Annotated in this window: 47 protein-coding genes and 1 pseudogene (1 of these 48 running past the window's edge); 37 read left to right on the top strand and 11 right to left on the bottom strand. The window is 32.5% G+C overall.

Going from position 1 to position 57,671, the window contains the following annotated elements; genetic code table 11:
- The 3 genes and pseudogenes from F1592_RS03770 to F1592_RS03760 all read left to right on the top strand — a co-directional run.
- Positions 1–972, top strand: partial view of an ornithine--oxo-acid transaminase gene (locus tag F1592_RS03770; protein ID WP_016931162.1) — the 3' portion only. The gene continues 219 nt to the left of window position 1, outside the view; only the last 972 of its 1,191 coding nucleotides appear in the window; its start codon lies off the left edge, out of view; the stop codon is at positions 970–972.
- 107 nt (positions 973–1,079) lie between these two features.
- Positions 1,080–2,324: a Glu/Leu/Phe/Val family dehydrogenase gene (locus tag F1592_RS03765; RefSeq protein WP_149809552.1), complete on the top strand. Its 1,245-nt coding sequence runs from the start codon at positions 1,080–1,082 to the stop codon at positions 2,322–2,324.
- A 151-nt stretch (positions 2,325–2,475) separates the two neighbouring features.
- Positions 2,476–2,607 (top strand): annotated as a pseudogene (locus F1592_RS03760) (ISL3 family transposase); the annotation flags it as partial.
- Between the two features lie 182 nt (positions 2,608–2,789).
- Here the strand turns inward: F1592_RS03760 and F1592_RS03755 are convergent.
- From F1592_RS03755 to F1592_RS03745, 3 genes are all read right to left on the bottom strand, one after another.
- Positions 2,790–3,752: a glycerophosphodiester phosphodiesterase gene (locus F1592_RS03755; protein ID WP_149809553.1), complete on the bottom strand. Its 963-nt coding sequence runs from the start codon at positions 3,750–3,752 to the stop codon at positions 2,790–2,792.
- A gap of 187 nt (positions 3,753–3,939) precedes the next feature.
- The gene (gene argH, locus F1592_RS03750; protein WP_011276257.1) at positions 3,940–5,322 is read right to left on the bottom strand and encodes an argininosuccinate lyase; all 1,383 of its coding nucleotides are present in this window, start codon (positions 5,320–5,322) and stop codon (positions 3,940–3,942) included.
- Positions 5,315–6,517, bottom strand: coding sequence for an argininosuccinate synthase (locus F1592_RS03745; protein ID WP_053018689.1), 1,203 nt, complete (start codon positions 6,515–6,517; stop codon positions 5,315–5,317). The genes argH and F1592_RS03745 overlap by 8 nt, the downstream gene beginning before the upstream one ends.
- 333 nt (positions 6,518–6,850) lie before the next feature.
- Between F1592_RS03745 and F1592_RS03740 the strand changes: the two genes are divergently transcribed.
- The 8 genes from F1592_RS03740 to F1592_RS03705 all read left to right on the top strand — a co-directional run bounded on the left by F1592_RS03740 (position 6,851) and on the right by F1592_RS03705 (position 19,277).
- Positions 6,851–8,182: a glucose-6-phosphate isomerase gene (locus tag F1592_RS03740; protein WP_011276255.1), complete on the top strand. Its 1,332-nt coding sequence runs from the start codon at positions 6,851–6,853 to the stop codon at positions 8,180–8,182.
- Positions 8,183–8,411: 229 nt separating this feature from the next.
- The gene (locus F1592_RS03735) at positions 8,412–8,984 is read left to right on the top strand and encodes a TVP38/TMEM64 family protein (protein WP_037557736.1); all 573 of its coding nucleotides are present in this window, start codon (positions 8,412–8,414) and stop codon (positions 8,982–8,984) included.
- 4 nt (positions 8,985–8,988) lie between these two features.
- The gene (lepB, locus tag F1592_RS03730) at positions 8,989–9,513 is read left to right on the top strand and encodes a signal peptidase I (protein WP_037538701.1); all 525 of its coding nucleotides are present in this window, start codon (positions 8,989–8,991) and stop codon (positions 9,511–9,513) included.
- A 14-nt stretch (positions 9,514–9,527) separates the two neighbouring features.
- Positions 9,528–10,100 carry a signal peptidase I gene (lepB, locus tag F1592_RS03725; RefSeq protein WP_011276252.1) on the top strand — a complete coding sequence of 191 codons (573 nt, stop codon included), beginning with the start codon at positions 9,528–9,530 and terminating at the stop codon, positions 10,098–10,100.
- A gap of 162 nt (positions 10,101–10,262) precedes the next feature.
- The gene (gene addB, locus F1592_RS03720) at positions 10,263–13,751 is read left to right on the top strand and encodes a helicase-exonuclease AddAB subunit AddB (protein WP_107610006.1); all 3,489 of its coding nucleotides are present in this window, start codon (positions 10,263–10,265) and stop codon (positions 13,749–13,751) included.
- Complete coding sequence (gene addA / locus F1592_RS03715) at positions 13,744–17,421, top strand: helicase-exonuclease AddAB subunit AddA (protein WP_107637319.1); 3,678 nt, start codon at positions 13,744–13,746, stop codon at positions 17,419–17,421. The genes addB and addA overlap by 8 nt, the downstream gene beginning before the upstream one ends.
- A 125-nt stretch (positions 17,422–17,546) precedes the next feature.
- Positions 17,547–18,452, top strand: a complete 906-nt coding sequence (locus tag F1592_RS03710; protein ID WP_149809554.1) for a fumarylacetoacetate hydrolase family protein — start codon at positions 17,547–17,549, stop codon at positions 18,450–18,452.
- Between the two features lie 423 nt (positions 18,453–18,875).
- Positions 18,876–19,277, top strand: a complete 402-nt coding sequence (locus tag F1592_RS03705; protein WP_053017540.1) for a YisL family protein — start codon at positions 18,876–18,878, stop codon at positions 19,275–19,277.
- Between the two features lie 74 nt (positions 19,278–19,351).
- On the opposite strand, the gene F1592_RS03700 is transcribed toward F1592_RS03705, so the two are convergent.
- Both F1592_RS03700 and F1592_RS03695 read right to left on the bottom strand, forming a co-directional pair.
- Complete coding sequence (locus tag F1592_RS03700) at positions 19,352–20,674, bottom strand: CoA-disulfide reductase (RefSeq protein WP_107609784.1); 1,323 nt, start codon at positions 20,672–20,674, stop codon at positions 19,352–19,354.
- Between the two features lie 80 nt (positions 20,675–20,754).
- The gene (locus F1592_RS03695; RefSeq protein ID WP_016931172.1) at positions 20,755–21,579 is read right to left on the bottom strand and encodes a Cof-type HAD-IIB family hydrolase; all 825 of its coding nucleotides are present in this window, start codon (positions 21,577–21,579) and stop codon (positions 20,755–20,757) included.
- Positions 21,580–21,779: 200 nt separating this feature from the next.
- Between F1592_RS03695 and F1592_RS03690 the strand changes: the two genes are divergently transcribed.
- The 3 genes from F1592_RS03690 to clpB all read left to right on the top strand — a co-directional run bounded on the left by F1592_RS03690 (position 21,780) and on the right by clpB (position 27,268).
- Complete coding sequence (locus F1592_RS03690; protein WP_011276244.1) at positions 21,780–22,088, top strand: metal-sulfur cluster assembly factor; 309 nt, start codon at positions 21,780–21,782, stop codon at positions 22,086–22,088.
- 446 nt (positions 22,089–22,534) lie between these two features.
- On the top strand, positions 22,535–24,361 hold the full coding sequence (locus F1592_RS03685) for an acyltransferase family protein (RefSeq protein ID WP_037538687.1): 1,827 nt from the start codon (positions 22,535–22,537) through the stop codon (positions 24,359–24,361).
- A gap of 297 nt (positions 24,362–24,658) precedes the next feature.
- Entirely contained in the window at positions 24,659–27,268 is a 2,610-nt protein-coding gene (clpB, locus tag F1592_RS03680; protein WP_149809555.1) for an ATP-dependent chaperone ClpB, read from the top strand.
- Between the two features lie 299 nt (positions 27,269–27,567).
- On the opposite strand, the gene F1592_RS03675 is transcribed toward clpB, so the two are convergent.
- Positions 27,568–27,762: a YjzD family protein gene (locus tag F1592_RS03675; protein ID WP_053017530.1), complete on the bottom strand. Its 195-nt coding sequence runs from the start codon at positions 27,760–27,762 to the stop codon at positions 27,568–27,570.
- A gap of 205 nt (positions 27,763–27,967) precedes the next feature.
- Between F1592_RS03675 and F1592_RS03670 the strand changes: the two genes are divergently transcribed.
- Complete coding sequence (locus F1592_RS03670) at positions 27,968–28,909, top strand: beta-ketoacyl-ACP synthase III (protein WP_037538680.1); 942 nt, start codon at positions 27,968–27,970, stop codon at positions 28,907–28,909.
- A 13-nt stretch (positions 28,910–28,922) separates the two neighbouring features.
- Positions 28,923–30,167, top strand: coding sequence for a beta-ketoacyl-ACP synthase II (fabF, locus tag F1592_RS03665; protein WP_107609787.1), 1,245 nt, complete (start codon positions 28,923–28,925; stop codon positions 30,165–30,167).
- Between the two features lie 72 nt (positions 30,168–30,239).
- Here the strand turns inward: fabF and F1592_RS03660 are convergent, their stop codons facing one another.
- Positions 30,240–30,617, bottom strand: a complete 378-nt coding sequence (locus F1592_RS03660) for a DUF3899 domain-containing protein (protein ID WP_053017526.1) — start codon at positions 30,615–30,617, stop codon at positions 30,240–30,242.
- A gap of 245 nt (positions 30,618–30,862) precedes the next feature.
- Between F1592_RS03660 and opp3b the strand changes: the two genes are divergently transcribed.
- From opp3b to opp4C, 10 genes are all read left to right on the top strand, one after another.
- Positions 30,863–31,789 (top strand): oligopeptide ABC transporter permease, encoded by a 927-nt coding sequence (gene opp3b / locus F1592_RS03655; protein WP_037538673.1) that lies wholly within the window; start codon positions 30,863–30,865, stop codon positions 31,787–31,789.
- Positions 31,789–32,856, top strand: a complete 1,068-nt coding sequence (opp3C, locus tag F1592_RS03650) for an oligopeptide ABC transporter permease (RefSeq protein WP_037538671.1) — start codon at positions 31,789–31,791, stop codon at positions 32,854–32,856. The genes opp3b and opp3C overlap by 1 nt, the downstream gene beginning before the upstream one ends.
- A 17-nt stretch (positions 32,857–32,873) precedes the next feature.
- Positions 32,874–33,953: an ABC transporter ATP-binding protein gene (locus F1592_RS03645; protein ID WP_053017524.1), complete on the top strand. Its 1,080-nt coding sequence runs from the start codon at positions 32,874–32,876 to the stop codon at positions 33,951–33,953.
- Positions 33,946–34,890, top strand: a complete 945-nt coding sequence (locus tag F1592_RS03640; protein WP_053017522.1) for an ABC transporter ATP-binding protein — start codon at positions 33,946–33,948, stop codon at positions 34,888–34,890. The genes F1592_RS03645 and F1592_RS03640 overlap by 8 nt, the downstream gene beginning before the upstream one ends.
- Positions 34,891–34,914: 24 nt before the next feature.
- Entirely contained in the window at positions 34,915–36,576 is a 1,662-nt protein-coding gene (locus F1592_RS03635) for a peptide ABC transporter substrate-binding protein (protein WP_149809556.1), read from the top strand.
- A gap of 184 nt (positions 36,577–36,760) precedes the next feature.
- Positions 36,761–38,473 carry an oligopeptide ABC transporter substrate-binding protein gene (gene opp4A, locus F1592_RS03630; RefSeq protein WP_149809557.1) on the top strand — a complete coding sequence of 571 codons (1,713 nt, stop codon included), beginning with the start codon at positions 36,761–36,763 and terminating at the stop codon, positions 38,471–38,473.
- Between the two features lie 46 nt (positions 38,474–38,519).
- The gene (locus tag F1592_RS03625) at positions 38,520–39,491 is read left to right on the top strand and encodes an ABC transporter ATP-binding protein (RefSeq protein ID WP_149809558.1); all 972 of its coding nucleotides are present in this window, start codon (positions 38,520–38,522) and stop codon (positions 39,489–39,491) included.
- Positions 39,492–39,503: 12 nt separating this feature from the next.
- Positions 39,504–40,478, top strand: coding sequence for an ABC transporter ATP-binding protein (locus F1592_RS03620; RefSeq protein ID WP_037535457.1), 975 nt, complete (start codon positions 39,504–39,506; stop codon positions 40,476–40,478).
- Positions 40,475–41,437 (top strand): oligopeptide ABC transporter permease, encoded by a 963-nt coding sequence (gene opp4B / locus F1592_RS03615; protein WP_037535459.1) that lies wholly within the window; start codon positions 40,475–40,477, stop codon positions 41,435–41,437. The genes F1592_RS03620 and opp4B overlap by 4 nt, the downstream gene beginning before the upstream one ends.
- Positions 41,438–41,482: 45 nt before the next feature.
- On the top strand, positions 41,483–42,364 hold the full coding sequence (opp4C, locus tag F1592_RS03610) for an oligopeptide ABC transporter permease (RefSeq protein WP_037535621.1): 882 nt from the start codon (positions 41,483–41,485) through the stop codon (positions 42,362–42,364).
- 56 nt (positions 42,365–42,420) lie between these two features.
- Here opp4C and trpS read toward each other — a convergent pair whose 3' ends face one another.
- Entirely contained in the window at positions 42,421–43,410 is a 990-nt protein-coding gene (gene trpS / locus F1592_RS03605; RefSeq protein ID WP_011276231.1) for a tryptophan--tRNA ligase, read from the bottom strand.
- Between the two features lie 288 nt (positions 43,411–43,698).
- On the opposite strand from trpS, the gene spxA reads away from it, so the two are divergent.
- From spxA to pepF, 4 genes are all read left to right on the top strand, one after another.
- Positions 43,699–44,094 carry a transcriptional regulator SpxA gene (gene spxA / locus F1592_RS03600; protein ID WP_011276230.1) on the top strand — a complete coding sequence of 132 codons (396 nt, stop codon included), beginning with the start codon at positions 43,699–43,701 and terminating at the stop codon, positions 44,092–44,094.
- A 198-nt stretch (positions 44,095–44,292) separates the two neighbouring features.
- Entirely contained in the window at positions 44,293–45,015 is a 723-nt protein-coding gene (mecA, locus tag F1592_RS03595) for an adaptor protein MecA (protein ID WP_037535464.1), read from the top strand.
- 101 nt (positions 45,016–45,116) lie between these two features.
- Positions 45,117–46,076, top strand: a complete 960-nt coding sequence (locus tag F1592_RS03590) for a competence protein CoiA (RefSeq protein ID WP_053017520.1) — start codon at positions 45,117–45,119, stop codon at positions 46,074–46,076.
- Positions 46,077–46,140: 64 nt separating this feature from the next.
- A complete protein-coding gene (gene pepF, locus F1592_RS03585; RefSeq protein WP_053017518.1) occupies positions 46,141–47,949 on the top strand; it encodes an oligoendopeptidase F in 1,809 nt (602 codons plus the stop codon).
- Positions 47,950–48,356: 407 nt separating this feature from the next.
- Here the strand turns inward: pepF and yjbH are convergent, their stop codons facing one another.
- The 3 genes from yjbH to F1592_RS03570 form a co-directional block, all read right to left on the bottom strand.
- Positions 48,357–49,154: a protease adaptor protein YjbH gene (gene yjbH, locus F1592_RS03580; RefSeq protein ID WP_037535471.1), complete on the bottom strand. Its 798-nt coding sequence runs from the start codon at positions 49,152–49,154 to the stop codon at positions 48,357–48,359.
- A 23-nt stretch (positions 49,155–49,177) separates the two neighbouring features.
- Entirely contained in the window at positions 49,178–49,543 is a 366-nt protein-coding gene (locus F1592_RS03575) for a truncated hemoglobin YjbI (RefSeq protein ID WP_053017516.1), read from the bottom strand.
- An 87-nt stretch (positions 49,544–49,630) separates the two neighbouring features.
- Positions 49,631–50,212 (bottom strand): CYTH domain-containing protein, encoded by a 582-nt coding sequence (locus F1592_RS03570; protein ID WP_053017513.1) that lies wholly within the window; start codon positions 50,210–50,212, stop codon positions 49,631–49,633.
- 245 nt (positions 50,213–50,457) lie between these two features.
- On the opposite strand from F1592_RS03570, the gene F1592_RS03565 reads away from it, so the two are divergent.
- The 7 genes from F1592_RS03565 (at position 50,458) to fabI (ending at position 57,533) form a co-directional block, all read left to right on the top strand.
- Positions 50,458–50,805 (top strand): UPF0738 family protein, encoded by a 348-nt coding sequence (locus F1592_RS03565; RefSeq protein WP_011276223.1) that lies wholly within the window; start codon positions 50,458–50,460, stop codon positions 50,803–50,805.
- 16 nt (positions 50,806–50,821) lie between these two features.
- On the top strand, positions 50,822–51,451 hold the full coding sequence (gene yjbM, locus F1592_RS03560) for a GTP diphosphokinase (RefSeq protein ID WP_011276222.1): 630 nt from the start codon (positions 50,822–50,824) through the stop codon (positions 51,449–51,451).
- Positions 51,452–51,463: 12 nt separating this feature from the next.
- Positions 51,464–52,273 (top strand): NAD kinase, encoded by an 810-nt coding sequence (locus tag F1592_RS03555; RefSeq protein ID WP_011276221.1) that lies wholly within the window; start codon positions 51,464–51,466, stop codon positions 52,271–52,273.
- Entirely contained in the window at positions 52,270–53,133 is an 864-nt protein-coding gene (locus tag F1592_RS03550; RefSeq protein ID WP_053017511.1) for an RluA family pseudouridine synthase, read from the top strand. Before F1592_RS03555 ends, F1592_RS03550 begins: the two co-directional genes overlap by 4 nt.
- A 21-nt stretch (positions 53,134–53,154) precedes the next feature.
- The gene (gene mgtE, locus F1592_RS03545; RefSeq protein WP_011276219.1) at positions 53,155–54,540 is read left to right on the top strand and encodes a magnesium transporter; all 1,386 of its coding nucleotides are present in this window, start codon (positions 53,155–53,157) and stop codon (positions 54,538–54,540) included.
- 9 nt (positions 54,541–54,549) lie between these two features.
- Entirely contained in the window at positions 54,550–56,394 is a 1,845-nt protein-coding gene (locus F1592_RS03540; protein WP_011276218.1) for a monovalent cation:proton antiporter family protein, read from the top strand.
- A gap of 368 nt (positions 56,395–56,762) precedes the next feature.
- Complete coding sequence (gene fabI / locus F1592_RS03535) at positions 56,763–57,533, top strand: enoyl-ACP reductase FabI (RefSeq protein WP_037535483.1); 771 nt, start codon at positions 56,763–56,765, stop codon at positions 57,531–57,533.
- Positions 57,534–57,671 lie beyond the last annotated feature (138 nt).

The raw sequence follows: 57,671 nt of genomic DNA, 5'->3' as shown, positions 1-57,671 counted from the left end.
TTGGTTTCTCGTGCTTTTCATAGTGATAATTTAGGTGAATGGTATGAAAAAGTTTGTAAATTATCAGGTAAAGATAAAGCATTACCAATGAATACTGGTGCGGAAGCAGTTGAAACTGCATTGAAAGCTGCACGTCGTTGGGCATATGATGTAAAAGGTCTTGAACCAGATAAAGCTGAAATTATCGCATTTAATGGTAACTTCCATGGTCGTACTATGGCGCCAGTATCTTTATCATCAGAAGCTGAGTACCAACGTGGTTATGGTCCGTTATTAGATGGTTTCCGCAAAGTAGATTTCGGCGATGTCGATAAATTAAAAGAAGCTATTAATGAGAATACAGCTGCTATTTTAGTTGAACCGATTCAAGGTGAAGCAGGTATTAATATCCCACCTGAAGGTTATCTAAAAGCTATCAGAGAATTATGTGATGAACATAATATTTTATTTATTGCCGATGAAATTCAAGCTGGTTTAGGACGTTCTGGTAAATTATTTGCGACTGATTGGGATAATGTTAAACCTGATGTTTATATTTTAGGAAAAGCGCTTGGTGGCGGCGTACTACCTATTTCCGTAGTCTTAGCTGACAACGAAGTACTGGATGTATTTACACCTGGTTCACACGGTTCTACGTTTGGTGGTAATCCATTAGCTTGTGCCGTTTCAATCGCTGCGTTAGATGTCATATTAGATGAAGATTTACCTGGCCGTTCACATGAATTAGGGGAATACTTTAAATCTGAATTACAAAAAATTAATCACCCAGCTATTAAAGAAGTACGTGGTCGTGGTCTCTTTATTGGTGTTGAATTACATGAAAGTGCTAGACCTTTCTGTGAGGCATTAAAAGAAAAAGGACTATTATGTAAAGAAACTCATGATACGGTGATTCGATTTGCTCCACCTTTAGTTATTTCTAAAGAAGAATTAGATGATGCATTAGATAGAATCAGAAGCGTATTTAATTAAGTTCAAAAAGTTGTAACATTCATTTTGAAAACCCTTTAAAAAGCAAAGACATGTGTTACAATATGTATGAAAGCGAAATCATTTGTTAAAAAGAGGCGAAAGTGATCATGACTGAGAATAATAATTTAGTGACTTCTACACAAAGTATCATTAAAGAAGCTTTACACAAATTGGGATTTGACGATGGTATGTATGATTTAATCAAAGAACCATTAAGATTTTTACAAGTTCGTATCCCAGTACGCATGGATGACGGTACTGTTAAAACATTTACAGGTTATCGTGCTCAACATAACGATGCTGTTGGTCCAACTAAAGGTGGGGTTCGTTTCCATCCTGAAGTAGATGAAGAAGAAGTTAAAGCATTATCTATGTGGATGACTTTAAAATGCGGTATTGTTAATTTACCATACGGTGGTGGTAAAGGTGGTATCGTATGTGACCCACGTCAAATGAGTATTCATGAAGTTGAACGTTTATCTCGTGGATATGTACGTGCAATTTCTCAATTCGTTGGTCCTACAAAAGATATTCCAGCACCAGACGTATTTACTAACTCTCAAATTATGGCTTGGATGATGGATGAATATAGTGCTTTAGATAAATTTAACTCACCTGGTTTTATTACAGGTAAACCTATCGTATTAGGTGGTTCACAAGGACGCGATCGTTCAACTGCATTGGGCGTAGTGATTGCTATTGAACAAGCAGCTAAACGTCGTGGTAAGGAAATCAAAGGTTCTCGCGTAGTTATCCAAGGATTTGGTAATGCAGGTAGTTTCTTAGCTAAATTCTTATATGACATGGGTGCAAAAGTCGTAGGAATTTCTGATGCTTATGGTGCATTACATGATCCAGAAGGTTTAGATATCGATTATTTATTAGATCGTCGTGATAGTTTCGGTACATTTACAAACTTATTCGATAACACAATTTCTAACAAAGAATTGTTCGAGTTAGATTGTGACATTCTAGTACCAGCTGCGATTTCTAACCAAATCACTGAAGATAATGCGAATGATATTAAAGCCGATATTGTTGTTGAAGCGGCTAACGGACCTACTACACCTGAAGCTACACGAATTTTAACTGAACGTGGTATCTTATTGGTACCAGACGTACTAGCAAGTGCTGGTGGTGTAACAGTTTCATACTTCGAATGGGTGCAAAATAACCAAGGTTATTATTGGTCTGAAGAGGAAGTTAACGATAAATTACGTGAAAAATTAGTAGATGCGTTTGATACAATCTACGAATTAGCACAAAATAGAAAAATTGACATGAGACTAGCAGCTTATATTGTAGGTATTAAACGTACTGCAGAAGCAGCTCGCTACCGTGGTTGGGCATAAGCCATAATATCAATATAATTAGGCTCTATAATAAATTGGACTGATGACTAAAAGTCATCAGCCCAATTTTTATATTTGAATACAAAAATGGCGCAATTACCTCTATAATTATTAGCTACCAAACAAAATAAAAAAGAAAGGTAATGCGCCTATGTGTAAGTCTATATTAAATACATTAAGAATTAAAGATAAAAATCTAAATTTTTCAGATGAAGTGACTGAGAAAAAACATAAAGGACGAATGAGCTTGTTTTACTATGCCGAGCTCACTTATCAACCTACGCTATTTATGCAAAAAGAGATTAAACAACTTAAGGTTGATTAATCTCAACATTAGGACTCATCAATCCGATTTGTCGAAGAGCTTATAATTAAAACGCTATCGTTTGTTTTGATATATAAACAAGCGATAGCGTTTATTTTGTTGTTCTCTAAATTATTAATTTATGAACCATAGTTATACTTTCATTTTTGAGCACTTATTGCTTTATATTGATCAGCATAATTTGTAAACACACCATCAACACCGTATTGGTTCAAGCGCTGCATATCGGCAGTTTCATTCACGGTAAATGGATGTACGAGGAAACCTAAATCTTTTAAATGAGCTGTATTTTGTGCATTTAAATCACTATATTCAGGACCGACGCCAGTTGCATAAGAACGAATACGTTGTAAATCTGCTTGACTTTGTTGAGCTAATTCACCTTTGTCCAATAGGCGTATTAATGGCACATTTGAATTTAATTGATGCATTTTTAATAAGCTAGCTTCTGAAAATGATTGTACCAGGACATGTCCATTTTCTAGAGAATTTGAAGTAAGCATGTTATGTCGGTTTAGTGTGTCTAGCAATTGCTGTTCCATGCCAGGATAAACATCAGGCTGCTTAGTTTCAATATAATAATTGGCATTTGTACCGTAACGTGACAATATTTCGTCTAACGTTGGCACTGTAGCACCTTTATAACTATCTTTGGCTAATTGAGGATTTTGTTCATTAAATGATGAATCTGCATCTAATTTCTTTAATTCAGCTAATGTATAATCCTCGACACGTCCTGAGCCGTTTGTTGTACGATCAACTGTTTCGTCATGCATTGCAACTAAATGACCATCTTTAGTGCGTTGTAAATCTATTTCAATATATGAGGCACCTAATTCATTATGACTTTTATCGTACGCTGCAAAAGTATGCTCTGGTGCATAACCACTAGCACCACGATGTGCAATAGTAGTATGGCGCTCTCCTGTTAAATTTCTTGACCAATTAGTATGATTGTTTTGAGTTTTAGATGCATTAGTTAGGTTCGTAGTTGTAGTGTTTGATGATTCACCACCACTTGCTTCAACGGGCGTATGTATAATCGCTAGACTCAAACTGGCTACTGTTAAACATGAAATGATACCTTTATTACTTGCTTTCAACAAACTCATCCTTTCATAGTTAAATGTATAATTAAAATCTATCAGTGATATTTTGTGTAAGAAAGTGAATTTGCAGAAGCTTTAAATAACTATTATATAATTAATGTTCACTCAATATATTTAACAAAAAGGTTGGGAATGGATAGAATTCATTCAGAATTCGTTGGCCCATACCCAACCTCTAAAATTAATCGTTATTTAATAATTTTTCAGCAACTTTAAGTTGATGACGTACTGCGTCTTGGCCTGTTGAACCATAACTTTTTCTTCGGCTAAGACAGTTTTCCGGTTTAAGATAGTCATAAACATCTTGATCAATATTTGAATTTAATTCTTTGTAACGTTCAAGAGGTACATCTAATAAATAGATACCTTGTTGAATGCACTCAAAGACAATTTTACCAACAATTTCGTGTGCCTTTCTAAATGGTACATCTTTAGCTACTAAATAATCAGCTAATTCCGTTGCATTTGAAAAGTCTTGATGCACAGTTTCGTTTAAACGGTCTGTATTAACGGTCATTGTATCTAACATACCTTCAAAAATTCGTAGTGAACCTTTTATAGTACGTACTGAATCAAATAAACCTTCTTTATCTTCTTGTAAGTCTTTATTATATGCAAGTGGTAACCCTTTTAATGTTACAAGCATGCTCATTAAATGTCCTGTAGCACGTCCTACTTTACCACGAATAAGTTCTGCCATATCTGGATTCTTCTTCTGAGGCATAATAGATGAACCTGTAGAGAAAGCATCAGATAGGGTAATGAATTTCGCTTCATCCGTAGACCAAAAGATAATTTCTTCAGCAAAACGTGATAAATGAATCATAGTTAATGAAATATTATGCAAAGTTTCAATAATGTAATCACGATCACTCACTGCATCTAAACTATTCTCATAAACTGAACTAAATTCTAATAATTGTTGCGTTTCGTGTCTATCGATAGGGTGTGTTGTACCGCTTAATGCAGCTGCACCCAATGGTGAAATATCAATACGTTTCATACTATCAACGAAACGTGAATAGTCTCTTTCTAGCATCCAGAAATATGTCATAACATGGTGTGCAAAAGAAATCGGTTGAGCACGTTGTAAGTGTGTATATCCTGGCATGATTGTATCCACATGTGATTGAGCTAGTTTAAGAATGGATGTTTGGAATGAACGAATAAGGTCTTGAATTTCAAGTACTTCTTTTTTTACGTATAAATGCAAGTCAGTAGCCACTTGGTCATTTCTACTACGACCTGTATGCAACTTACCTCCAGCGTCACCGACACGTTGAATGAGTTCATGTTCAATGTTTAAATGAATATCTTCAAGCGATTTTTTAAACGCAAGCTTCCCATTATGAAAGTCTTGTTGAATCTCTTTTAAGCCATTAATGATTGCGTCTTTATCATCTTGTGAAATGATATTTTGATTAGCTAACATGGTAGCATGTGCAATACTACCTTGGACATCTTCATCCAACAATGTTTGGTCGAAATCTATGGAAGCATTAAATTCATCTACCCAATCTTCCGGTTGTTGTTGAAAACGGCCACCCCATGCTTTACTACTCATTACTATAACCTCCATGAAGATATGCATTTACTTGAGTAGGTAAACCATAAATATCGATGAAACCTACGGCTGCTGATTGATTGAATGCATCTTCTTTAGTGTATGTTGCTAATTTTTCATCATATAGCGTGTATGGAGATTTTCTTCCATTAACAATGGCATTACCTTTAAATAATTTAATTCTAACATCACCTTCAACATATTGTTGCGTGCTATCAATGAATAATTTTAAGCTATCAGTTAATGGTGAGAACCATAAACCATTATAAGTTTGTTCAGCAAATTGTTTTTCAATCACCGGTTTAAAATGAGCTACATCTTTAGTTAACGTTAATGTTTCAAGTGCTTTATGTGCTTTTAATATTACTTCTGCACCTGGAGTTTCATATATTTCACGAGATTTAATACCAACTAGACGATTTTCTACATGGTCGATACGTCCAATTCCGTGTTTTCCAGCTAATTCATTCAATGTTAATATTAATTGATCTAAGTCATAATCTTTATGATTTAATTGAACTGGAACACCGTTTTTAAATGAAAGGATAATTTCATCAGGTGTATCTGGTGTATCTTCTAACTCTGCAGTCAAATCATAAGCGTCTTTTGGAGGAGCAGCATACGGATCTTCTAAAATACCACACTCATTTGCTCTACCCCATAGGTTTTGATCAATTGAATAAGGAGAATCGTGATTGATGCCAACGGGGATATTGTGTTTAATGGCATAATCAATCTCTTCTTCACGACTCCAACCCCATTCTCTTACTGGCGCAAATGCTTTTAGGTTAGGGTTTAATGCTTTAATAGCAACTTCGAAACGAACTTGGTCATTACCTTTACCAGTACAACCATGCGCGATACCGACAGAATTAGTTTGTTCAGCAATCTCAACTAATTTCTTAGCGATAAGTGGACGAGATAAAGCTGATACGAGTGGATAACTATTTTCATACATTAAGTTACCTTTGATTGCATAACTTACAAAGTCATCACTAAATTCTTTAGTAGCATCAATAATATGACACTCAACTGCACCCATATCTAGTGCTTTAGAATATACAACATCTAAATCTTTACCTTCACCAACATCTAAACATACAGCTACGACATCATAGCCTTTATCTATAAGCCATTTAACGGCTACACTTGTATCTAATCCACCTGAATATGCTAATACGATTTTCTCTTTCATTAAAATTCACCTCATAATTTTTCTGAAAATTGATATAAATTTATACTAACAGATATCAAATGAAAATAAAACCATTTTTTTACATAAATATACAAAAATTTGGAAATACTCTTATCATTAACATATCAATTGTATAAAAGGATATGTTACATATTGATATGGAAATATAAGTATTATTTTATTTAGAAATTATTCATTTTAAAATTATTAAAAAATGTCTTAAAATTGTTGAATTAATTTGAAAATATTCGAATAGTCAGTCATGTCAATTGAATAGAAGGCTTAAAGTTAGTAAAATTAAATCAACAAGGACATACAGGAGGCTTTTATAAAATGACTCATATTCAATTAGATTATGGAAAAGCATTAGAATTCTTTGGTCAACATGAAATTGATCAACAACAAGATATCGTTAAAACAATTCATAAAACGATTCACGAAGGTACTGGTGCAGGTAGTGATTTCTTAGGTTGGGTGAATCTTCCGGAAGACTATGATAAGAAAGAATTTTCAAGAATTGTGGAAGCATCAAAACGTATAAAATCTAATTCAGATGTATTAGTAGTAATTGGTATCGGAGGTTCATATTTAGGTGCACGTGCTGCTATTGAAATGTTAACTTCATCATTCCGCAATTCAAATGAATACCCTGAGATTGTATTCGTGGGTAATCATTTATCATCAACGTACACTAAAGAATTAGTAGACTACTTATCAGATAAAGATTTTTCAGTAAATGTTATTTCTAAATCTGGTACAACTACAGAACCAGCAGTAGCATTTAGATTATTTAAACAATTAGTTGAAGATAAGTATGGTAAAGCAGAAGCTAAAAAACGTATCTTTGCTACTACAGATAAAGCAAAAGGTGCATTAAAACAATTAGCAGATAATGAAGGTTATGAAACGTTTGTAGTACCAGATGATGTTGGTGGTCGTTATTCTGTATTAACTGCTGTGGGTCTATTACCGATTGCAACAGCTGGCATAAATATTGAATCAATTATGATTGGTGCAAACAAAGCGCGTAAAGAATTATCATCTGATAAATTAGATGAAAATATTGCTTATCAATATGCGACAATCCGTAATATTTTATATAGCAAAGGCTACACTACTGAAATGTTGATTAATTATGAACCGTCAATGCAATATTTCAATGAGTGGTGGAAACAATTATATGGTGAGTCTGAAGGTAAAGACTTTAAAGGTATATATCCATCTAGTGCAAACTATACAACTGACTTACATTCATTAGGTCAATATGTCCAAGAAGGGCGTCGTTTCTTATTTGAAACAGTTGTAAAAGTAAACAACCCTAAACACGATATTACAATTGAAGAAGATAGTGATGATTTAGATGGATTAAATTACTTAGCAGGTAAAACAATTGATGAAGTTAATACTAAAGCATTTGAAGGTACACTATTAGCTCACACTGATGGTGGCGTTCCTAATGTTGTTGTGAATATTCCACGCTTAGACGAAGAAACATTTGGTTATGTTGTATACTTCTTTGAATTAGCGTGTGCAATGAGTGGATATCAATTAGGTGTTAATCCATTTAACCAACCTGGAGTAGAAGCATACAAACAAAACATGTTTGCATTATTAGGTAAACCTGGATTTGAAGATAAGAAGAAAGAATTAGAAGAGCGTTTATAATTCTCTAGTCATTCAATAGCGTCAATTAAATATGTCTTACACAGTCGATATGGATTAAATTCCGTATCGACTTTTCTAATATATACCTTTATATTAAAGCTAAGGAATGAGTTCTAACTACTACCTGTGACTGATTTATTGATATATAGGTAGATTTATAAATGAAACAGTGTACAATATTTCTATGAAATAATAACTGTTAATCCAATAGGAAGGATTTGATGTAACTATGTTTCATCAAATTGAACAATGGTTTGATTTATTACAAGGTTTTGGTTATCTGGCTGGATTTATTATTTTATTTTTTAGAGCCATTGTGCCAGTACTTCCTTTAACATTGTATGTTATTTTATGTGTTCATGCGTATGGCTTTATAGCAGGTACGATTATTAGTTGGTTAGGTGTTGTAGCAGGTACTTATACAGTGTTCTTTTTCTGTAGAAAATTTGTTAATGCTAACTTTATGAAGCGGATTAAATCAAGACGATCAGTTGAACGCCTAATTCATTTTATTGATAGACAGGGCTTAGTACCAATATTTATATTAATGTGTTTTCCGTTTACACCTAATACACTAGTTAATTTTGTGGCAAGTTTCTCTCATATTAGAGGCAAATATTATTTTATAATTTTACTTATATCTAAGTTAATTTCTATTACATTTTTGGCGATTATGGGAAAAAGTGTAACCTCATTTTTCACACATCCTGTTAGAGCAATAATGGTATTAATAGTTACTATAGCGTTATGGTTTGTTGGTAAGAAAGTCGAGGGCTATTTCATGGGTTCAGACAAGGAGTGACAAAGTGCGTAGAGTGACAAGTTGGATTGTAGCATTCCTATTTGCTTGTCTGTTTGTCATGTTTATACAAATGTTCTTAGTTAAAAGTGCTGTAGTTCAAACTGATGATATGTCACCAACTTTGAATAAAGGTGACCGTGTCATTATTAATAAAATTAAAGTTACCTTTAACATGTTGAAAGATGGAGATATTATCATGTATCGACATAAAAATCAATTACACTTTGGTAGATTGGTCGGCAAGCCTGGTGAATCAATTGAAGTTAGAAACGGTAAATTGTATAGAGATGATAGACAAGTTAATAAATTTTATGCTAAAAATAGAGATATTAATAATTTTGCAATAAGAGATTTACATGATTCTGATGGTGATATTATTCCGCCAAATTCATATTTTATTTTAAATGATAATGGTGATAAACAAAGTGATTCAAGGACATATGGATTAATAGATAAGGACGATATTGTAGGAGATGTTAGTTTAAAGTATTATCCATTTAAAGAATTTACCTATCAGTTTAATAAGTAGATGAGGTGTTAAAATTGAAGAAAGAAATAGTTGAATGGATTGTTGCCATAGCGGTAGGTTTATTACTTGTATGGGTAATGGTCAACTTCGTAGCTAAATCATATACTATAAAAGGCGATTCAATGGATCCAACATTAAAAGATGGTGAACACGTCATGGTTAACATTCTAGGATATAAAGTTGGAGATATAAAAAAAGGTAATGTAATCGTATTTCATGCGAATCAACAAGACGATTATGTTAAACGTGTTATTGGTGTACCTGGCGATAACGTTATTTATAAAAATGATAAACTATATGTTAATGGTAAAAAGATAAATGAACCTTATCTTGATTACAATGAAAAACGTAAACAAGGTGAATATATTACGGGTTCATTTGAAACTAAAGATTTACTAAATGCAAATCCTAAATCAAATATCATACCAAAAGGTAAATACTTAGTTTTAGGTGATAACAGAGAAGTCAGTAAGGATAGTAGGGCGTTTGGTTTAATTGATAGAGATCAAATTGTTGGTAAAGTATCATTTAGATTTTGGCCGTTTAGTGAATTCAAGTTTAACTTTAATCCAGATAATGAAAAATAAGAAAAATTAGTATTAATGAATTAATTTTTAACTTAGCAAGACTGGTAATGGAATGTTCATAGAGGTTCCGCCAGTCTTTTTTTGTTCAATATTTCGACCTAACAAAACATTTTTAAGAACGTATGTTCTGTGTTAAAATAAGTTCAAAGGAGTGTGGGAATAATGGAGTTGAACGCATACATTGGCAGAGCAGGGACAGGCAAATCTCATCATATGATTGATAATATTAAGCAACAAATGAAAGAGGATCCTCTAGGTGATCCAATTGTTTTAATAGCACCAACACAGAGTACTTTTCAATTAGAACAAGCATTTGTTAATGATAAAGAATTGAATGGAAGTCTAAGAACTGAAGTGCTTCACTTTGAACGCTTAAGTTATAGAGTTTTTCAAGAGGTTGGGGGATTAACTGAAGAACGACTAACACAAGCGGCTACCGAGATGATGATTTATGATTTAGTTCAACAACATCAATCGGAATTAAAACTATATCAATCGCAAGTAAATTATTATGGTTTTAGTGAGAAGTTAAGTGAACAAATTCAAGATTTTAAAAAATATTCTGTTACGCCAGAACATTTACATACATTTTTGCAAGATAATGACTTGAAGACGAGAACTAGACATAAATTAGAAGATATATCGCTTATTTATCAGTATTTTGAGGAACGCATAAATGGCGAATTTATTACTTCAGAGGATAGTTTAAATCATTTTATTGATATTTTAAGTCAATCAGAATGGATTAAAAGAGCAGAGGTATACATAGATGGATTCCACAACTTCTCTACATTAGAGTATCAAATTATTAAAGCACTCGTTCAAAGCGCCAAAAAAGTTACTGTTCTTTTAACAACTGATGGTAATGAAGATCCATTTAGTTTATTCAGAAAGCCTTCAGAGGTATTAACACATTTAAAGGAAATTGCTAAAGATTTAAACATAGAATTACAACAACAATTCTTTAAACAACAATATCGTTTTAACAATAAAGATTTAATACAACTGGAACAACAATTTGACGCATTGCAAATTAATCCTATCGCTTACGATGGCAATATTAATATTTTAGAATCCTCAAGTATACGTGAAGAAGTTAATGAAGTAGCTCGCCAAATTATTAAAGATACACGTGATAAGCAATATAGATATCAAGACATTGCTATCTTGTATCGTGATGAATCTTATGCATATTTATTTGACTCTGTTCTTCCACAGTATGATATTCCATTTAATATCGACACTAAAAGATCAATGACACATCATCCGATCATGGAAATGGTACGCTCACTTTTGGAAGTTATTCAAACAAACTGGAATATTAGTCCTATGATGCGTTTAATTAAAACCAATATTCTATCTAATCACTTTAAAGATAGTGCATATTTAATTGATTTATTAGAGAACTTTGTCGTTGAACGTGGTGTTTATGGCAAACGTTGGCTTGATGATAAACTGTTTAGTATTGATAACTTTACGAAAATGGGACGTAAAGAACATAAATTAACTACTGAAGAGCGAGAAGATTTCGAGCAAGTAGTTCATTTAAAAAATGATATTATTGATAAAATATTAACTTTTGAAAAAGCAATGAACGAAGCAGAAAATGTGAGAGGTTTTGCGACAGCTTTCTATGAGACAATGGAGGCATTTGATTTACCTAAATATTTAATGACTCACCGTGACCAATTGGACGTCGATGGTCGTCATGAAGAAGCTGAAGAAATAGATCAAATTTGGAATGGACTTATTCAAATTTTAGATGATTTAGTCACTGTATTTGATAATGAAGAAATGACTCTAAAACGCTTTTTAGAGGTATTTGATATTGGTTTAGAACAATTAGAATTTGTAATGATTCCTCAAACCCTCGATCAAGTGAGTATAGGGACAATGGACTTAGCGAAAGTAGACAATAAAAAGCATATTTATATGGTTGGCATGAACGATGGTGCTATGCCGCAACCGGTTTCTTCTTCTAGTCTAATAACAGATGAAGAAAAGAAAGTGTTTGAACAACAAGCACAAGTTGAATTAAGTCCTACATCAGATATCTTACAAATGGATGAAGCGTTTGTTTGTTATATTGCAATGACACGAGGCAGTGAACAAGTTACATTTTCATATAGTTTAATGGGTGCACAAGGTGAGGATAAAGAAAAAAGTCCATTTATAGACCAAATACAAGGGTTGTTCAATGGGTTAGAAGTAACGAATATTCATTATCAACATAATGCACAACCTTTATCGTTAATGGAGCATCCACATCAAACTAAAGTCGTCTTATTCGAATCTTTAAAAGCTTGGCTAGAGGCAGAGATGGTCGCTGATGTATGGGTTGATGCTTATCAAGTCATGCGCGATAATGACAAATTGAATAACGGTTTAGAGTACCTATTAACTGCGTTGACATATGACAACGAAACAGTGAAATTAGATGAACCATTGGCTGCATCTTTATATGGTTCAACAATTAACGCAAGTGTATCTAGATTTGAAGGGTATAATGATTGTCCGTTTAAACATTATGCGAATCATGGTTTAAGGTTAAATGAGCGAACGAAATATAAGCTTGAAAATTTTGATTTAGGAAATATTTTCCATACAGCATTGAAGTATATTTCGGATAAGGTAGATGGAGACTTTAAAAATCTTGATAATAAGAAGATACATGCTTTAACTGTTGAAGCTTTAGAAAATGTTTTACCTCAAGTCCAATTTAATCTCATGGATTCAAATGCATACTATCGGTATGTGTCAAAACGAATTGGTGTCATTGTCGAAAGTACTTTGAAAGCATTACGCTATCAAAATAAAAATACAAAGTTCAAACCACAACGTTTCGAAGCAGGGTTTAGAAAGACACCGAACAACAGTGAAGAACTTATTGCACAACCATTAATTACAAAACAAGGCATTCCAGTTAATATACGAGGACAAATTGATCGTATAGATGCTTACACTAAAGATGATAAGAGCTACATTAATATTATTGATTATAAGTCATCTAATCCCAGTGCGAAATTAGATTTAAAAAAGGTTTATTATGGTAAACAAATGCAAATGATGACTTATATGGATATTGCTTTGCAAAATGCCCAACGTCTGGGATTATCTAATGAAATTAAACCAGGTGGCCTATTGTATTTCCATGTACATGATGAACGTCTCAGTTTTAAAGACTGGGGAGAATTGGAAGATGATGCTTTAACACAGGACAAACTTGAACAAGCATTTTTAAAAGAATATAAATTACGTGGCTTAGTTAATAGCGATATGGATGTAGTAGACGCATTGGATATTCGTTTAGAAGAAATTGGTAAATCCGACATTGTTCCAGTTAGCCTGAAGAAAGACGGAAGTATTGGAAGTAGGGGGAGCAGTGTTGCTGATGAAACAACAATTCATAAATTTATCAAACATAATAAAGACAACTTTATAAAGACTGCTACAAATATTATGGAAGGTCATACCGAAGTTGCACCACTTAAATTCGATGACCAATTACCATGCCAATTTTGTAATTTTCAATCAGTGTGCCATGTGGATACTATTATTGATAGTAAACATTATCGCCATGTAGATGAAACTATAGATCCTATCAAAGCAATACAAGATGTCGAGTTAGAAAGCGGTGATCATAATGAATAACATCCCCATCAAACCTAAAGATGCTCAATGGACAGATGCACAGTGGAAGAGTATATACGCTAATGGTCAAGATGTATTAGTAGCTGCAGCAGCAGGGTCTGGTAAAACTGCAGTATTAGTAGAAAGAATTATTCAAAAAATTATTAGAGATGAAATAGATGTTGATAAGTTACTCGTTGTTACTTTTACTAATTTAAGTGCGAGAGAAATGAAACATCGTGTTGATCAGCGCATTCAACAAGCGTCAATAGAAGATCCTAGAAATGAACATTTAAAGAATCAACGCATTAAAATTCACCAAGCACAAATTTCGACATTACATAGCTTCTGTTTAAAGATTATTCAACAGCATTATGATGTCATTGATTTGGATCCTAATTTCCGCACAATTAGTGATGTTGAGAACGTGCTGTTACTTGAACAGTCTATTGATGAAGTTTTAGAAAAACATTATGATACACCGGAAATTGAATTTCTTACTTTAGTAGAACAATTATCAAGTGATCGTAATGATGATAATTTTAGAGATTTGTTAAAACGTTTCTATAATTTCAGTATAGCCAATCCTTCACCGTTCCAGTGGTTGGATTCATTAGTTGAAATTTACACGGACGATAATAAACATAAATTATATCTAGACGAATTAGAAAGATTATCGAAAATTTATATCAAAGCTGCATATCATACTTTGTTAGAAGCGGAAAATAACTTTCTAAATTGTATAGAAGCGGAAAAGCATTTAGATGTTATCAAACTAGAAAAATATAAATGTGAAAAAATGATTGAGGGTAATGTAATAAATTTTGAAGAAATCATCAATTATACCTCTGAAAAATTGCCTACAATTACAAAAAAATTAAAAGATACGAATGAAGATGAAGGTATAAGTTCTCAGTTTTTAACAAACGCTAAAGATTTTTATGATGATTATAAAAAACTATTATCGGAAGTAAAAAATAAGTATCTAATGCGTTCTTATGAAGATTTAAAAGTAGATATGAAACGTTTGGCTCCTAGAATTCAATACCTTGTACAAATCGTTAAGGATATTATTAATGACTTTGCTGAAAAAAAACGTAGTCGCAATGTACTGGATTTTTCTGATTATGAACACTTCGCTTTACAAATATTAACTGACCAAGAGGGCAATGCTTCGCCTATCGCTAAAGAATATCGATCACAATTTGAAGAGATTTTAGTAGATGAATACCAAGATACGAACCAAGTACAAGAAGCAATCATATCTAAAATTAAACGTGGTGACGAATCTAATGGAAATTTATTCATGGTAGGTGACGTTAAACAATCTATCTATAAATTTAGACAGGCTGATCCAACGCTATTTATGGATAAATATCATCGTTTCACAAAAGATGGCGATCAATCAGGGTTACGTATCGATTTATCTAAGAATTTCCGTTCACGTAAAGAAGTACTCGCCACAACAAACTACTTATTTGACCATATGATGGATGAAGAAGTAGGTGAAATTGAGTACGATGCTGATGCGAGACTTTATTTTGGTGCTACTAAATATTCTGATAAATCTATGCCTCTTGAACTACATGCATTAATTCAGGATAAGAGTAGCGATAATGATTTAGAAAAGTCAGAACAAGAAGCTCGCTATATTGCTGAGCAAGTTAAATATATTATTGAGCATAAACAAGTTTATGATATGAAATCAGAATCTTATAGACAAGCTACTTTCAAAGATATCGTCATACTTGAAAGAGGGTTGAAAAATGCGCGCAATTTACAACAAGTATTTAAAGACTATAATATTCCGTTCCATGTAAATAGTAAGGAAGGGTACTTTGAACAAACTGAAGTACGTCTCGTCTTATCATTTTTAAGAACCGTTGATAATCCTTTACAAGATATATATTTAGTAGGATTGATGAGATCGGTTATATACCAATTTACGGAAGATGAATTAGCAAACATTCGAGTTCAAAGTATGAACGATGATTATTTCTATCAATCCATATTGCATTATATGAAAGATCAAGAATCGAACCCTACGTTAGTTGAGAAATTAGAACATTTTATGGATGATATAAACATGTATCAAGAATATAGTCAATCTCATCCTGTGTATCAATTAATTGATAAGTTCTATAATGATCATTACGTGATTCAATATTTTAGTGGTCTTATTGGTGGTAAAGGTAGACGCGCAAATCTATATGGATTGTTTAATAAAGCAGTAGAATTTGAAAATTCAAGTTTTAGAGGGCTGTATCAATTTATAAGATTTATTGACGAACTAATAGAACGCAACAAAGACTTTGGTGAAGAGAATGTTATAGGTCCTAATGATAATGTGGTACGTATGATGACGGTTCATAGTAGTAAAGGTCTAGAGTTCCCATATGTTATTTATTCGGGACTTTCAAAGAATTTTAATAAAGGCGACTTACGTAAACCACTCATCTTAAATCAAAAATATGGTCTAGGTATTGATTATTTTGATTTAGACCAAAATGTAACCTATCCGTCATTATCGTCAGTTGTCATTAAATCAATTACTGAAAAAGAACTTATTTCTGAAGAAATGCGATTGATGTATGTAGCTTTAACGCGAGCGAAAGAGCAACTCATTCTTATTGGTACTATTGATAAGGAAGAAACATTAGAAAAACTTGAGCGATTGCCAATTTCAGGTAATCAAATTGCATTGCATAAGCGGTTATCAGCAGATCGACCTTTTGATTTAATATATAGTATTTTGGCAAAATACCAATCTACATCTTTATTACCAGAGTATCAGTTTGAGAAATCTATTGATAATCTAGATGAGAGTCTGCGTCCTACTGTAGATATTAAAATTGCACAATTTGAAGAACTTTCGATTGAGGACAGTGAATCAGAACAAGAAAGTCGCGATGTTTCAGATCTAGAAGTAGAAGGCTCGCATGATGAGACATTAAAGCAACAAATTAATGATCAATTATCATTTAAATATCCTTTTTTAAAAGATACGGAGAAACCATCTAAACAGTCTGTTTCAGAATTAAAGCGTCAATTAGAAACAGAAGAAAGTGGTACAAGTTACGAAAGGGTAAGACAGTACCGTATAGGGGTATCAACTTATGAGAGACCTAAGTTTTTACGTGAAAATAAAAAACGTAAAGCAAATGAAATTGGTACTTTAATGCATACAGTTATGCAACATCTACCATTTAAAGAAACGCGTATGACTGAAACAGAATTGAATGACTATATTAATGAATTAATTGAAAAGCATATTATTGAAGAAGATGCAAAAAAAGATATTCAATTTGAAGCAGTTATGAATTTTATTAGAAGTGACTTGTATATGACTATTACACAAGCTGACAAAGTTTATAGAGAGTTACCATTTGTCGTAAATCAAGCGCGTGTAGACGAAATGCCTGAATTAGATGAAGATGTGTCAATAATTCAAGGTATGATTGATTTAATATTTTTAAAGGACGGTCAATATTACTTTGTAGATTATAAAACAGATGCATTTAATAAGCGTAGAGGTATGACAGATGAAGAGGTAGGTATACAACTTCGTGATAAGTACAAAATTCAAATGAAATATTATAAAAACACATTAGAAACAATTTTAAATTCTAAAATATACGGTTACCTTTATTTCTTCCAATTTGGTCAAATGAGTATTGAAGAAGATGTTTAACAGATTTTTAATCCAAGGAATGAAGTGTGTATTAAATATCTAAAATTTCAGACATATATATTTGTGGTTTAGCAAAGATTAAAGTTATAATATGTATTAAGATATAGATGAGGAGTTGATACTGAATGAAATTTCTATCATTCAATTATAAAGACGCTGAATCTTACGGCGTAAAAGTTAAGCGTGAAGACGCAGTTTGGGATCTTAAAAAGGTATTTGCGGAATTTGGAGAAGGTGACTTCCACCCTCAAACATTATTAGAGGGATTACAACAAAACCAAACATTAGATTTCCAAGAACAAGTACGTAAAGCAGTTGTAGCGGCTGAAGATAGTGGTAAAGCAGATGAATTCAAAATCGCCTTTAATGACATTGAATTCTTACCACCAGTTACACCACCAAATAATGTTATTGCATTCGGTCGTAATTACCAAGATCACGCAAGTGAATTAAATCATGAGGTACAACGATTATACGTATTTACCAAAGCAGCATCATCATTAACAGGTGATGAATCAACAATTCCAAATCATAAAGATATCACTGATCAATTAGATTACGAAGGTGAATTAGGTATCGTAATCGGTAAATCTGGAGAAAAAATTCCGAAAGCATTAGCACTAGACTACATCTACGGATATACAATTATTAATGATATTACTGATCGTAAGGCGCAAAATGAACAAGATCAGGCATTTCTATCTAAAAGTTTGACAGGTGGTTGCCCAATGGGACCTTATATTGTAACTAAGGATGAGTTACCAACACCTGAAAATGTTAATATCGTAACTAAAATTAATAATGATATTCGTCAAGATGGTAATACAAGTCAAATGATTAATAAAATTGATGATTTAATTGAAGAAATTTCTAAATATGTAGCATTACATCCAGGAGATATCATTGCTACTGGTACACCAGCTGGTGTAGGTGCAGGTTTACAACCACCTCAATTCTTACAACCTGGTGATGAAGTCAAAGTTACTATTGATAATATTGGTACATTAACTACTTATATTGCTAAAGATTAATTAATAGTTCAAAAACGCTATAAGGATTGTCTATCATAATTAGTTCATAATAAATGATTGAATTGAGACATTTTATATTATAAGTATTTCTTAATTCTAATCAGTAAATGCAGGTGAGCCTGGGACATAAATCAATGTCCCAGGCTCTAATTGTATATTGCCAATAGTTGTCAGAATTAAAAGCGCACTTGTTACAAGCGTTTTAATTCAGGGGCCCTAGCAAAGAGAATTTCACATGGAAATTCCACAAGCAAAGCAAGCTGGGGTTGGGGCTCCAGCAGAGAGAATTTCACATAGAAATTCTACAAAACCATTATTTTAGTTTCATATCCGTCTCTTATATCGTTTAACAATACGTTCAAGTGTTTATGTGATATGATAGGTAAGTAAAAAGGTAATAAATAGTATTGGGGGAATTCGGTCTTGTTACATATGCATATTGCAAGTTGGGTGTTGACAATTATTTTATATGTAATTGCATTTTTACATATTTCAAAATCACAAGGTCCTACACCTATGTTTAAACCTTTACAAATGGCATTAAGAGTCTTTATGTTACTCACTTTATTCTCAGGGTTCTGGTTGTTAATTCAAGAATTCATGGCTGCTAGCCATGGTGGTGGAGGCAACCATATGTTGTTAACATTGAAGATGCTTTGTGGTATAGCGGTAGTTGCACTAATGGAAGTATCTATTGCGAAACGCAAGAAACACGAAGCAAGTCATGGTTTATTCTGGGCAACAATTATTTTAATAATTATTACTATGGCGTTAGGTATTATCCTACCATGGGGTCCAATTAGTAGTCTTTTTGGAATTAGTTAAAAATTTAAATTATTGATGATATAGGGATAGCCCTTAAATGATTGAATTTGCAGTAATCATTTAAGGGCTATCTTTTATAAATCTCTAGCTTTGTAACCAATCATATTAACTAAATCTTTTGGATGACTATATGGTGGCGCGTATGCCACTTCGAATTCAGTTAATTCATCAATGGTTAATTCGCTCATCATTGCCATTGATAATACGTCAATACGCTTATCAACACCTGTTTTACCTACTGCGGCAGCACGTAAAAGATGACGATTATTTGTGTCAAAGTAAACGCGTAAGTGGACATTAGTATTTCCAGGGTAATAACCTGCATGAGTGCCAGAATTTAATTCAACCATTTGATAATCAAAATGCGTTAATTCTTCGACTTTGATGCCGACGCTTGCTAATGTATAGTCGAAAAATTTAACGATATTGGTACCTAAAAAACCTTTGAAAATGATATTTTTATTACCAGCTAGTTGTTCTGCAATGACGCTTGCGCCACGATGTGCTCCCCAAGCTAATGGAACTTGTGCGGCTAGATTTACATGACGGTACGAAGAGGTAATCACATCACCCAAAGCATAAATATTTGGGATGTTTGTTTCAAACTTATCGTTAACTTTAACGAAGCCCTTATCATCTAATTCTACGTTAGATGACTCGATAAATTTCGAGTTTGGATGTGTGCCAACGCCTTCAATAATAATATCGAAGTCTTCTTGAATGCCTGATTTAAAAGTAACTAAATGATCTTTAACACTTACAATTTCCTCATTTAATCGATAAGGTATGTGTCGCGAATCTAACTCGTCAAAGATAACTTGATTCATATCTTGGTCCATCAACTTGTTAATTTTATCAGAGCGGTGAATTAGAGTAACATCTAATCCTCTAGCATATAAATTCTCCAAGACTTCTAATGAAATATAACCTGCTCCTACTACTAATGCTTTCTTAGCCTGATGTTGATCTATAAATCGATCGATGGCATCAGTATCCTCCATATTGCGTAAAGTGAATATGTAATCACTATCAAATCCTAAAGAATTAGCACCTGCACCAGGACTTAATATTAATTCGTCATAACTCGCTTTAAATTTTTCATTCGTTTGACGATTTACTACCGTCACTGTTTGATCTTTGTCATTAATAGCAATTACTTCATGATACGTTTTAACTGTAATATTTTTCTTTTCTTTAAACACGTCTGGCGTAATTGGTAAAACATCTTTACGTTCATTAACAATGTTACCTATAAAGTAGGGTAGTCCACAATTTGCGAAACTCATGTCGCGGTCTTTTTCAAAAATAGTAATTTCACTGTCTTTATCTAAACGTCGTATTTGGCTAGCACAGGTCGCACCACCGGCGACAGCACCGACTACAATTATTTTACGCATCATACATTCCTCCAGAAAAAATATATTAAAAAAGTGAGACATTATAAAAGTATACATTTGTCTCACTTAAGAATTGTTGTTTAACCTTTATAAGGTATATTTAATTTAAAGAAATCATTTAAATAACGGCCGATACCATCATCATTATTTGAATAAGTAATATGGTTTGCAATATGTTTTAATTCATCTAGACCATTGTCCATTGCGATACCATATTTAGCATATTTAATCATTTCAATATCATTATCCTCGTCTCCGAAGGCTATAATATGTGAAGGTTCAATTCCTAAATAGTCTTTGACTTGATCAATCCCACGCGCTTTACTAATCCCGCGTTTAACGATTTCGATTACTGGGAATGGCGCGCCCCAACGTCTGTGCTCAATATTCTCTGCATAGAAACGCGTCAACATTTGCTTGATTCTAGGTATGTAAATCTCCTCTGCTTCTACTAATAACGACGTTGGTGCTTCATCTAATTCTTCTAATAAATTACCTGTTTCAATTTTAGGATTACCCATTGAAAAACCCTCAAATAATCTAGGGTCATGATTATTAATAAACACGTGATCGCGAACCTCAGCAATAATATTTGTAACTTTGGCTTTTTGAAGTGTTTCGATCATGTTTCTAGCGAGGTCCACATCTAGAACCTCGTGTGTCGTTTTAAAATCATCTGATTTAGGATGATGAACATAAGCCCCATTGAAGTTTACAATAGGTGTGTCCATGTTTAATTCATGATAATAAATTTGGCTTGCACGGTATGGTCTTCCAGTCGCAATCATAATGCGATGACCTTGCTTTTTTAATGTTGTAAGTACTTGCTTAGTATAGTCGCTAATTTCTTTATTATCATTTAATAATGTCCCATCTAAGTCTAAACAAATTAAATAAGGTTTCATATATTTCTCCTTAAGCTACATATCTATAGAATAAAATACATTAACATTTCATATTAAATGTTTTTAAAATTGATACATAAATCAACTTTATAATGTTATTATAACGTCTTTAATCGCTTAATTGTATCATAGCATTTTATTGGCGTTTTGTCGGATATTTGATATATTAGTGTAAAGATAAATAATGAGAGGTGATACTAATGGAAGAGGCATTAAAAGACAGTATCCTAGGTGCACTTGAAATGGTTATTGACCCTGAATTAGGTATTGATATCGTTAATTTAGGTTTAGTATATAAAGTGAATGTTGATGATGATGGTTTATGTACAGTTGAAATGACTTTAACATCAATGGGTTGCCCACTTGGGCCACAAATTATCGAACAAATTAAAACAGTATTAGCTGAGATTCCAGAAATACAAGACACAGAAGTTAATATTGTTTGGAATCCACCTTGGAACAAAGATATGATGTCAAGATACGCTAAAATTGCATTAGGCGTTGGCTAATTAATCGCTTTTAAACAATAGTACACGATTAGGATGTACTATTGTTTTTTTATTTGTAATAGAAACAATTTAAATGTTCATTTTCAATGCTTTTAGTGACAAAGTTAAGTTAATAAATGACATAATTGTAATATAAATTGAATTTGTTTAAGCGTTATACTACAATACATAAGAATTACAATATAAAATAATTTAAATTGTACTTGCATTTATGAAAAATAATAATAAATGCGTCAAATTTTATAAAATATTATTATAGTTCAAGCTCAGACATCTAAGTATAAAACTCGATTCAATCATATACATTAAAATATAAAAGAATATTAACTTAAATCGTATTTTTTCATGTTGTTGATCATCGGCTTTCGTTTTATCCTGATTTTCAGTGCTTTAGTAATTAATGAATTTATTAAAATTTATTATTTAATAGGGAAAGAATGTGAACAATGAAACAAGATTTTGAAAAAGGGAAACAACGTAAGACTAAAATGCGTTACATGCCTGGTTTAGATGGACTAAGAGCAATTGCTGTCTTAGGTATTATCATATACCATTTAAACAGGAAATGGCTTACAGGTGGTTTCATAGGTGTAGATACTTTCTTCGTTATTTCTGGATATTTAATCACAAGTTTACTTTTAAAGGAATACGAGGAACGAGGTATTATTAGCCTTAAACAATTCTGGATTCGACGAGTTAAAAGGTTGCTTCCAGCAGTTGTTGCGCTATTAATCGTCGTTGGAATTGCTACATTAATATTTGAACCACAACAAATCGTTCGAGTTAAACATGATATTATCGCTGCATTATTCTATGTGTCGAATTGGTGGTATATTGCCAAAGATGTTAACTACTTCGAACAATTTTCATTTATGCCATTAAAACACTTGTGGTCACTTGCAATAGAAGAACAGTTCTATTTGTTCTTCCCATTTGTGTTAGTCATTTTACTCTTAACGATTAAAAAATATCGCAATGTTACTTTGATATTATGGATTATTTCTCTAGTGTCTTTATTAGCGATGGTCATTATTTCACAACCCAATGTTGGGTATTCAAGAGTTTATTTTGGGACAGATACTCGCTTGCAAACGTTATTATTGGGTGTGATATTAGCATTTGTATGGCCACCGTTTAAATTAAAAGTCAATCCACCAAAAGTATTGCAACGTTCTATTGATGGTATAGGCATCTTAGGTCTAATAATACTTATCTTCTTATTCTTTACAGTGAAAGATACTAGTGCATGGATTTATAATGGTGGATTTTATCTTATCTCAGGTATGACATTATTTATTATTGCTAGTGTCGTACACCCTTCTAGTATCCTAGCAAAGGTCTTAGGTCATCGTATATTTGTTTATATAGGTAAACGCTCTTATAGTTTATATTTATGGCATTTTCCTGTCATAAGTTTTATACACATTCATTTTGTTGATGGGCAACTTCCTATTTATGTGTACTTTGTTGATATCATACTTACAGTTTTATTTGCTGAGTTATCATATCGTTATATTGAAACACCATTTAGACGAGAAGGTTTAAAGGCATTTTCATTCAATTATTTAAAACGACCTAAATTTATTAGAACAATAGTGTCAATTATTGCTATGATACCGATAGTATTGTTATTCTTAGGTGTCTTCGATCGTTTTGGAAAAGATGAAATTGAAAACAAAGCAAATTCATTCAACACGAGTGATCAAGATAAATATTTAGTAAGAATGATGCCTGGGGAAAATATAAAAATCGATGGCTCAAGTAGTAATAGTAAAAGTAAAAAACAAGTTTATACTAATATTAGTCCATTACTTATTGGAGACTCAGTGATGGTAGATATTGGAGAAGAATTTAAATCTCAAGTACCTAAAGCAACCATTGATGGTAAAGTTGGTCGTCACCTACAAGAAGCGTTGTCAATAGCAGGCAATTATTCAAATTATAATAAACCATCAGATAAAGTAGTTTTAGAACTAGGTACAAATGGTGATTTTACAGAGGAAGAATTAAATCAATTAATTAATAAGTTTGGTAAAGCACAAATTTACCTTGTTAATACACGAGTTCCTCGAGATTGGCAAGATAATGTTAATAAACAACTAGCTAATGCTGCTAAGAAGCATAAGAATGTAACTTTAGTGGATTGGTACCAACGTTCTGCAGGACATTCTGAATATTTTGCACCAGATGGTGTGCATCTTGAAAATAGTGGTGTAAAAGCTTTATCAGATGAAATAATCAAAGCTATAAAGAAAAATTCAAAAAACAAATAATTCATTCTAAACCAGTTTAGTGATTTTAAATCATTGAACTGGTTTATTTTATTTGATGTTTTAACGTATATTTGATGTTTATAACAGAAAAAAGTGTGATAAAACAAGTAATGAAAGAGACTTACTAATTGCGTCAAACTAGCTTGACCAGGCAGTCTGAGAAATTTGTAAAAGTTGAGTGTAAGTGTTGCGTAATCATGTAAGAGAGTCTATAATGTAATTAAGGTCAAAGAAAGTCAAAGTCAAAAAATGAGATAATTGACCTTGCTCTTATCAAATATATAGGGGTGAACAAATTTGGATATTAATCAAATGACATATGCAATTCAAGGTGCATTACAAAAAGCCGTTGAATTGAGTAAAGAAAACGAATTACAAAATATTGAAATTGAAGCTATATTAAAAGGAACTTTAGAAGAAACTGATAGTTTATTTAAAAGCATATTAGAACGAGCAAATATAGATACAGATGAATTAAATCAAGCGTATACAAATAAATTGAAAGATTATCCTTCTGTACAAGGAGATAATATTCAATATGGACAGTATATAGGATCTAAAGCAAATGATTTATTAAATAAAGCTGAATCATATATGAAAGAATATGAAGATGAATATATTTCAATGGAACACGTCCTTCGTGCTGCGATGGATATTGATGATACTACTAAACAATTTGTTGGAAATAAAGAAGAAGTTGTGAAAGAAATAATAACTAAAGTAAGAGGGGGAAATCATGTGACTTCACAAAATCCAGAAGTAAATTATGAAGCTTTAGAAAAATATGGTCGTGACTTAGTAGAAGAAGTACGTCAAGGTAAAATGGACCCTGTTATTGGCAGGGATGAAGAAATTCGTAACACAATTCGAATCTTAAGTCGTAAAACTAAAAACAATCCAGTATTAATCGGGGAACCTGGTGTAGGTAAAACTGCAATTGTTGAAGGTTTAGCGCAACGAATTGTACGAAAAGATGTGCCTGAATCATTACTCGATAAAACAATTTTTGAATTAGATTTAAGCGCATTGGTTGCTGGTGCAAAATTTAGAGGTGAATTTGAAGAGCGACTTAAAGCAGTACTTAAAGAAGTAAAAGAGTCAGATGGACGCATTATTTTATTCATTGATGAAATTCATATGCTAGTTGGTGCAGGTAAAACAGATGGTGCAATGGATGCTGGTAACATGTTGAAACCGATGTTAGCGCGTGGCGAATTGCATTGTATTGGTGCAACTACTTTAAATGAATATAGAGAATATATTGAGAAAGATTCTGCATTAGAACGTCGTTTCCAAAAAGTAGGCGTAAGTGAACCAGATGTAGAAGATACAATTTCAATTTTACGTGGATTAAAAGAACGCTATGAAGTTTATCATGGTGTACGTATTCAAGACCGTGCTTTAGTTGCAGCAGCTGAATTATCAGATCGATATATTACTGATAGATTTTTACCTGACAAAGCAATCGATTTAGTTGACCAAGCATGTGCAACAATTCGAACAGAAATGGGTTCAAATCCAACTGAATTAGATCAAGTTAATCGTCGTGTTATGCAATTAGAAATTGAAGAAAGTGCTTTGAAAAATGAATCTGACAACGCAAGTAAACATCGTTTAGAAGAATTACAAGAAGAACTTTCAAATGAAAAAGAAAAACAAGCTTCCTTACAATCTCGTGTTGAACAAGAGAAAGAAAAAATTGCGAAAGTACAAGAAAAACGTGCTGAATTAGATCGCAGTCGTCAAGCTCTAGAAGATGCACAAACTGAGGGGAATCTAGAAAAAGCAGCAGAATTACAGTATGGTACAATACCTCAATTAGAAAAAGAATTAAAAGAATTTGAAGAAGCTTATCAAGATGAACAAGGTGACAGCGAACGTATGATTCGTGAAGTTGTTTCTGATGAAGAAATTGGAGACATCGTAAGTCAATGGACTGGTATTCCAGTATCAAAATTAGTTGAAACTGAAAGAGAGAAATTATTGAACCTAAGTGATATCTTACACGAACGTGTTGTGGGTCAAGATAAAGCAGTAGACTTAGTATCTGATGCTGTTGTAAGAGCACGTGCAGGTATTAAAGATCCTAATAGACCGATTGGTAGTTTCTTATTCTTAGGACCAACTGGTGTAGGTAAAACTGAATTAGCAAAATCATTAGCTGCATCATTGTTTGATTCTGAGAAACACATGATTCGAATCGACATGAGTGAGTATATGGAGAAACATTCAGTTTCTAGATTGATTGGTGCTCCTCCAGGTTATGTAGGTCATGATGAAGGAGGACAATTAACAGAAGCGGTTAGACGTAATCCATATTCAGTCATTTTATTAGATGAAGTTGAAAAAGCACATAGTGATGTATTCAACGTTTTACTTCAAATATTAGATGAAGGTCGTTTAACTGATTCTAAAGGACGCAGTGTTGACTTTAAAAACACTATCATTATTATGACAAGTAACATCGGTTCACAAGTATTACTTGAGAATGTTAAAGATACTGGTGACATTACTGAAGACACTGAAAAAGCTGTAATGGATAGCTTACATGCATTCTTTAAACCAGAAATCTTAAACCGTATGGATGATATAGTATTATTTAAACCATTATCTATTAATGATATGAGTATGATTGTCGATAAAATCTTAACTCAATTAAATATACGTTTAATGGATCAACGTATTTCAATTGATGTGTCTGATGACGCGAAGAAATGGTTAGTAGAAGAAGCATACGAACCACAATTTGGTGCAAGACCATTGAAACGTTTTGTTCAACGTCAAATTGAAACACCATTAGCACGTATGATGATTAAAGAAAGCATGCCTGAAGGTACTGTGGTAAAAGTTGATATAAATGATGATCATGAATTAACATTTGATGTACAAAAGCCTGAAAATGAATAATGAATGTTTAGGTAAACCTAGGGAGTGTGATAAGCACTTTCTGGGTTTTTTTGTTTTTAAATGCAGTTCAGTGTATTGTTGCATTCACTTGCCCTAGTTATAACTTAAATTAAAGATTAGTAAGAATAAGTAATTCCTCCCTTCAAAGACTTTTTCAAAGAATTGAAGGTTGTAATGTATCACTATAATGTTAAGGGTTCATCTATATCTAGTTTAATATAGAAAAACACTTGAAATTTGAGTTTTAAATTCAAATTCCAAGCGTTTTTAACGTATTGTATTATTATATAGTAATAAGACTATCTGTTACCTGAACGGGTAAAATCATCTGGTTTAATCATGGCAGCTAGAATAGCAATTACAATTGTAAAGATAACTGCTAGAACTATTGGCGTGATAAAGTTTAATGTTCCACCGCCATTTAAACTATTTAATACAAAGTTAACCATTTGTAATAAGATGACTGCCCAAATTAAAGTTACGAGGTATTTCATACCGATGACCTCCATTATTTATATACTTTCATTCTAAAGTAAAGTAATCTATTTGTATAGAGATAGCAGTTAACTGATAAAAATTTGTAATCAAATTTATTTAATGAAATCTCTGTTTGTGAAAGGGTAACTACTTGAGTAGTGGTAAAAAAATGTGTTAAATTAATACCTGGTATTAAAAAATGAAGTAAGAAGGTGTACGTTCATGAACGTAGGTATAAAAGGATTTGGTGCATATGCGCCAGAGAAAGTCGTTGATAACGCTTATTTCGAAAGTTTTTTAGAAACTTCAGATGAATGGATTTCTAAAATGACTGGAATTAAAGAGAGACGCTGGGCTAGTGAAGATCAAGATACATCTGACTTAGCATTCGAAGCTAGTAAAAAAGCGATTGAAGATGCAGGAATCACACCTGCTGATATAGATATGATTATTGTTGCAACTGCTACTGGAGATATGCCATTCCCATCGGTTGCCAATATGTTGCAAGAAAAATTGGGAACACGTAAAGTACCAACAATGGATCAATTAGCTGCATGTTCTGGATTTATGTATTCTATGATTACAGCAAAACAATATGTTCAATCAGGTGATTATAAAAATATCCTAGTAGTTGGTGCAGACAAATTATCTAAGATTACTGATTTAACAGATCGTTCAACAGCAGTCCTTTTTGGTGATGGTGCTGGTGCAGTAGTTATTGGAGAAGTTTCAGAAGGACGAGGTATCATTAGTTATGAAATGGGATCTGATGGTAACGGTGGAAAATACTTATACTTAAACAAAGATACTGGTAAACTAGTAATGAACGGACGAGAAGTATTCAAGTTTGCGGTAAGAATTATGGGTGAAGCATCAACAAGAGTGGTTGATAAAGCTGGTCTACAATCAGACGATATTGATATGTTTATACCTCACCAAGCAAACATTAGAATTATGGAATCAGCTCGAGAAAGACTAGGTATAGAGAGAGAAAAGATGAGTGTATCTGTAAATCGCTTTGGTAACACATCTGCTGCCTCAATACCTTTAAGTATTTCACAAGAATTAGAAAATGGAAGAATTAAAGATGATGACACACTAGTATTAGTAGGTTTTGGTGGTGGCCTAACATGGGGCGCTATGGTTATCAAATGGGGTAAATAGGAGGATATAATGTATGACTGAGAATAAACGAGTTGTAATTACTGGTATGGGTGCATTATCACCTATTGGCAATGATGCCCAGACAAGTTGGGAAAATGCCTTGAAAGGTGTTAATGGAATCGATACTATTACTAGAATAGATACAGAAGATTATAATGTTCATTTAGCAGGTGAACTTAAAAATTTTAATATTGAAGACCATATTGAAAAGAAAGAAGCTCGACGTATGGATCGTTTTACACAATATGCGGTAGTTGCAGCACGTCAAGCAGTTGAAGATGCTAAATTGGAAATCAATGATGAAACTGCTAATCGCATAGGTGTATGGATTGGTTCAGGAATTGGTGGTATGGAAACGTTTGAAACAGCACATACTACACTTCAAAATAAGGGTCCAAGAAGAGTAAGTCCATTCTTCGTACCTATGTTAATTCCTGATATGGCAACTGGCCAAGTATCAATTGATTTAGGTGCAAAAGGGCCAAATGGTTCTACAGTTACAGCATGTGCAACTGGTACAAACTCAATTGGTGAAGCATTTAAAATTATACAACGCGGCGATGCAGATGCGATGATAACAGGTGGTACAGAAGCACCAATTACACACATGGCACTTGCAGGATTCAGTGCTAGTCGTGCCTTATCTACAAATGATGATAAAGAAACAGCTTGTCGTCCATTCCAAGAAGGTCGAGATGGCTTTGTTATGGGTGAAGGTGCTGGTATTTTAGTGATTGAATCATTAGAATCGGCACAAGCGCGTGGTGCTCAAATCTATGCTGAAATAGTTGGTTATGGTTCAACTGGAGATGCATATCATATTACAGCTCCCGCTCCTGAAGGTGAAGGTGGTTCACGTGCAATGCAAGCAGCACTTGATGATGCAGGTATTGAAGCAAAAGATGTTCAATATCTTAATGCACATGGCACGAGTACACCTGTAGGTGATATGTATGAAATCAGAGCGATCAAGAATACCTTTGGAGATGCTGCTAATCAACTAAAAGTTAGCTCTACTAAATCAATGACTGGTCATTTATTAGGTGCTACTGGTGGTTTAGAGGCTATCTTCTCAGCATTATCTATTCGTGACTCTAAAGTCGCACCAACTATTCATGCGAATACACCAGATCCTGAATGTGATCTAGACATCGTTCCAAATGAAGCGCAAGATTTAGAAATTACTTATGCAATGAGTAACAGTCTAGGCTTTGGTGGTCATAATGCAGTATTAGTATTTAAGAAATTTGAAGATTAATTTTGAAAATGATATTAGATCAAGGACACTAATTGATAATGTCCTTGGTCTATTTTTTGTATGTAGAATGATTTAAAGTAGAAATGAAATTATTATTGTCATCACAAAGTATGCAATATTACATATTAAAGCTGGAGCAATCCATGTAGATATAAAATAATGTTCCTTTTTAACTTGTTGAGGATTTAAAAATTCATCATCCGCCATTGTTCTCTTTTTTGAACGAGACGATAGTTGATATCTTATTCTTCTAAAACCATAGCTCGTTGCATCAAAAATGCCCTCTTGAACTAATAAAATGAAAAAAATGCATATAAATATGGATAAAGATATATAAAACAAAATATTAATGTATGAAATGAGTGATTGGTTACTAATGATTAACCATATTATTAAAGAGAGTAGAGGCGTAATCATTGACCACACAACCCAACTTTTTTTATTTTTCATTACGAGCCCCCCAGATGAAACTTAATACCATTTTATCTTATTAGTATAAATAATAATATCTTAAATCTAAAACCTGTAATTAAAATACAAATGACAGTAAAAAGAACTTTTATTTTACAACTCAATTTTTAAATATTGTTAAAATTATATTGCAATTATATGAAAATTGTATATATAATATTACTAAATATTTCTGAAAATTTCGAAGGGAATGTTAATTTTGAAAATTTAAAGGGGGCGGAGTAATGACGCGATATGTTTTAAAACGTTTGGGGTACATGTTTTTGTCGCTATTTATCATTATTACGATTACATTTTTCTTAATGAAAATGATGCCAGGGTCACCATTTAATGATGCAAAATTAGGTGCCGAACAAAAAGCAATCCTTAATGAAAAGTATGGATTAAATGATCCGGTTGCCATTCAATATCTTCATTATTTAAAGAATGTCGTAACTGGAGACTTTGGGTATTCATTCCAGTATCATAATCAACCGGTATGGGAGCTAATTAAACCGAGATTGATTCCATCAATGGAAATGGGTATTATCGCCATGATTATTGGTGTATTTTTAGGTCTAATCCTTGGTATTGCTGCTGCAACTAAGCAAAATACGTGGGTTGACTATACAACTACTGTGATTTCAGTTATTGCTGTATCTGTGCCATCTTTCGTGTTAGCCGTACTATTACAATATGTTTTTGCGGTTAGATTAAGATGGTTCCCAGTAGCAGGATGGGAAGGTATTTCAACAGCAGTATTACCTTCACTTGCATTATCCGCAGGTGTGATGGCAACTGTAGCAAGATACATTCGTGCTGAAATGATAGAAGTTTTAAGTTCTGATTACATATTATTAGCAAGAGCAAAAGGGAATTCATCCATGCGTGTACTATTTGGACATGCATTAAGAAATGCACTTATACCAATTATTACAATTATTGTACCAATGTTAGCGGGTATTCTAACTGGTACGTTAACAATAGAGAATATCTTTGGTGTTCCAGGATTAGGGGATCAATTCGTAAGATCGATTACAACCAATGACTTCTCAGTTATTATGGCTACAACCATCTTATTTAGTACTTTATTTATTGTTTCAATCTTCATCGTTGATATTCTTTACGGAATCATTGATCCGAGAATACGTGTGCAGGGAGGTAAGAAATAATGGGAAATGAAAAATTTGAGAAACCTTTTGATGATCATTCAAATGCTGCTATGACACATACCTCTGAAGGCATTGCATCTTCTGATTTCGTAATGAGAGATTTAGATTTAAATAGAGAGCCAGAAATGCAGCGAGAAAGTAAAAATTTCTGGCAGGATGCATGGACTCAATTAAAAGGAAATAAGTTAGCCATTTTGGGTTTAATAGGTTTGGTTTTAATTGTTATTTTGGCTTTTATCGGTCCTTTATTAAGTGACCATGACTATGCTGAACAAGATGTTACAAGACGAAATTTACCGGCTAAGATACCAGTACTGGATAAGGTACCTTTCCTTCCGTTTGATGGAACAGGCTCAGATGGAACAAACGCTTATAAAGACGCAGGAGTTAAAGAAAATTTCTGGTTTGGTACTGACCAACTAGGAAGAGATTTATGGACACGCACATGGACTGGTGCTCAAATTTCATTGTTTATCGGTATAGTGGCTGCTGTATTAGATATCTTTATAGGAGTTGTTTATGGGGCGATATCAGGTTTCTTTGGTGGTCGGATTGATAATATCATGCAACGTATTTTAGAAATCATTGCTTCAATTCCAAACCTAATTGTCGTTATCTTATTTGTTCTTATATTTGAACCATCAATATGGACGATTATTTTAGCCATGTCAATCACAGGTTGGTTAGGAATGAGTAGGGTTGTTCGTGGTGAATTCTTAAAATTAAAAAACCAAGAATTTGTAATGGCTTCAAGAACATTGGGCGCATCTAAGTTCAATTTGATTTTTAAACATATCTTGCCAAATACATTAGGTGCAATTGTAGTAACTTCAATGTTTACCGTGCCAAGTGCCATTTTCTTTGAAGCTTTCTTAAGTTTCATTGGTATAGGTGTACCAGCACCACAAACATCACTAGGTTCTTTAGTAAATGATGGTCGTGCAATGTTATTAATTCATCCTCATGAATTATTTATTCCAGCAACAGTATTGAGTTTGCTGATCTTATTCTTTTACTTATTTAGCGATGGTTTACGCGATGCATTTGACCCTAAAATGCGTAAATAAAAAAGGAGGCAAAGGGTATGTCAGAAAGAGTTTTGGAAGTAAACGACTTGCATGTTTCCTTTGACATTACGGCAGGGGAAGTGCAAGCAGTTAGAGGCGTAGATTTTTATTTGAACAAAGGTGAAACGTTAGCAATAGTAGGAGAGTCTGGTTCTGGAAAATCAGTAACCACTAAAGCAATTACAAAGTTATTCCAAGGCGATGTTGGAAGAATAAAAAAAGGTAAAATCGATTTTTTGGGAGAAGATTTAGCTACTAAATCGGAAAGTGAATTAATCAAATTACGTGGAAAAGACATTTCAATGATATTCCAAGATCCTATGACATCACTTAATCCAACGATGCAAATTGGTAAACAGGTAATGGAGCCACTTATTAAACATAAAAATTATAGTAAATCTGAAGCAAAAAAACGTGCTTTAGAAATATTAAATTTAGTAGGCTTACCAAATGCAGAGAAACGTTTTAAAGCTTTTCCACATCAGTTTTCTGGTGGACAAAGACAAAGAATTGTTATCGCAACAGCTTTAGCTTGTGAACCTAAAGTATTGATTGCAGATGAGCCAACCACAGCATTGGATGTAACAATGCAAGCTCAAATTTTAGATTTAATGAAAGATTTGCAGAAAAAGATTGATACATCAATTATATTTATTACCCATGATTTAGGTGTTGTGGCAAATATTGCAGATAGAGTAGCTGTTATGTACGGAGGTCAAATGATAGAAACAGGAGATGTAGATGAAATCTTCTATGACCCTAAGCATCCTTATACATGGGGATTATTATCATCAATGCCTGATTTAACTACTAGTAATGATACAGAATTAATTGCTATTCCTGGAACACCACCTGACTTACTTCATCCTCCTAAAGGAGATGCATTCGCACGTAGAAGTCAATATGCTTTAGATATTGATTTTAAACAAGAGCCACCATGGTTCAAAGTGTCACCAACACATTTTGTTAAATCATGGTTATTAGATGAGAGAGCTCCTAAAGTAAAACCACCAGAAATGGTAGTAAAAAGACAGCGTCAAATGCCGAATAATTACGACAAACCACGTCAAGTAGAAAGGGTGTCGTTCGATGGATAAAAATAATGAAGTATTATTAGAAATTAAAAATTTAAAACAATATTTTAATGAAGGTAAACGTAATGAAGTAAGAGCCATTGAGGACATATCTTTTGATATCTATAAAGGGGAAACATTAGGGTTAGTTGGAGAGTCAGGATGTGGTAAATCGACTACAGGTAAAGCAATTATTAAACTAAATGATATTACAAGTGGAGAAATTTTATATGAAGGACAAGATATTCAAAAAATTTCAAAGCGTAAAGATTTATTAAAGTTTAATAAAAAGATTCAAATGATTTTCCAAGATCCATATGCTTCATTAAATCCTAGATTGAAAGTAATGGATATCGTTGCAGAGGGAATTGATATTCATAAATTAGCAAACAGTAAAAAAGATCGAAAACGTCGTGTCTATGACTTACTTGAAACAGTCGGTTTAAGCAAAGAACATGCGAATAGATATCCACATGAATTTTCTGGTGGGCAACGTCAACGTATCGGTATCGCACGTGCACTAGCAGTGGAACCGGAATTTATTATTGCAGATGAGCCTATTTCAGCTCTAGACGTATCAATACAAGCTCAGGTAGTAAACCTAATGTTGAAATTACAAAAAGAGAGAGGTATTACTTTCTTATTTATCGCGCATGACTTATCAATGGTTAAATATATTTCAGATCGTATCGCAGTGATGCACTTCGGAAAAATTGTTGAATTAGGTTCAGCTGACGAAATTTATTATCATCCATTACATGATTATACGAAATCATTATTATCAGCGATTCCTCAACCTGACCCAGATAGTGAGAGAACACGTAAACGTGTAGCATATCAAGAAGATGAATCTAAAAATTATGAGCGAAAACTTCAGGAAATAAGACCAGGTCATTATGTGTTTGTCACTGATGAAGAAGCTGCTCAATTAAAAGAACAACATCTGACGCAAAGCGTTTGAGACTGGGAAAGGGGGATAATAGTTATGAAAAAAATTAACTTTAAAGTAATTTTAGGATTAATTGTAACAACTTTACTATTAAGTGCATGTGGTAAAGGTGGAGGTTTATATGATGATAGCGGTCAAACATATCGAGTTGCCACATCTTCGGATATAAATACACTTGATTCAACATTAGCGACAGATACAGTCTCATTTACTATATATAATCAAGTATTTGAAGGTTTATACTCCCTTAATGGTAAAGATGAAGCTGTGCCAGGCGTTGCTAAAGGAAAACCTAAAAAATCAAATGGTGATAAAACATGGACAATTAAACTACGTAAAGATGCGAAATGGTCAAATGGTGATCCTGTAACTGCAAATGATTTTGTATTCGCATGGCGTAAAGCTGTAGATCCAGCGAATGCATCAGAATATGCATACATAATGTACGATATAAAAAATGCAGAAGATATTAACTTGAATAAAAATGGTAAGAAACCAAAAGACTTAGGAGTAAAAGCATTAGACGACTATACATTACAAGTTGAATTAACAAAGCCTATTCCTTATTTCCAACAAATGCTGGCATTTGGTACTTTCATGCCACAAAATGAAAAAGTAGTAAAAAAATATGGCAAATCTTATGGTACAACCGCTGATAAAACTGTATATAATGGCCCTTTTAAAATTGATAAGTGGGCTGTAGAAGATAAGATAATGTTAACTAAGAATAAGGACTATTGGGACAAAAATAATGTCAAGTTAGATCGAGTTAATTATAAAGTATTAAAAGATACGCAAGCGGGTGCTTCTTTATATGATACAGGTTCCGTAGATGTTGCGGGTATAACATCAGAACAAGTAGATAAGTATAAAGATAGTCCTGCATTATTTAAAAGATTATTAGCTTCTACTGCATTTTTAAAAATGAACCAGAAGCAACAACCGGAATTTAAAAACAAAGATATGAGATACGCAATTGCGCAATCAGTAAATAAAGAGGATTACGTAAACGATGTTTTAGGTACAGGTGCTAAGCCTTTTGATGGATTTACAGCTAAAGGTACTGCAAAGACACCTGACGGAAAAGATTATGCTGAAACAGTAAAATCACCATTAACTTATAATCCTAAAGAAGCTAAAAAACACTTAGAAAAAGCTAAGAAAGCACTAGGTAAAGATAAATTTACATTCACACTTAATACTGAAGATACGCCAGACTCTAAAATTTCAGCAGAATTTATTAAGTCTCAAATTGAAAACAACTTACCTGGTGTAACGGTTAAAGTTAAACAATTACCATTTAAACAAAGATTACAAGCGGAATTGACTATGAATTATTCAATGTCACTTTCTGTATGGGAACCAGATTATCCTGACCCTATGACATTCTTAGACACAATGACAACTGGAAATGCTCAAAACAATACTAATTGGAGTAGTAAAGAGTATGATAATTTACTGAAAAAAGCCAATAGTAGTTTACTTCAAAAACCAGATGAAAGATATGCTGCAATGCGTCAAGCTGAGGAAATTTTCTTAAATGATGCACCTGTAGCACCAATCTATCAAAAAGGTGGCGCTTCGTTAAGAAATCCACAATTAAAAGGGATTGAGTATCATCAGATTGGTGGAGATTATTCATTAAAACATGCATACATGGATAAATCTATTGATCGTGAAACTGGTAAGAAAAAATAGCAATAACAAAATAAAAGTCTTAGGTATTAACAGATGCCTGAGGCTTTTTTGCGGTTTTTTATAATCTAAGCAAAAATTTAAAAAGTATATTTTTCTGAAAATTCTTAAAATAAAGTTGTTAAAAAAATTTTTAGTAGTAAAATCATTGATAAACATCTTAGAAACAACAGGAGGTTTGATATTAGTGAAAGTTATTGGTAAATATTTAATACTTTTATTAATAGCAGTATTAGTATTAAGTGCATGTGGAAAAGGGAAACAGGATGAAAATTCAAAAGATCTATCTAAAACAGAAACATCAAATCATAAGGGTGGAGAATTAAATGTCGGTTTAAATGCTGCCCCTTCAGGAACATTATCATCAGTATTGAGTTCAGATGCTTCGGATTCAGCAGTCGAAGCTTATTATAATGAGTCATTAATTAAGCTTGACAAAAATATGAAACCTAAACCATTTATTGCTTCTTGGAAAGATATTGATCCAGGTAAGAAGATTAAATTTACAATTAAAAAAGGCATTAAATGGCAAGATGGTAATGAGTTTAAAATTGATGACTGGATTTATACTTTAAATGTCTTAGCAGACAAAGATTATCAAGGTAGTTATTTCCCTATCGTAGAAAACATCGAAGGTGCTAAAGAAAAACATGAAGGCAAAGCGGATACGATTAGTGGATTGAAAAAATTAAATGACTATTCTATGGAAGTTACTTTTAAAGAGAAGAAAGTGAACTATCTTGAAGGCTTCTTTGCTGGTCCATTATTAAGTAAAAAATATTTAAGCGATGTAGCAGTTAAAGATTTAGCGAAATCAGATAAAATCAGAAAACATCCAATTGGTATTGGACCTTATAAAGTGACAAAAGTTGTTCATGGTGAAGCAGTTCAATTAGAGAAATTTAATGATTATTGGCAAGGTAAACCAAGTTTAGACAAAATTAATTTAAAAGTTATTGATCAAACACAAATTGTGAAAGCTATGAAAAATGGCGAAATTGATATGACTGATTCTACTACAGGTAGTATTGCTCAAGAAGCTAAAAAATCTGGAGATGGAAAACTTAAAGTATTATCAACACCAGGCACAGACTATTCTGTTATTGGTTTTGTATCTCATGATTATGATAAAGAGAAGAATAAAACTGGTGCAGAACGTCCTAAATATAAAGAAAAAGAACTTAGACAAGCAATGTTATATGCAATTGATAGAAAAAAATGGATTAAAGCATTTTATCAAGGTTATGGTAAAGAATTAAATAGCTTTGTTCCATCTATCCATTGGATTGCAGCCGATCAAAAAGACTTAAATAACTATAGTTACGATCCTGAAAAAGCTAAAAAAATGTTAGATAAATTAGGATATAAAGATAGAAATGGAGATGGCTTCAGAGAAGATCCTAATGGTAAACCATTTGAAATTAATTTAAAACATTATGCTGGCTCAAATCCTACCTTTGAACCTAGAACAGCAGCTATTAAAGATTTCTGGGAAAAAGTAGGATTAAAAACAAATGTGAAAATGGTTGAATTTGGTAAATATAATGATGACTTAGCTAGTGCTTCTAAAGATATGGAAGTTTATTTCAGAACATGGACTGGCGGTTCAGACCCAGACCCTTCTGATTTATATCATACTGACAGACCACAAAACGAAATGCGTACTACTGATAAAACATCTGATAAATTGTTGGATGATGCGTTAGATTTCAATAAAGTAGGAAATAATGATAAAAAACGTAAAGAAATTTACTTAGAATGGCAAAAACATACTAATGAAGTTCTTCCAGCATTACCAATTGTTCAATTAGATACTATTACAGTAGTAAATGATAAAGTGAGAAATGTTGATATCTCAATAGGCTCAGATAAGGATTTATATCAAATAACTAAAGAATAAAAGATGAACCTCGACTTTAGTCGAGGTTTATTGATTGGAGCAAATTATGGATAGCTATTTATTAGAAATAAAAAATCTAGAAACATCAATTAGGATTGAAAACGAGTGGTATCCTACAATTGATCAAATTTCTTTTAAATTAAAAAGTAATGAAATATTAGGGATTGTAGGAGAATCAGGGTGTGGTAAATCAATTTTAAATAAATCAATAGTTAAGCTCTTGCCAGAAAAAATATCCAAAATAACTCAAGGGCAAATTATATTTAATGGCAAAGAATTGCAAAATGCTAGTGAAAGTGAATACCGAAAAATCAGAGGTAAAGATATAGGAATGATTTTTCAAGAACCAATGACTGCATTGAATCCTGTTTTTAAAATTAAGAATCAAATAATAGAACCTATTATTTTACATTTAAATAAAAATAAAAAGGAAGCGTATTTACTAGCTAAAGAATTATTACAACAAGTAGGAATAGCTCGAGCGGACGAGGTTCTAAATAGTTACCCTCACCAATTATCTGGTGGTATGCGACAAAGAGTTATGATTGCCATAGCAATTTCTTGTAACCCTAAATTACTTATTGCTGATGAGCCAATTACAGCGCTGGATGTAACGATACAAGCACAAATTCTTGAGTTATTAAAAAAATTGCAAGAAGAAACTAATATGTCGATTATTTTAGTAACACATGATCTTAGTGTGGTATCAGAATTTTGTGATAAAGTCATCGTCATGTATGCTGGACAAATTGTAGAATTCGGTGATTTACAGCAAATTCTAAATCATCCTAAACATCCGTATACCAAAAAACTATTGCGTACCATTCCTAAATTAAATGAAAGCGTAGAATATTTAGAGGTGATTGATGGCATGGTACCTAGTATAACTCAATTTAATAAGAATCAATGTCGCTTTGCTAATAGATGTGAAGTGAGAATGGAAAGCTGTAATCAACAAGAACCAAAACTTATAAGTAGGGATGGTAGTCAAGTTCGCTGTCATCTTTTTGATAAATAGAGGGGAATAAAAATGGATAACATCTTAGAAATACAGAATTTAAAAACTTATTATCCTATTAAATCAGGAATTTTCAAACCAACTCAATATGTAAAAGCTGTTGACGATATTTCTTTTACAATTAAAAAAGGGCAAACATTTGGTTTAGTAGGAGAATCAGGATGTGGTAAGTCGACACTTGGTAAATCAATTGTTCGATTGGAAGATATAACATCTGGTGAAATTAAAATTAATGGTGTTAATATTACGCAATTAAATGGGAAAAAATTAAGAGAAGCTCGTAAAAATTTTCAAATGATATTTCAAGATCCTTATGCTTCATTAAATCCAATGCAAATGGTTGGAGATATAATAGGAGAACCGTTGCAAAATTATCATATAGTAGATAAAAAGAAACTAAAAGATGAGGTAATGTATTTATTAAATTGTGTAGGTATGAGCGAAGATACTTATTATAAATATGCACATCAATTTTCCGGAGGACAAAGACAGAGAATAGGTATTGCTAGAGCATTAGCAATAAGACCCAAACTTATAGTGGCTGATGAACCTGTAAGTGCTTTAGATGTATCAGTGCAATCTCAAGTATTAAATCTTATGAAAGATCTTCAAAAGGAATTTAATTTAAGCTATTTATTTATTGCACACGATTTAAGCGTAGTAAAACATATTAGTGATGTGATAGGCGTAATGTACTTAGGTCATATGGTAGAAATTGCAAATAGTACTGAACTTTATAAAAATCCTCAACATCCATACACTAAAGCTTTAATTTCTTCTATCCCACAATTTAATAAATCTAAAGGGAATAGAATTATTTTGAAAGGAGAATTACCTTCTCCAAGTAATCCACCGAAGGGATGTCCATTCCATACTAGATGTCCTATTGCACAAGCAAAGTGTCGCGAGGAAAGACCAAAACTTGAAGAAATTAAACCGAATCATCATGTTGCTTGCTTCTTTACTGAAAGGGTGAATATTAAATGATTAAACTTATCTTAAAAAGATTTTTGTTAATGATACCACTATTATTTTTAATATCGATAGTAGTATTTAGTTTAGCAATTATTCAACCAGGTGATCCTTTTAGTGGACAGTATAACCCTCATGTTAAGCAAGAGGCGATTGACGCTCAGAGAGAAAAACTAGGTCTTAATGATTCTATACCAACGCAATATGTGAGATGGATTGGAAATGTTGCACATGGTAATTTAGGAGAATCTATAAAATATAAGCGACCCGTGATGGATTTGATTATCGAACGCTTGCCCAATACAATATTGCTTGGCGTGGTATCTCTAATAATTACATATATATTGTCGTTTATTCTAGGAATTATTTCAGGGAGATATGCATACTCGTTAGGGGACTACACCATTCAAGTATTCAATTACGTTATGCTAGCAATTCCTTCATTTATTGCCGGTGTATTTGCTATTTATATCTTTGCATTTCAATTTCCAATATTTCCTTTTCAGGGATCAGTGAATATCAATCTTCAAGAAGGTAGTTTCACATATTATTTGAGTAAACTTTATCATACTATTTTGCCAGCTTTAACTTTAGGTTTATTATCAACAGCGGGTTATATTCAATATTTAAGAAATGACATTATTGATAACGCTAATAAAGACTACGTTTTAACTGCCAAAGCAAAAGGTCTAACTATTAATAAAATATATAATAAACATATTTTACGAAACTCATTAATTCCAATTATTACTTTTTTAGGAGCTGATATCGTTAGTATTTTAGGTGGTGCAGTAATTACTGAAACTATTTTTTCATTTAATGGTATTGGTAAATTATTTTTAGAATCTGTAACAGGTCAAGATTATCCATTAATGATGGCATTAACCCTGTTCTTTTCATTTTTAGGTTTATTCGGAAATCTTATATCTGATATAACTTATAATTTTGTCGATCCAAGAATACGTAGTAATTAGAATGAGAAGAGGTAAATGATGATAAAACGACATAATAATTCAACAATGATAAATAAAGCATCTTCACCTACAAGGATTGCCTTACAAAAGTTTGCTAAAAATAAAATTGCTATGGCTTCATTAATTTTTTTGATTCTAATAGCAATCATATCTATTATTGCGCCACTATTAGCACCATTACCAATTAATCAACAAGATTTATTAAATATAAAAGGAGATATGACATCTCAGAATATTTTAGGGACTGACTCAGGTGGTAGGGACAATTTTAGTAGATTATTATATGCAGGTAGAATGTCACTGTCTATAGGTTTAGTTTCTACGATTGGTATGTTGGTTATAGGAATTGCTATCGGTGTTATATCAGGATTCTTTGGAGGATTACTTGATACGATACTGATGAGAGTCACTGAATTCGTAATGCTGTTCCCGTTTTTAATTTTTGCTATCGTATTAAATGCAGCATTAGGCGATAAAATTAAAAATCCATATGGCTCAGCTATAATACTAGTTGCAGTTATTATTATCTTAAGTTGGGGAGGTATTGCTAGATTAGTAAGAGGAAAAGTAATGCAAGAGAAAGAAAACGAATACTTTCTAGCTGCAAAGTCAATAGGTACGCCTACCTACAAAATTATTTTAAAGCATTTACTACCTAATATTTTAAGCGTGGTTATTGTACAAGCTACTTTAACCTTTGCGGGAATGATTGTAGTAGAATCTGGATTGAGTTTTTTAGGATTTGGTATTAGTAAATCAATTCCATCATGGGGAAACATGTTAAGTGATGCTCAAGAAGGAGATATCATTAGTTCTAAGCCGTGGATTTGGATGCCGCCAGCATTAATGATTATGTTTACAATTTTAAGTATTAATTTTGTCGGTGAAGGGTTGAAAGATGCTTTTAACCCTAAAGGTAGAAAATAAATATAGATCAATAAAAAAGTGAGAGGAGTTAATTAACACTCGTCTCACTTTTTATTTTATCTTTTACGTCCCAGTCCCATGGCACGTTCCATTTTTTTCAATGTTTTGAATGACGCTTTTTGAGCTTTATCGCGACCATGATCTAGGATGTCATCTAGTTTATCTGAATTGTAAAATTCATTATATTTTTCTTGGAAGTTAATTAAGAAATCTTTGACGATTTCTGATAAGTCTGTTTTGAACTTACCGTATCCTTCATTTTCGTACTTAGCTTCTAAATCTTTAATAGATTCATTTGTTAAGCTAGAGTATATTGTTAATAAATTTGAAATACCTGGTTTGTTATCACGATCAAATTTAATAATTCCATCTGAATCTGTTACAGCACTTTTAATTTTCTTTGCTGCCACATTAGGCTCGTCTAGTAATGAAATAAAGTTTTTCTGATTATCATCACTTTTACTCATTTTCTTCGTTGGGTCTTGTAAACTCATGACGCGACCACCTACTTTAGGCATACGAATTTCTGGTTTAACCAAAATGTCATTATAGCGACTATTAAAACGTTCGACTAAGTTACGTGTTAATTCCATATGTTGCTTTTGGTCTTCACCAACTGGAACAATATTAGTATTGTATATCACAATATCTGCAGCCATTAATGGTGGGTAAGTTAGTAATCCTGCTGGAATACCATCAGTACGTTTTTGAGCTTTATCTTTATATTGAGTCATACGTTCAAGTTCTCCAACACTTGAAATTGTTGTGAGCATCCAACCTGCTTGCACGTGTGCTGGTACTTCAGATTGTATAAATAAGGTAGCCTTTTCTGGGTTTATGCCAGATGCTAAATAAATAGCCGCAAGTTGACGGATTTGTTTACGTAATTTGATTTTATCTTGTGGCACAGTAATTGCATGTTGGTCGACGATGCAAAAATAACAATCATAATCATTTTGTACATCAGCAAATTGTTTTAATGCCCCAATATAATTACCGATTGTGGGTATTCCACTAGGTTGAATTCCTGAAAATAATGTCTCCATATTAGATGCCTACTTTCTTAGTTATAATTCATATTATTTAAATTATAACAGTATTTCTTTAAAATGTAAGTTATGTTAGTATGTAGTTATACGTTAATTCTAAGCCTTTAAATTTAGGTTTTTAGAAAATTTGAGATTTCTCAGAAAAATTAGGATTTTCTCATTTAATTTTAATGTTAGTTGGTTATACTAACATTGTAAGGTTAAGAGGACTTAATAAATTATCATTTCTTAATCAATAAATTCAAAAATAATGAATAATATTCATTCAATAGGAGAGTGAGATGTATGGTAACATTATTTACTTCACCAAGTTGCACATCTTGCCGTAAAGCGAAAGCATGGTTACAAGAACATGACATTCCATATACGGAGCGTAACATTTTTTCTGAACATTTAACAATTGATGAAATCAAACAAATTTTAAAAATGACTGAAGACGGTACTGACGAAATTATTTCTACTCGTTCTAAAACATACCAAAAATTAAACGTTGACATTGATTCTTTACCACTACAAGATCTTTATGCGATCATTCAAGATAATCCAGGACTATTACGTCGTCCAATTATTCTAGATGAAAAACGTTTACAGGTTGGCTATAACGAAGATGAAATTAGACGTTTCTTACCTAGAAAGGTTCGTACTTTCCAATTACAAGAAGCGCAACGTCTTGTTGATTAATTTTAAAATTTAATTGAAGATTATAATAATATGAAACAGCACTATTTTAGTGCTGTTTTTTGTAACTCAAAAAGGGAATATGTTAGTATATATAACGATCGTAAAATAGTTAAATTTAATCAAACAAATAAATTGTAATTTCCACCACGTTCTAATACAATATGGTTACTATTCATCGACTGTAAGGAGTGAGATGATATGAGAATAGAACGCGTTGATGACACAACAGTCAAATTATTTATAACTTATAGTGATATTGAAGCTAGAGGATTCAGTCGAGAAGATTTATGGACTAACCGTAAAAGAGGCGAAGAATTCTTCTGGTCAATGATGGATGAAATCAATGAAGAAGAAGACTTCGTAGTTGAAGGACCTCTTTGGATACAAGTACATGCCTTTGAAAAAGGTGTGGAAGTTACGATTTCTAAATCTAAAAATGAAGAAGCTATGAATATGTCTGATGAAGATGCAAACGAGCAATTTGAAGAACAAGTTAACGAATTACTTGCAAATACATTAGAAAATGAAGAGAGCATTGAAGATTTATTCGAACAAAGAGCACAACAACAAAAGCACTCTCATAAGTCTGAACAAAAACAAACGAAACAACGTCCGAACATAAGAACAGTTATCGTTAAATTTGATGATTTAGAGCAAGTTATTAGTTATGCATATCACCATAATTTATCAACTGATGAATTTGAAGATTTATTATATATGAATGACAATAAATATTACTATGCTATCCACTTTGATGAATCAGTCAGTCAAGAAACGATTAACGATAGTTATAGTCAGATGTTAGAGTTTGCATATCCAACAGATAAAACTGAAGTATACTTAAATGATTATGCTAAGATTATTATGAGTCATAATGTAACTGCTCAAGTGAGACGTTATTTCCCAGACACAGTTGAATAATGAAAGTTTTTACCGAGGCAATGAATATTGCTTCGGTTTTTTTGTGTTGAGAAGTAAAATCACCATTTCATACGTTTAATCTGATGAGGTGAGTGAAATTTATGTTAATCGCTATAAATCAACAAGGCGAGCAAGTATATGCACATCGTGCAAAGAAACAGGACAGCTATTTTTGTCCGCATTGTAGCTCACAACTACTATTAAAGTGTGGCACAAAAAAAATCCCGCATTTCGCGCATAAGGTTGATAGCGTATGTTATTGTGCAAAACAAGAATCCGAACAACATTATTTTGTAAAGTGTTTTATTGCGAAGATGTTATCACAATTGCATTATCACGTTCAAATTGAACCTTATTGTCCAACTATTCAACAATACCCAGACATACTAGTGAATTCAAAATACGTAATTGAAATTCAATTTTCTAGAATAGATATTGAAGAGATCATAGAACGAACAAAGGGATTTAAACAGCTGAATATGGAAGTCATTTGGTTAATTCAAGATTGTCGATATCATAGGGGGAGGCTATATCTCAATTCATTTCAAGCACATTTTATACATCCAATAAACAGGTGTTTATATGCATGGAATCAAAAAAACAAGTGTGTTGTTTTATATAGTCAAATTCAGCATATTGGTGGCAAACAATTTATCGCAAAACAAACAGTAATTGAAATCAACGAATTAGTGAATCAGATTAGTATCATGTCTACGTCATATCAACACATTTTCAAGCTAACTAAATCTGAAATACATTATTACTTGAATCAATGTAGAAGGAAAAATTCCGTCCTTGAACCATCGTTAAGCGCAATGTACCAGTTAAGATTAACAGATGAAGCTGTTTATCATAACTTCGGCTACATATTCCCTTATCAACTTTATATTGAGAATCATCCAGTTCAGTGGCAATTACAATTTAAATTATTTAATGAACAAGAGTGTGATGTACATCAGTGTTTAAAAGCCTTTCTTAAATTTAGGCAGATGTACCTTAACACTATTTCTATGGATTGTGTTGTCTCAGAACTCATTAATCATTACATTAAATATAGTTAAAACGTGCAATTCATAGGGAATAATGAGAAAATTATAACATTAGTTATTATAGGAGGTTTACTATATGAGTCAACAATTAACAAGAGAAGAGCAAGAACGTAAATATCCAAATGATACGTGGGATTTAACAACGATTTTTAAAAATGATGAAGCTTTTGAAGAAGCATTAAAAGAGGTTGAAGGTTATCTAGGTAAAGAAGAGCAATTTAAAGGGCACTTAGCAGATAACGCTGATACATTATATGATGCGCTTGCATTAGAAGATGAAATTGGTACTAAACTAGAGGAAGTATATGTCTATGCACATTTAAAACAAGACCAAGATACTTCAAACGATAAATATACAGGATTCGAGTCACGTGCACATCAACTTATAATTAAAATTAGTTCCGCATGGAGTTTCTTAGTACCAGAAATTCTTCAAATTGATGAAGATAAACTTCAATCATTTATCGAAACTAATGACAACTTAAAACGTTATGAATTTGATTTAAAACTTATCAATGAAAAACGACCACACATTTTAGATGCCGAGCAAGAGAGATTACTTACTGAGGCTCAAGATGCACTATCTACACCAAGTAATGTGTACGGTATGTTTAGTAATGCAGATTTAGAATTTGAAGATGCAGTAGATAAAGATGGTGAAAAACATCCATTAACACAAGGAACTTTTATCAAATATTTAGAATCTGATGATCGCGAGTTACGTCAATCAGCATATAATAATTTATATAAAGCTTACGGTGCTTATAATAATACTCTAGGTTCAACATTAGCAGGGGAAGTTAAGAAGAATGTCTTTAATGCTCGAACACATAACTATAAAACAGCTCGTGAGCGTGCGTTAAGTAATAATCATATACCAGAAGAAGTCTATGATAATTTAGTAAAAACTGTGCATAAATATTTACCATTATTGCACAGATACACGAAACTAAGAAAAGAATTATTAGCTGTTGATGAGTTGAAAATGTACGATTTATATACGCCAATGGTTAAGGACGTTAAATTTGAAATGCCTTATGAAGAAGCAAAAGAATGGATGTTAAAAGCGTTAGAACCTATGGGTGAAGAGTACCTTGATGTAGTAAAAGAAGGTTTGAATAATCGATGGGTCGACGTTTATGAAAATAAAGGTAAACGATCAGGTGCTTACTCATCTGGTGCACATTTAACTAATCCATTCATTTTATTAAATTGGTCAGATACTGTATCTGATTTATATACGCTTATCCACGAATTTGGTCATTCAGCACATAGTTATTTCAGTCGTAAACATCAACCATCTAATTCTAGTGATTATTCAATCTTTGTTGCTGAAGTTGCATCAACTTGTAATGAGGCATTACTAAGTGATTATATGGATAAACATTTAGACGATGAACGTCGTTTATTATTATTAAATCAAGAACTTGAAAGATTCAGAGCGACTTTATTCCGTCAGACTATGTTCGCAGAATTCGAACATAAAATTCATCAAATTGAAGAAGCAGGCGAACCATTAACTGCAACACGTATGAATGATGAATATGCTAAATTGAATAAACAATACTTTGGTGATGTTGTTGAAACAGATGACAATATTAGCAAAGAATGGTCAAGAATCCCTCATTTCTATATGAATTACTATGTATATCAATATGCTACTGGATATAGTGCAGCTCAAAGTTTGAGTCATCAAATTTTAACTGAGGGTAAACCTGCAGTTGAAAGATATATTAATGAATTCCTGAAAAAAGGAAGTTCTAATTATCCAATTGAGATTCTGAAAAATGCCGGTGTGGATATGACTTCACCAGAACCTATTGAGCAAGCTTGTGAGGTCTTTGAACAAAAATTAGATGCTTTTGAAAAACTTATGAAAGCTTAGAATGACTGTATCCGTTTACAATATGTCAAGTTTGTGACAATTTCAAAATAAGGGGTCTTTAATATTGAAACACCTATATTAGCGTGTTATATTATGAACATGAAATTAATCACATAACAAACATACCCCTTTGTTTGAAGTGAAAAATTTCTCCCATCCCCTTTGTTTAGCGTCGTGTAATCAGACACGGCGTTTTTTTATACTCTTTTTTAATAACTACCACTATCAATTAATTCCCTATTGTAGATAAATTTTTCATTGTACTTCGACGCCACTACTATACATTGCAATTGATTTATATAACAATAATAGAAACAGAGTCGTTCAACCTTAAATTGATGTGTACACAAAAATAAGCCACCCAATGCATGAATATAATCATCATTGAATGGCTATTGTTAGCTATCCTATATTCTAGGCATTTTTGATTGCCAAAAATCTCCTTCAGGGTATTGAAGTTTTTCTACTTTTTGTTGTAACGCCAATTTCTTAAGTTCTTTTGTCATTAACTTTTCGGGCCACTCATATATGGTCAATAGTTCTTCCATAGTAACGAGTTGTTTCTTTTGAATATAATGCTCAATTTTAGGTGGAAGATTTTTTTCAATAGGCGTACCCATTAATTCATTAATAATATATGTGTAAATGTGATATGGATATAATCCTTCTACTTTCAGGCCTTCCTCATGAACATCTTCACTGAAAAATACGAGTGAAGGTGCTTGCTCAATTTCCATTTCTCGAGCAATGTGTAAATCTATTTTTAAACTTTCGGTTAATTTGCTTTTTTGTAAATCTTCTTTGAATTCATTGTAATCTAAACCTGCATTAATAATGCAGTCACAAATCATTTCTTCCGTAATAATATCCTTCTTAGGAATAATTTCATTTTGCATTAAATGGATGAAACGTTCCGCTCTTAAACGACCTTGTAATTCAGCCGCTTTATAAGCTAAGGCGATATTATCAAAATCAGATGTACTTTGCGCTTGGCACTTAGTAAGTACTTTCAATGAAGGGTTTAGAATATGTCTGATACGGATATATTGATTATATTCAATTCTTAATTTAGAAATAATCGCTGATAATTTAAAGCAATCTGTATTAAATGGATCAAAAAATGAATAAATTTCAATTTTATTTACAGGTGACAGATTAGCATCTTCACGACTTCTATTGTCTACAATTTTTAGTTCTTCAGCCATGTTTTACTCACCTTCAATTATATTTAGGAATTTACCATGTGGTTAGCGGTTAGACGTAAACGTTCATATAAATAGTCTCCAACACCAGCTGGAAACTGTGCTTCGGATATTGCAGTATGCATATTTTCTAACCATGCATCTCTTTCATAAGTTGTAATTTTAAATTCCATATGTCTCTTTTTTAACATCGGATGTCCATGTTCTTCAGTATATAGGTTCGGTCCACCTAGAAATTGAGTGAGAAATTGCTTTTGTTTTCTACTCGTTTCGGCAAAATTCCCAGGGAACAAATGATTGATTCTATCATCTTTCTCAACTAGAGCATAGAAATGATCAATCATATTATAAAGTGCTGTTTCACCTATAATATCGTATGGCGTTTTAGACATAATATCACCAATTTCCGTTAATATATTACTAATATAACATGAATTTTTACATTTAAAAGTAATTTGACTTTTTACAGCGACGTACTGCTACTTGTCAATTTGATTCTTATAGTCAAAGAAACGTTGAACTTTATTGTTAGGTACGGTGTGCTCAAGATTAAATTCTTCTAATAAACTATGAAATTTTTTCAAACCATTGTTATAGTCAGTAACTTCAAATTCTAACTCATAATCAACTTTGTCGAAATAATCACTTCGATCTAATACTAACAATTCATTTTTATAGTTTGTTTCTAAACGAGCTGTTCTCAATGCGCCTAATATAGTTAATTCGTTGTCATTAATACCGTATGATTCGACAATTTCTCGTATATCTTCTGGTAGTGAGTTATTAGATATTACATCACCTGTTTTAGGTATATGTTTAACCATATGATTATATTCCATCAAACCTATGTCGGCGGGCACTTTTAAGGTCATTTCATATGTGTCGTTTTTAACACGGATTCGTAATGCGGATTTATGATCTCGCAATGTGAAGTTAGGAGTATCAATATAGTAGTTTATTTGAATAAAAGGTTCTTTATCTTCAAAAAAAGTATATTTAAATTTATCGTATACATCTTTACTTAGTAATTGTTTGAATTCTATTTCATTATTCGTCGCCATAATTTGCACCTCTAAATCCATTTATTGTAATTCATTATGACTGAGTTATATAAATATTTAAAGTAATTATATATGAATGAAAAGGTAAATCTGAGTACATAAGTATAGTTTATAAAATGATTTGATTTGTCACGACATAATGAGCTTCATTCAATAGTGGATAGACGAATAAGAAGTGCATTTCAAACGTGTGTTATACAGTTAAATTATGTTAAACTAATAAAGAATAATAAGGAGGAACAAGCATGCGTATTTATGTAAATGAAATTAAAATTAAAGATGATGGCATTTATTGCTACTCAGAAGATCCAACTGATGGATTAGTAGAAGTAGGGCAAATGCTTGTTGATAGTGATAATTACGGATTTGCCTACTTATTAGATGACGGACAATCATATGATTACTTGATTTTCGTTCAAGAAACATGGTCCATGTTGCATGAGAATAGAGGCAAGAAACTAATAGTAAACGATGACTTGGTTTTAGAACATTTTCAAGAGGAATTAGATTACATACTTGAGAATGTTGAAGGAAATAATAACTATGGTAAGGAGTTTGTTTCAGCTGTTGAAGAAACTTTTGACCTAAAGTGAAGCGGAGTGAAACAATATGAATCAATGGGATCAATTTTTAACACCATATAAACAAGCCGTTGATGAATTAAAGGTAAAATTAAAAGGTTTGCGTAAGCAATATGAAGTTGGAGAAGATGCTTCACCCATTGAATTCGTTACTGGTCGAGTAAAACCAATTACGAGTATTATTGATAAGGCGAATAAAAGGGGTATACCGTTTGATAGACTACGTGAAGAGATGTACGACATTGCTGGTCTTAGAATGATGTGTCAATTTGTGGACGATATCGATGTGGTTGTTAATATGCTTAGACAACGACAAGATTTCAAAGTGATTGAGGAACGTGACTACATCAATAACACAAAACAAAGTGGTTATCGTTCATATCATGTGATTATTGAATATCCAATTGAAACATTAAACGGTCAGAAAGCCATTTTAGCGGAAATACAAATACGAACATTAGCAATGAATTTCTGGGCTACAATTGAACATACATTAAGATATAAATATGACGGGGATTATCCAGCGGAAATTCAGCATCGTCTTGAGCGTGCAGCTGAAGCGGCATATCTTCTAGATGAAGAGATGTCTGAGATTAAAGATGAAATTCAAGAAGCACAGAAATATTATTCTCAAAAACGTGCAAAAAAACATGACTAATGAGGTGTGGGGATGCGTTATACTATCTTGTCTAAAGGTGATTCAAAATCCAATGCATTAAAGCATAAAATGATAAATCATATGAAAGATTTCCACATGGTAGAAGATGCCGTTAATCCAGAAATTGTTATTTCGGTAGGTGGAGATGGAACTTTATTACAAGCCTTTCATCAATACAGCCACATGCTCTCTCAAGTGGCATTTGTAGGTGTACATACAGGACATTTAGGTTTTTATGCTGATTGGTTACCTCATGAAGTTGAGAAATTAATTATTGAAATTAATAACTCTGAATTTCAAGTCATTGAATATCCATTATTAGAAATTATTGTCAGATACAATGATAATGGTTATGAAACACGTTATTTAGCTTTAAATGAAGCAACAATGAAAACGGAAAATGGTTCAACACTTGTAGTTGATGTGGGCATTCGTGGTAAGCAATTTGAACGTTTTAGAGGTGACGGTTTATGTATATCAACCCCTTCAGGTTCAACTGCTTATAATAAGGCATTAGGTGGAGCACTAATACATCCCTCACTTGAAGCTATGCAGATTGCAGAAATAGCCTCTATCAATAATAGAGTATTTAGAACAGTGGGTTCACCACTTGTTTTGCCAAAGCATCATACATGTTTAATCACACCTGTTAATCACGATACCATTTTAACAACAATTGATCATGTTAGTTTAAAACATAAAAATGTCAATGGTATTCAGTTTAGAGTGGCTAATGAGAAAGTGCGTTTTGCTAGATTTAGACCTTTCCCATTTTGGAAAAGAGTACATGATTCATTCATTGAAAGTGAAGATGGACGATGAAATTTGAATATGTGATACAGCATAATGAAATGCTTAAGTCTTTTTTGCAGCGTCACCAATATTCTAAAAAGACAATTAGCGCCATTAAACATAATGGCGCTTTAATTATTAATAACAGTCATGTAACTGTCAGAAAAATGATGATGCCAGGTGATGAGTTAACTATTGCGTTACCTGATGAAACACCTAGCTCATATTTGATTCCATCACGTAATCCAATTGAAATATTGTATGAAGATGATTATTTAATTATTGTGTCAAAACCAAACTATTTAAATAGCACTCCGTCAAGAGAACATCCGCATGATAGTTTGATAGAACGTGTACTTTATTATTTAAATGTTGGTCAGTTAATCGATACATCGATCGTACCGCATATTGTTACACGTTTAGACCGTAACACTAGAGGCATTGTAATATTTGCTAAGCATGGGCATATCCATCATTTAATGACGACGAGTGCAATAGATAAAAGGTATATGTGTGTATGTTATGGTCAAATGCAATTGAGTGGTGTTATAGAAGAACCGATTGCTAGAGATAGCCAGAGTATTATTACTAGGAAAGTTGATGCTTCAGGAAAATACGCAAAGACTTCATATGAAACAGTAATGACCAAACCTGAAGCGAGTTTATGTGAAATTAAATTACATACTGGAAGAACGCATCAAATACGCGTTCATTTTAATTATGTAGGACATCCTCTTGTTGGTGATGATTTATATGAAGGAAGTCATCCTGAAATTCATACGCAATCTTTACAATGTTATAAAGTGACATTCATACATCCAATTTATAATAGAGAAATTGAGATAGAGATAGATTATAAATGGCTACAAAACATTTTTGCAGAATTATAATAAGATTTGGAGGTGTTGACGTTGTCATTAGAAACAGAAAATAATGACTATAATACTGATGAAGTGTATAACCAAAATTTGTTAGATGATCTATTAAAACAAGACGATATAGATCGTTTTAGAGAAGAATTTCTAGCAATGCACGAGTATGAACAAAGTGAATATTTTGAAGACACTACAAATGAAAATAGACAAAAGATATTTGAATTTTTATCACCTCAAGAAGTAGGGGAATTCTTTGAACAATTAGAAATAGATGATGAAGCATATGAAGACCTTTTTGATACGATGAATGCACATTATGCTAGTAAAGTTTTAGAAGAGATGTCTTCTGATAATGCTGTAGATATATTAAATGAACTTTCGAAACCAAAAGTAGCTAGTTTGCTAACGTTAATGAACCGTGACGATGCTAATGAAATTAAACATCTATTACATTATGAAGAAGATACAGCCGGCGGTATTATGACGACGGAATATATCTCATTAGATGTCAATACTCCGGTTAAAGAAGCTCTAATGTTAGTAAAAGAACAAGCACCTGATGCCGAAACGATTTATGTCATTTTTGCCATTAATACCGATGGACAATTAGTTGGTGTATTATCTTTAAGAGATTTGATTGTTGCTGAAAATGATGCATATATAGAGGACATAATGAGCGAACGTGTGATTAGTGTTAATGTAGCAGATGACCAAGAAGATGTAGCTCAAAAAATGAGAGATTATGACTTTATTGCAATGCCAGTAATTGATTATCAACAACATTTACTTGGTATTATTACAATTGATGATATTCTAGATGTTATGGATGAAGAGGCTAGTGAAGACTACTCTCGTTTAGCTGGGGTATCTGATATTGACTCAACAAATGATTCTGTTGTGAAAACTGCTACTAAACGATTACCTTGGCTTATCATTCTTACATTTTTAGGAATGATTACCGCTACTATATTAGGTAGTTTTGAGGCAACATTATCACAAGTTGCATTATTAGCTGCATTTATACCTATTATTAGTGGTATGTCCGGAAATTCTGGTACACAATCACTTGCGGTGTCTGTACGTAATATCTCTACTGGGGAAATTGATGAACAAAGTAAATTTAAGGTTGCATTAAGAGAAGCGGGAAGTGGCTTGCTTTCAGGATTAGTTTGTGCCACTGTTTTATTTATTATCATCGTTGTTATATATAGACAACCATTTTTAGCACTAATAGTTGGAGGTAGTCTTACTATTGCAATGACGGTTGGTACGTTAGTTGGTTCTATGATTCCATTATTTATGAATAAACTGAATATTGATCCAGCCGTAGCCAGCGGACCATTTATTACAACAATTAATGATATTGTAAGTATGTTAATTTACTTTGGTTTAGCAACAACATTCATGTCATATTTAACATAGGGGGACAAAATGGAGTTCTTTTCACTAGTCATTGTAGTTCTAGCAGCATTTTTTACACCAATTATTATAAATAGACTGAACATCAATTTTTTACCAGTGGTTGTAGCCGAAATCATCATGGGTATTATTATTGGACAGTCTTTCTTAAATCTAGTACATAAAGATAGTATGCTTAATATATTATCAACGTTGGGCTTTATCTTTTTAATGTTTTTAAGTGGTTTAGAGATTGACTTTAGCACTTTTAAAAAAGATAAGAGAAATCGACAAGGTACGAACAAACATGAAAAAGATGTACCAAGCCATCTTAATTTAGCACTAACTGTATTCGCATTTATTATGATTATATCAGTAATATTAGCTTACGCGTTTAAATGGTTAGGACTCGTAGATGATGTGTTATTAATGATAATTATCATATCAACGATATCACTAGGTGTCGTAGTGCCCACTTTAAAAGAAATGAATATAATGCGTACAACTATCGGTCAATTTATATTATTAGTAGCCGTATTGGCTGACCTAGTAACGATGGTACTGTTAACTATTTACGGTGGTATCAATGGTAGTGGTAATGGTTCAGTTTGGCTTTCAGCAATTTTACTTGTATTTACTGCCATTTTCTATATATTAGGCGTTGTATTTAAGCGTATGAAATTTTTACATCGCTTAATTGGTGGTACTACACAAATAGGTATAAGAGCAATCTTTGCATTAATTATTCTTTTAGTTGCACTTGCAGAGGGTGTAGGCGCTGAATATATACTAGGCGCATTCTTAGCTGGTGTGGTTGTATCCTTGCTGAAACCAGATGAAGAATTAGTGCATACACTTGATTCATTTGGATACGGGTTCTTTATTCCAATCTTCTTTATCATGGTTGGTGTTGATTTAAATATTCCGTCATTAATTAAAGAACCATCATTATTATTAATTATTCCGGTGCTCATTCTAGCTTTTATTATTTCAAAATTAATTCCAGTTTTCTTTATTAGACGTTGGTTTGATAATAAGACAACGATAGCATCAGCATTTTTACTTACTTCAACATTATCATTGGTTATAGCATCTGCTAAAATTGCAGAGCAATTAAATACAATATCATCTGAAATGTCAGGCATTTTGATTTTAAGTGCAATCATCACGTGTGTGTTTGTACCGATTATTTTCAAGAAAATGTTTCCAATTCCAGATGAGGCTAATCGTAAAATTGATATTGCATTAATTGGCAAGAATCAATTGACGATTCCAATTGTGCAGAACTTGTCACCACACTTATATAATGTGACATTATATTATCGCAAAGATTTAGGAGATAAGCGTAATTTATCTGACCATATAACTGTTGTAGAAATAGCGAATTATGAAGAACAACTCCTAGAAAGATTAGGGTTATTCAATCAAGACATCGTAGTTTGTTCTGCTAATGATGATAGTCTTAACCGTGATGTGGCAAAATTAGCCAAAGCACATGATGTTAAACGCGTAATTTGTCGACTTGAAAATAGTAACGAAGATGAAGAAATGAAAGGTGAAGGTATTGAAGTATTCAGTAATTTCATTAGTAATAAAATCTTCCTACAAGGCTTAATTGAAACACCAAATATGTTAAACATTTTAAGCAATGTTGAAACATCATTGTATGAAATTGAAATGTTAAATCATCAATATGAAAATATTCAACTACGTAATTTCCCATTTGGCGGAGATATTATCTTCGTTCGAATTATTCGTAATAATGAATCAATCGTGCCTCATGGTGATACACAACTTAGATACAAAGATAGACTTATCGTAACGGGTTCAAAAGAATACGTAGATGAATTAAAATCAGATCTAGAATTTTATTATTGATTTAGAAAAAATTAATAACAGGCGTCAGGGGTGGGAAAGAATTCTTTTTAAATTCATTGTCCCACCCCAATTTGTTTATCTTATAGAATTTCTTTATAAAAATCTTTTTTGCTAGGGCCTCGCTCGAAAGGATGTCTATAACTGAGAATACGCAATTTTTTGGCGCTCTCTCAGTTCAGTTAGCTTCTGCGAATTTGAAAAATAGCATTATGATATTATTTATGTACCAGGCTTTCATGTATGACCAGGTAATAATATTGCTTTATCATTATGAAGCAAAAATGGTAAAATAATAACGTTAGATTAGTCTACATTGTTTGTACAGTGAGATTAAGATATAAAAAACGATGATTAAGGAGTTATTTCGAATGATTAATCTTGAAAATAAAACCTTCGTAATTATGGGTATTGCTAATAAACGTAGTATCGGATTTGGCGTTGCAAAGGTATTAGATCAATTAGGGGCTAAGCTTGTATTCACATATCGTAAAGACCGTAGCCGCAAAGAATTAGAAAAATTATTAGAACAATTAAACCAAGAAGATCCAAAATTATATCAAATCGATGTTCAAAAAGATGAAGATGTAGTAAATGGTTTCGCTAAAATTGGCGAAGAAGTAGGCAATATTGATGGCGTATATCACTCTATCGCATTTGCAAATATTGAAGACTTACGTGGACGTTTCTCTGAAACATCACGTGAAGGTTTCTTACTTGCGCAAGATATCAGTTCATATTCATTAACAATTGTTGCGCACGAAGCGAAGAAAATAATGCCAAACGGTGGTAGTATTGTTGCAACAACATACCTTGGTGGTGAATTTGCCGTTCAAAACTATAATGTAATGGGTGTAGCTAAAGCAAGTTTAGAAGCTAATGTTAAATATTTAGCTTATGATTTAGGCCCGGACAACATTCGAGTAAATGCTATTTCTGCTGGACCAATTCGTACATTAAGTGCTAAAGGTGTTGGTGGTTTCAACACAATCCTTAAAGAAATTGAAGAACGTGCACCATTAAGACGAAACGTGGATCAAGAAGAAGTAGGTAAAACAGCTGCTTACTTATTGAGTGATTTCTCAAGTGGCGTAACTGGTGAGAATATCCATGTAGATAGTGGTTTCCACGCAATAAAATAATAAATTAATTCAATTACTTGGTGTGTACAGCACCAAGTTTTTTTATGTTTACAAAAAGGAGTGAACTTGAATACATTGTAAATTCAAGTTCACTCCTGAAAGTTTTTTTAAATTTATATGGCTCTATAATAAATTGGA

The organism is Staphylococcus sp. GDX7P312P, assembly GCF_008385775.1.
Lineage (GTDB): Bacteria > Bacillota > Bacilli > Staphylococcales > Staphylococcaceae > Staphylococcus > Staphylococcus haemolyticus.
The sequence above is the reverse complement of the archived record's forward strand: the minus strand, read 5'-3'. Positions and strand labels throughout refer to the sequence as shown.

Coding starts and splice junctions, on each gene's coding strand:
- F1592_RS03765 (WP_149809552.1), top strand. CDS start 1,080: ATGACTGAGAATAATAATTTAGTGACTTCTACACAAAGTATCATTAAA.
- argH (WP_011276257.1), bottom strand. CDS start 5,322: ATGAGTAGTAAAGCATGGGGTGGCCGTTTTCAACAACAACCGGAAGAT.
- F1592_RS03745 (WP_053018689.1), bottom strand. CDS start 6,517: ATGAAAGAGAAAATCGTATTAGCATATTCAGGTGGATTAGATACAAGT.
- F1592_RS03740 (WP_011276255.1), top strand. CDS start 6,851: ATGACTCATATTCAATTAGATTATGGAAAAGCATTAGAATTCTTTGGT.
- F1592_RS03735 (WP_037557736.1), top strand. CDS start 8,412: ATGTTTCATCAAATTGAACAATGGTTTGATTTATTACAAGGTTTTGGT.
- addB (WP_107610006.1), top strand. CDS start 10,263: ATGGAGTTGAACGCATACATTGGCAGAGCAGGGACAGGCAAATCTCAT.
- addA (WP_107637319.1), top strand. CDS start 13,744: ATGAATAACATCCCCATCAAACCTAAAGATGCTCAATGGACAGATGCA.
- F1592_RS03710 (WP_149809554.1), top strand. CDS start 17,547: ATGAAATTTCTATCATTCAATTATAAAGACGCTGAATCTTACGGCGTA.
- F1592_RS03700 (WP_107609784.1), bottom strand. CDS start 20,674: ATGCGTAAAATAATTGTAGTCGGTGCTGTCGCCGGTGGTGCGACCTGT.
- F1592_RS03695 (WP_016931172.1), bottom strand. CDS start 21,579: ATGAAACCTTATTTAATTTGTTTAGACTTAGATGGGACATTATTAAAT.
- F1592_RS03690 (WP_011276244.1), top strand. CDS start 21,780: ATGGAAGAGGCATTAAAAGACAGTATCCTAGGTGCACTTGAAATGGTT.
- F1592_RS03685 (WP_037538687.1), top strand. CDS start 22,535: ATGAAACAAGATTTTGAAAAAGGGAAACAACGTAAGACTAAAATGCGT.
- F1592_RS03675 (WP_053017530.1), bottom strand. CDS start 27,762: ATGAAATACCTCGTAACTTTAATTTGGGCAGTCATCTTATTACAAATG.
- F1592_RS03670 (WP_037538680.1), top strand. CDS start 27,968: ATGAACGTAGGTATAAAAGGATTTGGTGCATATGCGCCAGAGAAAGTC.
- fabF (WP_107609787.1), top strand. CDS start 28,923: ATGACTGAGAATAAACGAGTTGTAATTACTGGTATGGGTGCATTATCA.
- F1592_RS03660 (WP_053017526.1), bottom strand. CDS start 30,617: ATGAAAAATAAAAAAAGTTGGGTTGTGTGGTCAATGATTACGCCTCTA.
- opp3b (WP_037538673.1), top strand. CDS start 30,863: ATGACGCGATATGTTTTAAAACGTTTGGGGTACATGTTTTTGTCGCTA.
- opp3C (WP_037538671.1), top strand. CDS start 31,789: ATGGGAAATGAAAAATTTGAGAAACCTTTTGATGATCATTCAAATGCT.
- F1592_RS03645 (WP_053017524.1), top strand. CDS start 32,874: ATGTCAGAAAGAGTTTTGGAAGTAAACGACTTGCATGTTTCCTTTGAC.
- F1592_RS03640 (WP_053017522.1), top strand. CDS start 33,946: ATGGATAAAAATAATGAAGTATTATTAGAAATTAAAAATTTAAAACAA.
- F1592_RS03635 (WP_149809556.1), top strand. CDS start 34,915: ATGAAAAAAATTAACTTTAAAGTAATTTTAGGATTAATTGTAACAACT.
- F1592_RS03625 (WP_149809558.1), top strand. CDS start 38,520: ATGGATAGCTATTTATTAGAAATAAAAAATCTAGAAACATCAATTAGG.
- F1592_RS03620 (WP_037535457.1), top strand. CDS start 39,504: ATGGATAACATCTTAGAAATACAGAATTTAAAAACTTATTATCCTATT.
- opp4B (WP_037535459.1), top strand. CDS start 40,475: ATGATTAAACTTATCTTAAAAAGATTTTTGTTAATGATACCACTATTA.
- opp4C (WP_037535621.1), top strand. CDS start 41,483: ATGATAAATAAAGCATCTTCACCTACAAGGATTGCCTTACAAAAGTTT.
- trpS (WP_011276231.1), bottom strand. CDS start 43,410: ATGGAGACATTATTTTCAGGAATTCAACCTAGTGGAATACCCACAATC.
- spxA (WP_011276230.1), top strand. CDS start 43,699: ATGGTAACATTATTTACTTCACCAAGTTGCACATCTTGCCGTAAAGCG.
- mecA (WP_037535464.1), top strand. CDS start 44,293: ATGAGAATAGAACGCGTTGATGACACAACAGTCAAATTATTTATAACT.
- F1592_RS03590 (WP_053017520.1), top strand. CDS start 45,117: ATGTTAATCGCTATAAATCAACAAGGCGAGCAAGTATATGCACATCGT.
- pepF (WP_053017518.1), top strand. CDS start 46,141: ATGAGTCAACAATTAACAAGAGAAGAGCAAGAACGTAAATATCCAAAT.
- yjbH (WP_037535471.1), bottom strand. CDS start 49,154: ATGGCTGAAGAACTAAAAATTGTAGACAATAGAAGTCGTGAAGATGCT.
- F1592_RS03575 (WP_053017516.1), bottom strand. CDS start 49,543: ATGTCTAAAACGCCATACGATATTATAGGTGAAACAGCACTTTATAAT.
- F1592_RS03570 (WP_053017513.1), bottom strand. CDS start 50,212: ATGGCGACGAATAATGAAATAGAATTCAAACAATTACTAAGTAAAGAT.
- F1592_RS03565 (WP_011276223.1), top strand. CDS start 50,458: ATGCGTATTTATGTAAATGAAATTAAAATTAAAGATGATGGCATTTAT.
- yjbM (WP_011276222.1), top strand. CDS start 50,822: ATGAATCAATGGGATCAATTTTTAACACCATATAAACAAGCCGTTGAT.
- F1592_RS03555 (WP_011276221.1), top strand. CDS start 51,464: ATGCGTTATACTATCTTGTCTAAAGGTGATTCAAAATCCAATGCATTA.
- F1592_RS03550 (WP_053017511.1), top strand. CDS start 52,270: ATGAAATTTGAATATGTGATACAGCATAATGAAATGCTTAAGTCTTTT.
- F1592_RS03540 (WP_011276218.1), top strand. CDS start 54,550: ATGGAGTTCTTTTCACTAGTCATTGTAGTTCTAGCAGCATTTTTTACA.
- fabI (WP_037535483.1), top strand. CDS start 56,763: ATGATTAATCTTGAAAATAAAACCTTCGTAATTATGGGTATTGCTAAT.